Origin of the sequence: Paenibacillus kribbensis (assembly GCF_002240415.1) — a bacterium.
GTDB lineage: Bacteria > Bacillota > Bacilli > Paenibacillales > Paenibacillaceae > Paenibacillus > Paenibacillus kribbensis.
This window is the reverse complement of the sequence record NZ_CP020028.1, coordinates 4,614,773-4,672,443: the sequence shown is the minus strand read 5'-3', so window position 1 is coordinate 4,672,443 and position 57,671 is coordinate 4,614,773. Positions and strand designations below refer to the sequence as shown.

Here is a 57,671-nt window from a genome sequence, read left to right as displayed (position 1 = left end):
TTTTGCTTTTAATCATTCGAAAAATGTAGACATGAAATGTTTAAGGCATAGAGTTTGATGAAGCTTGTAGCATTCTGCTACGTTTAAATCATGCCGTTGGTAAAACCGGTGGCGTAATGCTTCAAGAAACCAATCTGGCCAGTTTGACATTGTAAGTTCCCTTCCGTGGTTTGAGTGTGTGTATGTTAGCTCTGATGGGGAGGGATGGCAAGTTATTGTTTCTGTGTGGAAAAAAGCTCATTCCTTCTCATGGTTCAAGTTGGAATAAGCTTTTGAAATTTTAATATTAAGGTACACTTAAACCTAGTCAATTTCCATGTTACAGAATTTTAGATAATTTTGTACCATCAAACTTGTCACCCCATCCTCTATTTTCTTCTATAGAAAATTTTAGGAATGGTTCGATGCTTGGCAATGGAAAGTTATAATCTATCATGAACTTAATAATTCTCTCCAAAGATTTCAAACTGCTTTCACCGTATCCTTCGATTACAGTATAAGCATGACTGATACCAAGATCATAAATTCCTCGCAGTAAGGCATCGACTGATCCATCAATATTTTGATATAAGCTATACATATATATGAATTCATCTTTACTCAACCGCTCAAACTCTTCCTCCTCATATGTTTTAAACTCCGTTAGATTCTCAGGGATTAATTCAACAATTATATCATTCCAATCATCTAAGTATTGTATACTAGTGAATTTCCATAAATAATTCAAAATGATTTTCCAATCATTAACATCATATTTCAAGGCTATTATAGCGTTCTCAAAACAGCTAATTCCATATGCAACTCTACCTCTCATTGAAATATGCTTAAATTTTTCCATATCCATTATCACTAGTCTCCTTTATACCACCCGGTTAGTGCGTCAGCAACATTTCCTTTAAAAGTAAATGTACAGTTTTCGCAAGCTATTTTTGCTGCTCCAAACTCGTTTGGCGTTGTTTTAATAGTGTATATATATAAATCATTCACATTAGCCTTTTGGTTTAGCGCTTGATTCACTGCATCTACTTCTGCACAATTTCCTACTGCATATTCATTAAGAGAATCTTTTGGTAATAATCCTGGTTTGTCTTTGCTTCCAAATAAAATTGTATTCTTCTTATCTCCACTAAGTTGTATACCTTTATTCATTCCATAATAATATTTTCCTGTTTTTGCGTCATAGGCTACAGCAGCTGTATTGAAATTATCCATTTTTCTTTTTGAAGGAGCAAGCTTTTTCTGCATACTTGACCATTCAGTTGCAGCATCAAGTAATTTTTTATCAGAAGGTAACTTAGGCTTACCACTAGCCGTTCCCTCAGTTCTCGGTGCTTCAATAGGTTTGGAAGGTGCAGGCTTTCCGATTGGCGGTTCTTTAACGGTAGACTTTGGAACTTTAATTGATTTAGAAGGTATCTTTATATTCCCACCAAATTTAGCACCGTATAAACTTCCGACCATCTGAAATTCAGAAAATACACTACTAATAATAATCGCATTTGCCTGCCATTTTGGTATTTCTTCTCCTGTCCAATAGTTCTTTCCTTCTCTTGCTGCTTTAATTTGTTCTACGAAAATATCCACATTTTCTGGTTCGTGATGTAATTTGATTTCTCCATTTTTGATAGCTTCGTTATAGGCAAGAGAAGCTTGTGCAGCTTTCTGATCGGTAACTCCATTTTTACTGAGGACCCACATAGTACCTATAAATTTTTTATCATACTCATCGAAATTATAGGATACTTTGGCTTTTTCAGCTGCCATGTAGCTGTCATAATTGGCTCTCCAGCGTTGTCTTAGATCTACAGGGATCTGCTGATACGCATGAGCCATGGCATTAGACTCTTTTAGCAAGTTCTTAACCAGCTCTAGTGGGCCACCGGAATACGCTATATGACGCGCACTTGTATATGCTTTTCCTAAAATCCACTTGCTATAATAGGCTTGTCTCGCTTGCTCATGCTCGTATTGACTAATCAGTCCCTGAAGGGCTAAACCAGCCAAGTATTTCAATGGATGAACTCCGCTCCCCTTGCTGTTTCCTCCAATCGTAGGTGTTCCTTTGCTCCGAACGGGGATCGATGCAGTTGCTTGCAAAACCGTTGCTGCTACTTTACCTGCGGGTCCACCAACTGTATTTAACATTACACTAGCCACTTTCCCCATCACCGGAATGGAGCCTAATAGCTTGGACACCGTACCCATCAAGGCATTCGCCTGTTGAAGCTCTGCTGGACTGGTGACTTTTGCTTTAGGGGGAGAGGCTTGGCTGCTGATTGAGCTGCTTCATAGGCTTTGATGCTCATGAGTGGCGGCTCAGGTACAGGAGGGAGGTCAGCCACGAAAACAGGAGCTTTCACCGTACCTTCCTGATAAATCACTGGAGCTTTGGTATCCGTTTCACCATCCAGTACCATACTGCTGGCTCCGCCTTTTAGATACAGCGCCGTTCCAGCCTTGAGCGAAAGTTCCTCACCTGCATCGAGCTTCACGTGACCACCCTGAACCTGTACATCCCCCGGACTGTTGATGGTGATGCCAGTATCCTCGTGCAGTGTAATAGAAAATCCATCCGAGGTGGACAGGGTCAATTCTTGCTCAGACATTTCTACGCCGCTTCCCTGCACGTGTTGCCACACCTTCACATTCGGCTGTCCATTCGCGAGGCGTTGTTGTCGTAGCGAATCTGTCACATAGGCATCCTGTTCGTGGTGTGTAGGCAGATACAACTCGACCTGTTCCCCGATCTCAGGCATATCGTACCAACCGCTATGTTCTTCGGCCACATATCGAGTCGCCACGGGAAACCAACAGGCTTTTGCAGGATCTTGCTTGGGGTCAATATCCAGTTGAATCTGTACAAAATCCTGCTGTACCTTCAGCACCGTTCCTGTCAGCGAAATTCCAGTGGCTAGATCGTTCTCATACCGGATATAGCAGATATCCTGTTCGGCTTGAAGATCGTAACGGGTACGGAGTAAGCCATCTGCTAACTGTGTCACTGCTCGAACGACGACCAACTCTTTGCCTTGTCCAATGGGTAACGTAATGAGGTCGCCTATCGGGTAGTATTGCAGACTTTCGATCATATAGGTGACATAAGAGCCAGCACGTTGTTCTCCCGGCTTTTCTGCATCCAGGTCATGAAATGTTTTTCGCACCCGATAAAAAACATCCCGCTCCACCTTATGCTGCTTGCCTTCTGGCATCCCAAAGAAAACCTTGGGCGAGGCAGCGGTTACCTCCGGCACAAGTACGGAACCAAAGCGAGAAGCGAGACGTTTTAAAAACGCCCAATCGGTCTCATCATATTGTAAAACAAATGTCTCCAGTTTGGCATAGTTGCTTACGGTATCAATGGCATCTCCGTACTGATACTTCCGTATCATCGTAGTGACTAGATCATCATAAGTGCGGTGAATATCTTGATAGGAGCGTCTTTTCGCCTTAATATCCATCTGGTACGAATGGGAAGCGGCCTCCAGTTCAAATGTATATACGCCTCGTACACAATGTACAGACATACGCGTAACGATCCCGTGGAACAGTCTTCTTAGCGATTGTCCCTGATCATCCAACTGACGAATCACAATCGACTCTTGCTCCATATTCTGTCCAATGCAGGCTGATCCCTGTTCTTCGGAGAGCAACCCACTGATATGTAAAAAGGCATGATCATTGAGGGCGCGTGTTATTTGAAGTTGATCGATATGTTGTGGCTGAAAGGAACCATAAAAGCGGAGGCTTTCATAGCCAATTCCGGCTGATAGTAGGCTCAAGTGAGTTCATGACTCCTTTCCTAATGTGATGGCTGTTTCCAATTAACACTCGTCATTTTAAATTTGCTTCTGATAATAGAAGCCACAGATGGATACAAATTTGAGTCAAGATAGATATGTATTACTGAGTTTGTTGGGTACAAAACGTTCTTATTCGGATACAGATGTTCCGAGTAAGCTTTCATTCAAGGTACAAAAGGGGAAGAGGTGATATTTAATTACGAACCCAGCATATGTATTTATCGGTTGAAAGGGGGATTCAGTTTACAGAATGACCCATTGGAAGCGGTATTTACAATGTGTATTTTTGGAGATAGGGGAAATGGGGGAGGGGACGATGCCTTTTCTATATAAGCTCAAAAACATTCTAATTATTTATATGAATTTCGTACAGCTACAAAGCGCTATGGAGATTACATTCGCAGAGACATAGTAAGGGACATCGCTGTTTTTAAAAAACATATGTAGCAAAAACTCCCTTGAATAGTTATACATATGTGATGTATGTCAAAGGGAGCTTTTGTATAAAATTTATAGTTGCAGCTTCTAAGACTTAGTCTGTTTGTTCCATCCAATTTAGAATAACATGCAAAGCCAGTCCAATATTACCAATCTGACAGTGAGTATCAGATGTTTCATGAGGAGTAAACATTCTTGCTGAAAGTGATCGGACATTTGTTAGCGTCAAAATTTGATCTGTAAGCTGATTGATTGGCACGTAATGATCGTTTTGTCCTGCAAGCAGCAAGACATCCTGAGTTACTAAATGAGAGAAGTGATTCGCGTTGTAGGCCTTTGTGCCGTTAAGGAAGTCATAAGGGGTTTTGCTTCCTGTAACATGCATGCCTTGAGCAAGAGCCCATTCTAGCATTAAACTCTGCTTCATCAATTGAGCTAATGTATCATTTACGGTTTGCGAATCTCTCTCATCAATCATGATATTAAGCTTATCTCGGAAGGAAGAAGGAATTTGATGCGTTACCGCTTCATAAAAATCCGTCAATATATCATAGGCAACTGCTTTTTTAACTCTTGGTTCATATGCAGCTGCTCTCAAAACAAGATTGCCGCCTAAAGAGAGGCCTATAAGTGTTACATTTTCAACCTTGAAATAGTCAAGCAAACTTTTAACTGGTTTTTCCCATTCATGTGTCATTGGAATATTGTAGGTTTCCAAGACACTGCCTTGTCCTGGACCTTCAAAGATAATAACATCATATCCTGCATCTCTGAATACCATAGACATTCGGAAAAGCTCTTCGATATAACTGTCGAAACCTCCAAATAAAACCAAAGTCTTTTTCGGATTTTCTGCCGAAAGACGATAAGCGGAAAGATAGCCTCTTTCATAGGGAATTAAATAGTGCTGTTCATCTGTAATACTATAAGCTTCTTTGGAGAGCTGAATAAACTGATCACGTAAATTTAGCTTGAGTGAATTTGATTGTGGAATAAAAAACTCAGCGCCTCTGAAATAAAAGGCTGCACGTAATTTTGCATCTTTTTTCAAAGATTCGTTTCCAAGTTCTATAAAACGTTTAATTAATGTTTCATAGTTGTGAGCAGTTTTGCCTACTTCCCTCATTTCTTCAAGTAAGACATTATCATTGGTCCAGTTATAAAATACATTCATATGGAAGTTGACGCTTGCATCAGGATGCAGTTCATAGAGTCCTACCGGAAAATCATCAGGTTGCCATTTCTTTGTCATATTAAAACTCCTTTCAAATAAGTATGAATACAGCATAATATTCTTGTGTAATAGTCTTCAATCATTGACATATAGGGATTTGTTGCTTATACGACACGAATCTCATATATGATGATTATTATGTATATAGTAGACAGGAGGTATTAAAATGATTCGAAAAAAGGACTTACGTATTATAAAAACACAAAAAGTAATTCGGGATGCATTTATTGATTTGCTGGATAAGAGTGGATTTGAGGCTATTACCGTTCAGGAGATTGCGAATGCAGCTATGGTTAATCGTTCTACCTTTTATTTACACTATGTTGACAAGTATGATTTGCTGCAAAAAACGGCGGACCAAGCGTTGGCTAATATCATAGAATTGGTAGCACCTGAAACGCATATTGTTGATGGAAAACTAGAATATAACAGCTTTAAAGAAAATATTCGTGTAATTCTTAAAGTCGTGGAAGATGATGCGGTGCTATACAAGGTACTGCTTAATGATCCGCAGATGATAGAGATTAATCAAAAGTTTCAGCAAACCCTCATCAGAAAAATGGATGGCAGCTTCCCGGGTAATATCTTAATATCTCGGGATTTGTTCTTAGAATGGATGACATCTTTGTATATGTCAGTGATACGATGGTGGCTGAACCAAAACATGAAATATTCATCAAACTTCATCGCTGAAGAATTCATAAAACTATTAGTGATTGGCCCTGTAAAAACGGTTGGTTTTTAGGAGTATAGCTATATTTGTAGATTGTAGTGGATTTAAAAAAGACACCTTGCCTCCAAGACCCCACCAGGTTCAAGCGGCATCGTTTTTGACCGTTCAAGGCATGTGGAGTGCGTAGTAGTAATATATTGAGATAAGAAGCATTAATATCTTATCATTTCGAATGAATACTCATATTTATTTATGGGTATTTTTTATGTCTTTATATTTAAATGAATAACAGCTTATGTACTTGTTTTACGAGGCTGAGTTGGAAGGGGAAGCCGGAATATATATAGGAAATGGGGTATTACCGCTTGTTCCCTATTTTCGTGATGTTCGCCATATAGATCCTACTTTTTAGGAAAAAGAAGGAATTACATTCAAATTTGTTGAATTAACCCCGATAAGACAAATCAACATGTTTAACAGCATGAAAAGGGGAAGCTATATGATCTGGAATATAAGAAATTTTGTCATATTCGCATTTGTCATTTTAATGTGGATGATTATGGATCATTTACATGTCAATAATGTGCTAGCTTTTGTAATCATTTTTATCCTGATGTTTTTGATACTATATGTGCCTATTCTTTTTACTGTATTATGGGATTCTAATTTGAAGAGAATAGAGAAGTTTTTAATGTCGAATAAGAGCAAGCCAGAATACCATCTATTTTATGCTCTAGCCCATGAAATCGATGAAGAAGTAGAAGACTCAATCCGACTATTGCTCCAAAAGTATAAGGGAATTCACAAACAAGCGTTATATAAAACCGTTTTTGCTTTCTATAAAAAAGAAATCCTGACGGTTAAAGAAGAAATCGAGTTCATCAAACCACTGGCATATAAAAATTACTATCGAGCCATCGTGTGTATGGAAGAAGGAAATAATGCGGAAGCTCTCAAAATCATTCACGAGATTCCAACGCCTTGGATGAGAAACGCACTTCTCTCCGAATTGGAGTTGAAATCAAATCATCATGCAGCAGCTGAACTGGCACAACAAGCCTTACATCAATCCAAAGGTTTACAAAAGTATGTGTTATTTAAAACGTATCAACGGAAATTCCCTGAGATGAAGCCTGTTAAGGCAAGGTAACCTTAAAGAATTTGTGGTGAGATTATTCTAGGAATAACTGTATTGCTGAATCGGAGTAGAGGTTCGAATCGTGAAATATATGCGCGGGAGCTCTTTATGAAGGTATATATCAGAAAAGGTTTTGATCATGAAATTGCAAATCACATAAAAAACCTATTTCAATGTAAACTTGAGTCTAAAGCCCTGTTATAATCATTTGAGTACTGGTGTATTCTCAGTCTTATTTAGGCTGGGGATTTTTGTTTTAAGGGAGGAATTAAATTGTTAAATGATTCTGAAAGAGAAGGTATATTTAAAGCTATTTTTGAAAGGAGAGATATTCGATCCTTTAATGGAAAACCCATATCCAAAGATAAGTTAAACAACATATTAATGGCTGGTCACCATGCACCTTCCGTTGGTTTTATGCAACCTTGGGATTTTATTGTCATTGACTCTCAAGGGGTTAAAGAACGATTGGCGCATGCATGTCATAAAGAAATACAAGCATTGTCCATACACTATGAAGATGAAAAAAAGACAAGATTTCTCTCGCTAAAATTAGAGGGGATAAGGGAAGCACCAATAACAATCTGTATTACATGTGATCCCACAAGAGGTGGCGGACATGTAATTGGACGAAATTCTATTCCTGAAACAGATATTCTATCCGTCGCCTGTTGTATCCAAAATATGTGGTTGGCGTCTTATGCAGAAGGAATAGCTATGGGATGGGTTAGTTTTTACAAGAAAACAGATGTACGAGAAATACTAAATATTCCGCCACATATTGACCCTATTGCTTTGATTTCATTAGGATATACGGATGTTTATCCTACAAAACCAATCCTAGAGCAAGTGAATTGGGAGAGACGTCGAAATCTAAATAACCTAATACATCATAATGTCTGGGAATGATTTGAGTTCAACAAGATTATGTGCCTTTTAGAATGCGTCAAGATTATTGCACCGTTATTTGGGTGATGAACGTCTTCATTGCAGTACTGAGATAGGAGGTTTTGCGATAAACCAGACCGATCTTCCGTGTAGGAGCAGGATCTCTGAGGCTGATTTTGGTGATGGCAGGCAAATTAACTGTTTGGAGATAGGAGCGTGGCAGCACGGCTGCGCCAACACCTGTTATCGCGACCTGCAGCAGCGACTCCAAAGTGGAGAGCTCCAAGATCGGCTTGACGTGGAAGCCAGCGCTCTCACAATACTGGTTGAAGAACTGACGTACGAGAAACTTGGGCTGGAGCATGGCAAAGGGATGCGCCTGAAGCTCTGCGAGGGGGACGGTATCTGCTGCAGCGAGCGGGTGCCCTGCTGCGACGACCAATTGCAACTCGTCCTCGAACAGCTCAATGCTCTCTAGCTGTTCGTGATCCAGCGGTAGATAGACAATACCAAGATCAATCCGATTGGTTAGCAGTTCCTTCTTAACTTCTTCGGTCGCCAGTTCCTGGACCGACAGTTCAATCTCTGGATATTGCCGATGAAACGCAGCGATGGCAGGCAGAAGTAAATGATTGCCCGCACAGCCGATCCGCAGGCGGCCTCGCTTCATGCCTCGCAGTTCTTCGATGGCGGCCCGAGCTTGATCCAATTCGTGAAAGGCGTTTAACGCGTGGCTCCGCAAAATGTGCCCAGCCTCGGACAAATAAACCTTCTTGCCAATACGGGTAAACAACGGCATGCCTAGCTGGTGCTCTAGCAGCTGGATTTGGTGGCTGAGCGTTGGCTGGCTGATCGACAGTCTTTCGGCCGCCCGCGTAAAATGAAGCTCCTCGCAGACCATTAAAAAATAGGTCAATAACCGATGTTCCATTGGGTTGTCACCGTCCAATCATAGATAGTATCTATGATCTTAATATGAAAATCGACATTGATCAATCGTTCGTTTTTTTCTACAGTGGAGTAAAGCATACAAGAGGAGGAAACATATCATGCTCGAAACAGTACTCACGATCACTTCGATGAAGACGACCAACGAAGCTCATGCCTTTAAAACTCTTAACGAGGAATGGATCACTCGTTTCTTCACGATTGAAGAGGAGGATCGGGTTATCCTTGATAACCCGGTGGAGAATATCGTGAACAGAGGAGGAGATGTGCTCATCGCTCGTGCTGGAGATTCGATCGTCGGATGCGTTGCCCTCGTCCCGAGCGGAGCTGGCGTGTTCGAGCTATCGAAGATGAGCGTTACACCCGGGTCGCGGGGACGCGGATACGGACGGAGAATCATCGATGCCGCCATCGACCGCGCACGCGAGCTTGGTGCAACATCGCTCTTTTTGGGCAGTAGCACCAAGCTACCGAATGCTGTTCATCTTTACGAATCGGTTGGGTTCAAACATGTTCCTGTTGAGCGAATCGGACCCATGCCATATGTAAGAGCGGATGTGTTTATGGAGTTGGAACTATTGAACAAAAGGGAGTAATGCCGAAAAGGTAGTCGGGATGATATTGATTTGTATTAATATTAAGTTTAAATTGTAGTAATAAGATATCAAGGAGGTGGTCCCAATGGTAACCATGAACAAAAAACGGACAGTATATAGAAGGATAGCGCCTACTCGTCCTTAAACTGCGTGTTTCCTTCTTGATGAGGCAACCACAACCAACATGCAAAAATATAAAATTACGAAAATGAATGACTTTTCAAGTCACCAAATTGCGCAAATTCGAATGTTAGAACAACAGTGTAAGGAATTCGACGAATCAAGCTTGAGAATGGGCCTGGAAAGCCTTAAGGAAAACGGTGGAGATCAAGCCTTCCTGTGCCAAAGCGACAACCAATTCGTTGGTTTTCTCAGTTGGTATACCTCGGATGGAATCGAAGCTAATATGAACGGTATGGTTCATCCGGACTATCGCCGCCAAGGTGTATTCGGCTGCTTAATGGAAAGCGCTGCAGCAGAGATGCAAATTCAGGGTATCCAAACTTGCCGCTTTAGGGTTCCATCCAATTCCAGGCCTGGTATCGATTGCATAAGGCATTTGGGCGGGGATTTTAGCACAGCAGAATTCTCCATGAATTTGGCTCGGCCCCAGACCCCTACATTACGTCGCCCCGGCTTAATTTTGCGATTAGAAGAAGCTGATGATTTTGATTTTATGGTTACCTGTTCATCACAAGCCTTTGGGGATTCAGAAGCTTGGACAAGGAATTATTTTACACATACAAGAGAGCCTGAACGTGTTACCTACATCGCTGTGGACGGCTTGACGACGGTTGGAATGATCAGGGTTAATCACGTTGATACGGATATAGCCGTTATTCATGATTTCTGTGTGCTTCCAGCATACCAAGGCAAAGGATATGGCCGTGAAATTCTGGATTATGTAGTCAGTCTCTTGCTCAGCAAGCAGTGCACTCGGATACGCCTGGGGGTAGTTACTCAAAACAGACGTGCTTTGAGCCTCTACCAATCGGCAGGGTTTGAGATTTCTGCTGAGTCTCATTATTATGTGACCACTCTTAATAAGATGTAGTAAGCGGCGAGGCGCTACTATGCTCCTGGATAACGATATTTTAATAATCAAAAATGAAAAGGCAACCGAATGATTCGGCTGCCTTTTTCCGCTAAAGAGCAGAATAGTATGGGGAATAGTGGATAATAAATGGACGGAAGTAAAAACTAAACTGGTGAAGCCTGAGATACTACAACGGAAAAAGGAGACGCTATGACGGAGAAAAAAGAAATAGCAGATAAAACAGGATGGAACTTCGACAATAGTTATTCTCGTTTGCCGGAATCATTGTTTACAAGGCTCAGCCCCAACCCTGTTCGCTCACCAAAGCTGATTATTTTTAATCATCCGTTGGCAGCATCGCTGGGGTTGAACGATTCAATGCTGCAGCAAAAGGATGAAGTTGCAGTGCTTGCCGGCAATCGGGTTCCCGAGGGGGCTGCGCCCCTTGCCCAAGCCTACGCAGGCCATCAATTTGGGCATTTTAACATGTTGGGAGACGGTCGTGCTTTGCTGCTTGGCGAACAGATTACTCCCTCGGGGGAGCGAGTTGATATTCAACTCAAGGGTTCAGGCAGAACGCCATACTCCCGCGGTGGTGATGGTCGGGCGGCACTTGGGCCGATGCTCCGCGAATACATCATTAGTGAAGCGATGCATGCGCTAGGTATTGCTACCACCCGCAGTTTGGCGGTGGTAACAACGGGTGAGTCGATCATCCGGGAAACCGAGCTGCCTGGTGCGGTTCTGACTCGTGTGGCAGCCAGTCATCTTCGCGTCGGCACCTTCCAATACGTCGCAGCATGGGGGACTACCCAAAATCTTCGACTCTTGGCTGATTACACATTGGAAAGGCATTATCCGGAAGTTGTCGCTGACGAAAACCGCTACCTTTCCCTGCTTCAGGCAGTGATCAAACGTCAGGCCGAGCTGATTGCCAAATGGCAGCTTGTTGGTTTTATTCACGGGGTGATGAACACTGATAACATGACCCTTAGCGGGGAAACCATTGATTACGGCCCTTGTGCCTTCATGGATACCTATGACCCTGAGACCGTATTCAGTTCCATTGATATTCAGGGCCGCTACGCTTATACCAATCAACCGCACATTGCCGCATGGAATCTCGCAAGATTTGCGGAGACCCTCTTGCCGCTGCTGCATGACAACAGGGAGCAGGCTGTCAAACTGGCCGAGGATGCGATTTCAGATTTTGCAAAAATGTTTCACCATCATTGGCTCGCGGGAATGAGAGCGAAGCTCGGGATTTTTAACGAAGAGCCGCAGGACGAATCCCTGATTAAAGACCTTCTTGGCATGATGCAGAAGTATCGTGCGGACTACACCAATACCTTCCGTGCCCTAACTTTGGACAAGCCCGAGGATACGGTCCTGTACAACACTGCGGAATTTACCCAGTGGCATGAGCAATGGCAGGCGAGATTGGGCAGACAGCAGGAGTCACAAGCCTCCGATCATCAACTGATGCGCAGCAGCAATCCCGCCATCATCCCGCGCAACCACAGGGTAGAAGAGGCGCTGGAGGCTGCGGTGGAACGAGAAGACTATCGTGTGATGGAGCAGCTTCTTGGAGTTCTTTCAAACCCGTATGCCTACTCTGACGAACAGGAGACTTACGCTACATTGCCTGAGGAATCCAGCTGCACATACCGAACCTTTTGCGGTACCTGATGTGAAGTGAGCCATTTGAGGATAACCTATTTCATGCGTTGGTGAAGAAGATAGCCGTTCTCTCACCAGCGCATTTGGTTTTTATCCGGGGATTTTGCAAAATCCAGCTCCTGAAAAGTGGGTAAGTAACAACCGTTAATCCAGCTCCTGACCGTCATTTTCGATTTGAATATGTCCGCAATACAGACACTGATGAGTACAGTTTTGCGTTAGAGCGGGTTGGCCTTCAATTCTCATGTCGCTTTTCCCGTTTAGCCAAGGCATCGTAAGGACAGGAACGCATGGGGCCTTTTTTACCCCATAAATATCAACCATCTGACTGGCTTGTACAGCCGGATTGAGTGGACTGGAGCAATTACCAAAAGATTTGATGTTTACCCCTGGCACGTAATCTCCAATATTCATCTGTGCTTTATTTTTGACATACACCCCGTGGCTAAAAGGGCGCTTCAAACGGGTAGGCTGTGTACCGTAGCTGCAGCTTAAAATCGCACCTGCCACGACGTAGCTTTTTTTCGCGCCTGTTCCAGGCTGCACACTTGCTTCTTCCATCCTGTTATTCCTCCTTAGTTGCCATCTCTAATTTTTGCACTCGAACTCCTGTAAATGGACGACGCAGCAGACTTTCAGCCACTGCGAGATTGATATAGATATGGGCTTCCATTAAACCGGCAATCCGAAATATCGAGGGCTCGATTTTCTCGTGTCTAAGTACCAAGTGCTTTAAGGTATGGTCGGGATACCACTCGGTTTTTGAGGAAAGACAATCCACCACCGGAGGACGCAGTACCCAGTACACGTCCTGTCTGGCCTGCTGAAAATCGGTAAGTATAGCTGCTTTCCATTCTAATCCCGGCATATATTTCTCCAATAATGCTTTCATCGAATCTGAAACCAGCGGCAAAGGGAACTCCAGAAAATCCGGATATACGGTCCGTGAATCTGTATGTACAGCTAAAAACAAGGGAGTGTCCTCCGCCTGAGTTCTGCTATCCGAAAGAATATCCTCCACCTGCAATGGAGACAGGGAAGCAGGCTCCACCCGATGCTTGACGCGCTCGTCCACCATGAGTCGAAAATATCTCAATGTATCCGGTCTCCTTTACTCACCGTATCTGTTGCCTGTATAGCCTTAAGACGAGGATGGGACGGAGGAGGTGCTTCCACAGCGAGACCTATAGCTTGGCTTAATTGTTCCTCTGTAAAGCTTACCCGGTTGATCTTTGCCCCTGTAAAATCAGCTCTTACTAAGCAAGCGTCTGTGAAGGAAGCACCCGTTATATCGGCCCCCACAAAGCAGGTGTCTGTCAGATCCGCTCCAATAAATAAAGCTCTTTGTAGCGAGCTGTCCTGGAAAACGGCCCCCTGAAGCTGAGCATGTTGAAAGCTGGCTTCCTGTAAACTCGCTCCTGTAAAATTGACTCCATCCCATCCTAATGGCTCCCAGTCCAGCCAAGCACCTGAACCACCATATTCGCTATTCCCGGAAACAGCGTCCAGTATAGCCTCTTGCAAGGAGCAACCACTAAAATCGACTCCATGAAGCAGGCTGTATGAAAAGTCGGTTCCATCCAGCTGAGTCCCTTGCCACACAGTTCCTGCGAGAATGCAGCTATGCAATCGACTATGTTCCATCCTGATCTGGCGAAAGGCTGTATAGCGAAAATCCAGCGAACTGTAATCTCCACCGGATAGATCGACTTGGGTCAGCGTTTGGTAGCTGTAGGCCCCCTCTTCTTTTTCCTCCAGCCAAGACTTGATTACGTTCGCATCCATTGGTTTGTGATCTTCCCGGTACACAGATACGCTGTGATCCATATACTCTCCGACCCGAATCTCAAAAGTCTCTTCACGATCCAGCGCCTGAAACTCTGGTAAAGCAACTGCTTGTTTCATTGCCTGCCGAATCAGGCTAACGATCATCGTATGAAGATATCCCGCTGCTTCCAGCATGATCTGTTCCAATTCTAGCCCGGACAGAGATATCTGCTGTTTCAATGCTTCGGCCAAAAGCTGTTCACGTAGATGAGTCCAATAGGAAAAGACCCAACCTGCATCGTACTCCGACGCAATGGGCTCAGCATCCAGCATCCATAAGGCGTCCGTAGCCTCGACGAGATAAACAGGCTTTTGCTCAAGCCATGTGGTGCGCAGCATGGAATAGGTGATGTAGCCAATATTGCCTTTAGGACCTTCTAGCTGCTTTTGCCGAGCGAACTGACAAAAGGTGCGAAAATGTTCTACGATATGCTGGAGTCGTGATCCTTGTGTGGCTCTACATTTTAACGCCCATTCTTGGCGAATGAGAGACCATGCCTGAAGCAGGGTCCCTTGTTGCTGACCTAACACATCTGTTTGCTTTTCCATTTTTAATCATCCTTAATTAGACTTCACTTCGCTGCCCTTCATGTCCGCCGAACCGCTTAATTCAATATGACTGCCATTACAATCCATACGGAGCTGGCTACCTGCGGACAGGCTCATCGTTTTACCCGCAGACAGGCTGAGATTGCCTCCCGCTGAAATATTCACTTGCTTGCTGCTCGTGATATGAATGCCTTCTTTATCGTCCAGCTTGATATAAATAGCGCCGTCCTTGCCTGTAACAACCAGCTCATCCGGCCCGAGCCGAATTTCCTTGCCGTGCGGAGTACGCCATATTTTCATTTGCGGGTTGGAAAAATGGTTATGTGTACTCTTGCGATCTGCCCGCCTTACCGCACTGCCTGCCACGCCGTCTTCTTCCCGACTGCCAGGGAAATAAAGGGATACCGAATCGCCTTTTTCCGGCATAACGTACCAGCCGGTATGGCCACCGCCACTGTACACGGTTGAATAGTTGAACCAATGCGCTTTGCTTGCATCCTGCTGTTCATCGCAATCGAGATGGATACGTACTTGATCCTGACGGACGTCCAGTACAACACCACTTAACGAGGCTCCTGCCAGCTTATCCTGGTAGTAGCTTTTTTGCCGAAATCCCTGGTAAGAACCCAGCACGTATTGATGCCGCAGCAGTCCTTGACTCATTGCGGTGTAGGCTTCCATCACATACAAGTTGTGCCCCTGAAAATTCAACTGAGCGCCTAAGTCGAGCACCTCATCCGTTTCTACCTCATAAAAAATAAAATCATGCTCACTCAGCTTGGTCTGCTCATTCTCCTGAAAATAACGAAAAGGCAGCAGCTGCTTGCGTACGGTATAACGGGTATGATCCAGTACCGCCTGCGCAGGGCTGTCTTCAATGCCAAAATAAAACTTGGGACTGTCAAAACGGGCCACAGGCATCAGACTCGTATGATAGCGAGAGGCTATACGTCTCAAGAACGCCCAATCTGTCTCCTGGTATTGAATGGCAATCCGTCCGATGGCTTCTCCCCCAGTAGCTCCGTCAATGACATCCAGCCCTTCATAGTCCTTGCCTATATGCTCCAGCATTTGAGGAATCGTCATTTTCGTATATTGAAAAGAACGGGTACGCTGCTTAATGTCCATCCGGTAAGTATGGGAAATCGCCTCCACCTCCAGATAGTACACACCCCGCACGACTTTTACCTCGACCGAGAGGGCAATCCCGCTAAATAGCGGCTTGCTGGCACCAGATTCATCCTGTTGGCTCACCTCAATCACAGTATTTTTTTCTGTCGCTTCCACATAGCTGTCCTGCAAGTCTTCAGGAATCACACCTGTAAAATAAAGTCGGGTATGCTCGTTAATTTTTTTCGTTAAGGTAAGCTGCTCCAGATCGATTTGGTCATAAGGGTGAATTTGTATTTGATCGTATCCCAGACTCATCGTGGAATCATTCCTTTCTCATTTGCAGAATAGGGGGAGGGCGTAAGGACACGAAGGGACTGGCCCCAATATTCCGCTACAGGCAGCCACGCTTCATGTTCTGCTTCCAGGCAACTGAAGGAGCCTATTACAACTCGTCCCTTTTGGATGAAAAGCAGCAATTCATTGTATAGATTCCCGTCTATTCCCGCTGCTATAAAACGAATCCGTCCGATTGAAAGCCCGGAATGATTGATAAACATTTCCGAGCCGAGCCAGTTGCGAATAGGTTGTACCGACCGTAAAACGTCTGCCATTTGCTCGACGAACTCGGATAGCTCGTCCACTTGTAAAAACGAATCCGTAGGATTAAAACTGATATTAATCGTTCCTTCTGCTGAGGTATAAATATCCTGTGGACGATGCTCCGAAGGATATTTCATCGCAGCTTGCTCCATCGGCATAGGACTAAAGGATTTGGGAATATAGAAGCCGATTTCCCCATCCAGTATCGTTCTTGGCTCTAACGCGAGGTGTTCATTTTGAATATGAAAGAGCTTATTTTGTTCAGACATGGAACCATTCTGTTCCGATTCCTGATTTTGAGCTGGAATGGATTGTAAACCACCGTTATTAGCTGTCGTCTGATCCATCAATTTAGCTTTGAGGCTAACAATATGCTCGTCTAGATAGTTCACAGGAAGCCCCCTTTTTTATGAAAAATAAGAGATGATACTTAAATCTTGGAGATAGAAGGAGATATTGAATTGCGAACCCAGCATATGTTTTTATCGGTTAAAAGAGAAATTTAGTTTACAAAATGACCCATTCCGTTGGGAGGCAATGTGTATTTTTGGAAGGAGGCGATTCATTCTATCATCCCTTTTTGTTGTAACAATTCTTTAGTAGCACTCCATAGTTGACGTTGCATAATGATATCCCCACCAGGGTAAGCTGGAACAATGGGCCTTCCAGTGCCGACATTAAAGTATCCACCTGTCACTTCTTGATATTGAGATTCTGTAGCTAAACGAATAATAATGTCCGCTCCTTTTCGCGGATCTCCGATATGCAAAGCATTCAATATTTTGGCAAGTACCGAAGAAAAACCTAACTCACGGCCAAGCCCGGTCACGTTAAATCCTGGATTAAGCGCGTTAACAGTGACCCCAGTTCCATCCAATTGACGTCCAAGTTCTCCCGTATACATAATATTAAGAAGTTTAGTCTTTCCGTAAATTATAGAAGAACCTCTTGCAGTAAAGGCAGATGTATCTGTCAAATCCTCTGGCAATTTAAGCTTGCCATGGTTACGTGATGCTTCAGAAGCCACATCGACGATCCTTGCATTTTTTGAATTCATTAATGGCTGGAGTAATGTATGTGTTAACAGCCATGGTGCAAGATAGTTTACTGCCATCATTTCTGCAAATCCCTCTGAGGTCACTCGCTGTTCAAAACCATGTAATCCTGCATTGTTCACTAATACATCAATCTTTGGATAATTAGCTTTAATCTCATTTCCAATGCGCCCGACATCTTTCATCAGAGACAGGTCTCCGAAAAAAAAGTGTACCTTAGGATTGGGTACAAGATCCTCTAGAATATTTTTAGTTGTTTCAGCACGCTTTTCATTTCTGGCTGTTAAGACCAGGTGTGCCCCGCGTTTGGCTAATTCAATTGCTGCCAATTGTCCAAGACCGCTAGTAGCACCAGTAATTACTATAATCGGATATGTCGACATATAAATACTCCTCCAAAATCTTGAATAAATTGCATTCATATTACCGTTCTATCGTTGTAGACGCGTTCTGCTTGACAGTTAACCAAATCAAAAATATGATTGATATATATCAAGTATATGCATTTCGATTGATATATGTCAAATATATTCAAGCTAATTTTTAATGAGGTGTGTAAACCTATGGAAAATAAAATTCAACATCCCAATTCTACAAGAGTGCAATTAGAATCGGATCTTGGTAAACAGCTTAATGCACTTATAAGTGCATCACATGCACTCAATGTAAGAACTGCGGCACTTTTCGATCCAGCATTACAACCTGCAGCTTTTCTGATTGTACGTTGTCTTCTTTCATACGGTTCGGCGAGCGCTACATTTTTGGCGGAATCCACCGCTATGGATCGAAGCTCTGTCAGTCGACTTGTTTCTCAGCTTAAGCGCTTGAATTATGTAAAGAGTGAAACCCATCCTGAGGATCGCCGGGGTGTATTGATATCCCTGACAGCTTTTGGCCGTGAAAAAGCCCTGAATGCTTTAAAAATAAAAGAAAATGAATTTTATCAACGCATTTCAACATGGGAAGATTCCAAGCTTGAAGCGTTTATTGGGATGCTTAAGTGTTTTAACGGACAAACCATAGTTAAAGAAGATGCCTGACTAATTTGGATGAAACCAAGCCTGTGAGCAGGTTCAATGAACCGTAAAAATAGGAGGTGTGCAAAAATGAAAGAAAAACAGATTAGAGAAATCAGGGTAACGGATTATCATGATATTTATTTGTTAAATCAGGAATTTAACCCGAATTTATATGTATTTTCTGAAGAAAAAGTAAAAGAGAAGATTGAAACAATTACAAAGAAAACTAAAGATATTGTTCTTGTTTGTGAAGAAAATAATGAAGTAATAGGATATATTCATGGAAGCCCGTATGAATTGCTTTTTTCGGAGTCTTTAATCAACGTGCTAGGATTTGTTGTGAAAGAGAAGTATAGAAATCAAGGTATAGGCAGCATGTTGATTGAGCGGCTTGAACAGTGGGGAAAGAAGCATGGATTTTCCGGAATTAAACTGTTATCTCACCCAAGTCGAATACATGCGCACAGGTTCTATGAACAACGTGGGTATCAGTTTACTAAAGACCAAAAAAATTTCATAAAAAAGTTCAAATAACACGTATTTTCATTGGATAGCTGTGTAAGCTTTGTGACACGAGAGTCAATGAAGAAATAGCACGAGGCTGTCAGGTAAACCGGCAGCCTCGTGACTGAGGATAGGCGATCATAAGGGTAAATGAGAGGGGTGGAGCCCGTTTAGCCAGGCTCTTGAACCTGTTCATTTACAGATGAGATCCGCCGCTTGCATCAATCAACTGACCCGTTACCCAGCGGCTGTCTGATGAAGCGAGAAAGGCAGCGATATCCGCGACATCTTCAGGTTCCCCCCACCTTTTGAAGGTTGAAAGGCCAGCGGCAAATTTCTGCCCGTCGGGATCTTTTAACGTGCTGTCATTCATTTCTGTATTAATAATGCCAGGCTGGATGGCGTTCACTGTAATATTGCGGCTCCCAAGCTGATGAGCCAAAACGCGCGTAAGTGTGTCGACCGCCCCCTTTGACATGCTGTAGGCAAAAACACTGGGAGAGGCTACACGTGTAACAAATGATGAGATATTGATGATGCGCCCTCCGTCTCTTAGGCGTGGCAAAGCTTGCTGGGTAACAAAAAGCGGTGCTTTGACATTAATGTTCATGACTTCGTCAAAAGATGCTTCTGTCGTCTCTTCCAAGGTTACAATTTGACCGATTCCAGCGTTGTTGACGAGAATATCGAGCCGATGGTCGCCAGTACGTTCCTCAAGAGCTTCATCCAGGCTCGCAAATAAATCATGAATGCCGTCAAGGGTGCTTAAGTCGGCTCCTATCGTAAAGGCGTTCCCTCCACTTTGCTCAATCTTATGAACCACCTCCTCTGCTTCATGCTGTCTTCTTCCATAGTGTACGGCGACGACGGCACCCTCCTGTGCCAGACGCAGCGCAATGCTGCGACCAATCCCTCGGCTTGCGCCGGTTACTAAAGCAATTTTGCCTTCTAGCTTACTCATATTTTCATCTCCTTAGTCTGGAAGTCATGTTTAGTTATATCATGAGGTGATTTTTGAAATGTTGCTCTTATATTCGAATTCAGAGGATATGCAGACTTCAATAAGGCAGAAATCATGATATTTATCATTGAAAAAAATACATGTGTTTAAATACTTTTTCTAATCTAACTGATTGGTTTAAATTGACCAATGTTCAGAAAAAAGAATCTCATTCCTTTCCATTTCATCCCTAAAAATGTCTACCAATTAGCAGTTGTATTTAGGCGTTTTTTGTCATACAATTCACCTAATGCTACGGACTCGGTCTTAGAAACAGTAAGGTTTGGACGGTGAATAGGGCGTGGTCTCTTTGTTTATTTACGAATCGTGGAGCTATTTTGTAGTCCGTTCGGCCAGGACTGCGTCAGTCTGAAAAATTAATAATGTTTTGGGGACAGTTTTCCGGGTCATTAACGTTTGATGATAAACATTTACGAAGGGGAGCGTTCTTTTGGAATCGAAACAATTAACGAGAGGGCTAAAGCCACGGCATGTTGAGCTGATTGCGCTTGGAGGAACAATTGGCGTTGGCTTGTTTATGGGATCGGCAAGTACGATAAAATGGGCGGGTCCCTCTGTGCTGCTGGCTTATCTCTTAGCTGGGATTATTATGTTTTTTATCATGCGGATCATGGGGGAAATGCTGGTTCTCGAACCGGTAACGGGCTCATTCGCTACTTTTGCCCACAAATATATCAGCCCTTTGGCTGGTTTTTTGACCGCTTGGAGCTATTGGTTCTTATGGGTTACGGTAGGTATGGCTGAGGTGACTGCGATTGGGGTGTATGTGGGTTATTGGTTTCCGGATATTCCGCAATGGCTGCCAGCTCTGGCAGGTGTAGTTATTATCGCGTTAGCTAATTTGGCGGCTGTAAAGTTTTATGGGGAATTTGAGTTTTGGTTTGCCATGATTAAGATTGTTGCTATTATCTTTATGCTGGTTGTTGGTACAGGCCTGATCTTTTTTGGTTTAGGTAATGGCGGGCAGCCGATTGGTCTCTCCAACTTATACAGCCATGGTGGTTTTTTTGCAGGTGGTCTAAAAGGTTTTCTATTCGCACTATGTATTGTGACGGCGGCCTATCAAGGTATAGAGATGGTAGGTATTACAGCGGGTGAAGCAGAAAATCCGAAAATGACACTGCGAAAAGCCATTAAAAACATCATCTGGCGTATTCTGATTTTTTACGTGGGTGCGATTTTTGTTATTGTTACGATCTATCCTTGGAACCAGATTGGCGAGATTGGCAGTCCTTTTGTTCTAACCTTTGCCAAAGTAGGGATTGTGGCCGCTGCGGGCATCATTAACTTTGTTGTTCTTACAGCAGCGATGTCAGGTTGCAACAGTGGTATTTATAGTGCGGGAAGAATGCTGTATACATTGGCTAAAAACGGACAAGCCCCTAAGTTTTTCGGAAAAGTCTCCAAAAGCGGTGTCCCTAAAAATAGTATTATTACGACGATTTCCCTACTGCTGATCGGAGTGCTTTTTAATTACTTATTACCTGATTCCAAACTGTTTCTGTACATCTACAGCGCCAGTGTTCTTCCAGGCATGGTACCGTGGTTTGCGTTAGCCATCAGCCAATTTAAATTCAGGAAAAAATGGAAAAATGAAATGAAGGATCATACCTTTAAGTCTCGTTTTTTCCCAATCAGCAATTACATCACCATTGTCTTCTTATTGCTAGTGATCGTAGGGATGTGGTTCAATCCAGACACACGTATGTCATTGATTGTGGGTGCATCATTTATGGCGCTCGTCGTTGTTGGATATTTTGTCTTTGGCATAGGAAAGCGGCAGAGAATTGAAGACTAGAGGAAAACTAGAAGCTTGTTAAATATGTAAAATTTGCCGAGTGTTATTCAGGGTTATATCCTGATTTCGCTCGGCATTTTTTACGTGAGGTTATCCTTTTCACACAGTCAGCCTTAATATAAATACAAAAAAAGTGAAAAAAGAAACGATAAAGCTGGCTATAGCCATATGATTTCGTTTCGCTTTAAACTCCGAAATGCCTGAAAATAAAAACAGAATGCCCAGAAAAAATTGTGCGATGGTGTATGAGTGCTTATAGGTATCGGGAAATGCGAGTGATAAAGATGACAGGATCACAACCATTAAAGCAGATATGAGAGTGAGGATTCTGTAAATATCCATTTTCTTGAACATAGGTAAATTCACCCTTCCTTTGATTTTCCTCCTGTAGCTAAACATCCTCAGCATTCCTGCAATCGATAGAACCTAGTATATTCTATAGGACAGACTGTGGTACATCAAATGAATAAAGAACAAAGTAAGTAGAATGTAGGTGAAAAGGACATAAATTATTTTTACTTCTTTCTAAAATTTAACTGTCAGTATAATTATTAAAACGCTATAATGCTGATAATCATAGTATTAAGAGAAAAAGAGGGAGAGGGCATCATGTTGAAAAAGTGGCCACTATTATTCATGTTAGGTATTATCATACTGGCATCTGTAGGCTGGAACAGTGGAGTATCTCATGCGAGTTATTATTATGAATACACTTGGGAGAAGTACAAGGGGACTGAGGTTAGGAACTACAAGTTGACACCAGTATCTGGAAGAGCTGCATCTATGGATCAGAAAAAGTTCTTTGCTGCTATTAGCAAAACCCCGAATGTGTATGGGGGGTTCAGCGGCTATAGAACAGGGAAAACAACCGGAGTTGCGACCAAGAGTGTAACAGATGGAGTTTATAAATATTCGGTTACTGATTTTATTCGCGACAAGGAGCCAGAAATTCTGGAATACGTTAATCCAATAGGCGGAATTCCTGGTAGATGGAACGGAACCGATGATATTCGAGTTTTTATGAGAGGGTCTGAAGCGGCTTCTTTGGCAGAGCTGTTTTATGAGGGGACTCCAACTGATGGTCGATATCATTTTAATGCTAACGATGTCTATTTAGTTACATTCCGGTCCAGTACAGTAAAACCGATCAGTGAAATGTCTGCTGAAGCGTTAATTGAAGAAGGAACCCCTACGTTTATAAATCAAGAGTTAGTAGGTCAAATAAAGGGCAGAGATCCTGCTGCTTATCCGTCAAATGGAATTTTAAACGGCTACTTTTATGTTTATAAAGGTTCTGAAGTAAAAGTGAATTAAAAGAATAGACAGGATTTAATAAGCAAATCTACACAAGAACGAGATAACATTTTGTATTCTCCATGCCAAATGCGGATACATGATGTTATCTCTTGTTTTATTTGTGTGCGTGATCGAAATAATAGCCGAATAAGGCTATAAACATTTAATTACCAATGAAAGCCATTGTTAAGTGATTGGGATATACGGCTTTAAAAGTATATTAATTAGCATAAGGACAGAATTACTTTTTTTTACTGGCCTTATTCAATTCCAGGGGGATTATTCCGATAATTTAATTATATACAGTTTGGTGTTAATGGAAATGAAAATTCGTTTTGAAAACAAGTGGGGTTATTTTCAAAGTTGAAACAAAGGAACAGGTGAAAATGATCCAATGCTATCTCATAGAGGAGGTGTAATAATCTAACATAATGAGATGTGAGAAAAAATTAAAACGAATTAGGCAATACATGACTGGTTTACTGGCTGTTTGGTTGTTCTGTATACATACTGTGCCTGTTTTTGCAGATAGGGCCTTTAACGATATTGAACATTCCTACGCAGCGGATGCAATTGAAGCCATGGCTGCTCAAGGTTATGTTACGGGTTATCAGGATGGCAGTTTTCGACCTGTACAGTTTATTTCGCGGCAGGAATGGGCTACCATCTTCGCTAAAACCTTAAAGCGTACACTGAATGACAAGGACGTTATTACTTTTCGTGATGTGTCTCCCTGGGCTCTACCTTATGTTCAGATCTTGCAGAAAGAGAACATTACAAAAGGAATTAGTGATCAATTATTTGGTGCCAAGCAGAATATGACTCGTCAGGATATGGCCGTTTGGTATGCTAGGTATCTTGGTGTTTCTGAAGACACTCGTTCTGCTGGTATATCCAGTTTTGTGGATCAATTTGATATATCAGACTATGCACAAACGAGCGTGTGGTTGATGGAGCGATTAGAGCTGATAGAGGGGGATACGAATCATTATTTCTATCCCAAAAAATTTGTAACACGACAAGATGCCACGTTGGTTGCATATCGGGTATGGCTAGGCGGTGACGATCTGAGAGAGCGCGCCAAGCGTTTGCTAGAGTCAGGAAACGGAGCTGGAACGACGAATCAGCTACCCAGCCTGCCGGAACCGGACAAACCAGCGGTCGACTTGTCACCGGAAATTAGGCCCCAACCTGTGAATCCGGAAATTGAGGAGCCTGAAAGACACAGCTCAAAGCCCAAGCCACCGGCACCTGATCCTGAGCCACCGGCACCTGATCCCAAGCCACCGGTACCTGATCCTAAGCCACCGGTACCTGATCCCAAGCCACCGGTACCTGATCCCAAACCACCGGTACCCGATCCTAAGCCACCGATACCTGGTCCCAAGCCACCAGTGCCTGGTCCCAAACCACCGGATCACTCTTCGGATTTTGTAGTGGATGAGGTCGTAATCAAGGCGCCGGAGCTCATAAATCAACCGGAAACGTATCCTTCGTATCAGCTGTCCTTTCAGCTCTACAAAGAAGGGCAGCCGGTAAGCATTCCCGCTGCCAGCGTTACAAGTGTTACTTATACATTTAGTGATGCATTAGGTGTGTTTGATGAACAGGGGAAAATCGCACATGCCGAAAATATTCCTGCTGCAGATGGTATGATTCCTGTCGAGTTGGAAGTCACCATTGCCAAACCTTATCGGGTGCTTAAAGCACAGACCAAGCTGATTGTTAAGGAGAAGACTCCTCCACCAGAGGCTCCGAATGTAATCAGGTCCGTATACTTGGCGACGTACACCATTTCACAGGCCACTAATCTAGACCCTGCAGCCTGGAGCATGCCCTATGTATTTCACAATGCAAAGGGAGAGGTCATACCGCCCGGCTCGTTGCCGTCAGACTTGAAGCTTCGGATAGAGGATTCCAGTGAAATATTTGATGAGAATGGACGTATTGCCAATCTGCATTTGATTCCGGCAGTGAACTCAGTCATTCCGTTCAAGATTGAGGTTGAATCACCATCTCAGGGAATTCATTTCATATCCGATGCCGAGTTAACTGTAGTACCAGGAGAACGCAAAAAGCAATATTTTGCTGTCTCCATAATGCTGCAGGGAAAAGGAGGCAGTGCGACCACGGTAGACCAAATTAAGCAGGCTCGTCAATTGCTGATGGATCATTTTGGTCCTAACTTAAAAGTGACCTGGGCGATGGAAAATCCATTTGTTTTTGAAGACACGAATCGCCCGCAGCTCAAACAGGTTTTGGCATACGTGGATCAGTATGGTGATGAAATCGGGATTTTGGACGGGTATGCGAATAACCTGTATGAGTTTCCTGAATGGAATTTAAAGATGGACGAGTGGTTGTATATGTATCGTTATAATGCACTCAATGAGCTGCACCAAGGCGGTACGATGGGATCACCTTCGGTGTTTGAAAGCATGGATACAGACCAGTATCGGAAATATCTGCCTAAATCATTGACCAGCTTCACGGTGAATCCTGAGCAGGCCCAATGGCTTAAAGATCATTATAAGATCACTTCAGCCATGGGATGGTCGGCAACACAGTATAATGCTAACAACATGTATGGTGAGGGTTCACCTTTGATGCCTTACTGGTCCAATAAGGATAATCCGATTGTTCCCGCACAGGGGCTTACCGATAATAGCGGTATCGTGTTTATGAACTCGGTTACGATTGATCCCATTGGATCACGCTATACAGAAGGTTCCTCACGCTGGACGCTCCATCCAGGTGACCCATATGTGAATGAAACGGATGCGGCACCACAACTGTATATAGCACAGCAATATCTGGATAATCCGTATCAACGTTTAAATACGGTAAACTACATGTCCATTATTCTGGACATCAACTCGTTTGCCCAAAAACATAACCTGTCTCAAATATGGGATAACTTTGTGAATCACTTCCCTGCTGACCGCGAGGTCGAGATTGTGGGCGTGGACGGGCTGAAACAGATTTATGAATCGTCAGTTGGATCGAATAATGATCATTCGGAATTTTCACTCATGTTTAGGGGCTCCGGCTTTAAGACGGCCATGGACTCCAATAATTCGCCGGCCAATCTGCGTTACTTGTGGACTGAAAACGCCTCACAGCGGATCATTTTATCCAAGGAGGATGGAGATGCGGCATGGTCCATTATTGATTTTACGGACTATACCCGCAGTCCGGTTCCGAAGATGCCATACGGCAAGAAGAATTCGAAAGTGGATGTAAGCTATGTCACCGGAAGGAACTTCAAGCTAAATCCTACGGCTCCGTTAACAGCAGATGAAATCCAGCGCGTAAAGGATCGTTTGAAGGAGATCTACTTCGCAGAAGAAGTAAAGTATCAGTAAGTGATTGGAATGACAGGATTTTTTAAGACCTGAGATTTATGAAAAAGGGGGTGTCCCAAAGCCATGGAAATGGCTAGGGGACGCCCCTTTGCTTTAGAGAAGGATATTCGTTGGTGGTTAGACCCATTCAATAACCTGATCTACAGGCCGCCGGGTTTTTCCGCGTGGCTCATTCACACGGTATCCAAAAGCCACCATGCAGGAAATACCGAAATGCTCGGCATCCATGATGCCTTCCTCGGAGAGAATACGTTCGATTTCCTGTTTATTAAAACCTTCGATCGGACAGGAGTCAATGCCGATTTGAGCTGCGGCTGTCATCATATTGCCCAATGCGATGTAGGTTTGTCGACAGGCCCACTCGAACATAGCCCTTTCATTGTCTTCCAGTCCAAAATCTGATTTCAGGAAGGCGTCATATACTTTCTCTTTGCCTTGCATAACTTCAGCAGGCAATTGCTGTACGTTTTCCATCATACCCTTGATGTAATCGGATGAGGCTGCCATATCTTTAGGCAGTCTGGAGAGGATGAGTACGAAATGGCTTGCTGTTGGCAGCTGTTTTTGGGCTCCCCAGGAGTAGGGCAGCAGCTTCTCGCGCATGGCATTACTTTGGACGACAACGAACTTCCAGGGCTCAAAGCCAAATGAACTCGGGGATAAACGACCAGTTTCAAGAATAAAATCGAAGTCGGAATCGCTAATCTTTTTGTGACTATCAAATTCTTTGGTTGCATGTCTGAACTCATATGCTGACAAGATTTGATGTTTAGTGTTTGTTAAGGTTTCCATTGTTTTTACACTCCTTATTTATGGGATAGGGATTGAATTGACGCTTACCAAGTGACATGCTTAATATTAGAATATACATGATCGTTTTTGAAGTACGCACATTTATGTGCTGTAGTATAAAAAATGTTACCAAGGGGGAGAAAAACCTATGCGCAATCGGAAGGGCGGCTTTGGGGAATGTCCTGCTGGAAATGATCAGGCCTGTCCTGTGGAGTACACGCTGGACGTGATTGGGGGCAAGTGGAAAGGGGTTATTTTATACCATCTCATGTATGGAACAAAGCGGTTTAGTGAATTTCGGCGTATTTGTCCGGGAATTACACAGCGTATGTTGACACTCCAATTGCGCGAGCTGGAAGAGGACGGTGTAGTTCATCGGGAGGTTTACCAGCAGGTTCCACCCAAGGTCGAATACTCCCTAACTGAATTTGGAAGAACTCTGATCCCGATTATCAACCTGATGAAGGACTGGGGAGAAAATTATAAAACCAAGCAACGTCCAGCAGACAGCCGCCTTCAACATCCGAGCCCCAATTTGTAGCATGCCGAGACAGACCTCACGACAAAAGACTTGTCATCCATTGACAGGTCTTTTCCCTTTTTACCTACTGAGGAAGCTGTTCTATTCCAGTTAGGCTATGCTATCAATTTTAGTTGACAACATGAAGGCAGCCTGATATATTTCTTACGATATTGATAATCATTATCACAACTATATAAGGCTATTTCCATATTACATAGGGGGCTCATATGTTGAAGAAAAAATCGTTTTTTATGCTGACTACTTTGATGCTTGTATTGTCTGCATTCATTAGCGCTTGCAGCGGAAGCAATAATGGAAGTAATTCCGCTCCAGCTTCAGGGGATAAGAAAGAGCCAACTTCGGCTGAGACGAGAAGCTTTAAAACGGTAAAAGGGGATATTCAAATTCCAGTCAAACCACAGCGCATTGTAACGGATTTTTACGGTGGGGAATTATTGTCCGTAGGAGCTAATGTGGTGGGGGTGGAGCCGACTGCGTTTCAAAATCCTTTTCTGACCGACTTGCTCAAGGAAAAAGGGACCAAAGAAGTGGGTGACCCGACCAATTTGGAGAAGACATTGGAACTCAAACCCGATCTGATCGTGGTTATGAAGGATACGAATTACGAGGCTTTGTCTAAAATCGCACCTACTCTGTATATTCCGTACGGAACGACGACCAATATTTACGATACCGTTAAACTGTTCGGTGACATCACCGGAGAGAAAGAAAAGGCAGAGCAATTTATTGCTGCATTTGATAAAAAAGCTGCTGAAGGCCGCGCACGTCTTAAAGGCGTGATTGACGAAAAGGCAACCTTCGGCCTGTATGAGCTGACGGACAAGAATGCACTTTGGATATTTGGAGATAATGCGGGCCGGGGTGGACAAGCTGTATACAATGCACTCAAGCTGAATATGCCGAAGAAGACAGCCAATTCCAAGGAACAAACCGTACAGCTTTCGATGGAGGTACTGCCGCAGTATGACGCAGATTATATGTTTCTGACGACCTATGATCCGGAGAAAAAGGGTGACGCGCTCAAGCAGCTGAAATCGTCTGCCGTGTGGGGGAACCTCCCTGCGGTGAAGAACAATAGAGTGTTCTTTAACGATTTTGATACGTATTATCGTTATGATCCGATCGCAATTACCGGACAAATTGATATGATCGTAGATATGCTGATTGAAAGAGAAAAAGAGAACAAAGCTAAAAAATAAGTAAACTGTGTACAGGCCTTAGCAAAGCAATAACGAACCAGCCAAAACATAAATTATGTTTCGACTGGTTCGTTTTATTGAGATTTACTATGTCAGGTTTCGCTGCAGCATATTCGTCAGATCGATCTTCTTATTTCGTCGTAGTGGTAGCCGTGATGGTGATCGTATCTTCTTTTTGTATCCAATCTACCTTGGCCCCTAGCGTCTCGCTGATTAATCGCAGAGGAAGATAGGCAATACCGTTCACCGTGAACGGAGGGTTGGTGAGCTCCACAGGTTTACCGTTAACTGTTGTTTGGCTGGTTTTGAGATTCAATTGTAGAGAGACAGGAGTGGCTCCTGCCCTGGACTGAATAATTTTCGCTACTTTATTGTTGGAGTCAAAGGAGACCTCGGCTCCCAGCTTGTCAAAAACAGAACGGAGGGGAATGAAGGCCTGCCCGTTTCGAGTAATCACACCGTTACTCAGGGGGACAGGTGTACCGTTGAGACGGACAAGAATCGGTTTTTGTACAGGAACCGGCGTACTGTAAAGAAATTCATAATCCCCTATGCCGAGCTGCGCATGTTTGTTGACCCCCCAGCCCCATAGGCTACCGTCCGTTTTTTGCATGATCACATGCCTTGGGCCTGCTTTGATGCTTTGAATATTTTGGGCAAGTAATGTAAAGTGGGCATTTGACGATAATTTTTCACCTTCCAAGGAAGCTCCATAAACATTCCCCTCTGTGGTTAGTGCAAGGATGGAGCGCTCAACGATAAAGGCGTCTTTAACATTCCTTACACCCGTTAACAGTACAGGATTATTTTCGTTGTGATAGGCAGTACTATCCGAGTAGCCTGTGACTGTAGCACCCCAGAACCACAGCCGACCTTGCCGATCTATCGCGAGGTTGGTACGGCCATTGGATTTGATCGTCTGGATTCCTGTTAAGGATTGAATCTGCGAAGCCGTTGCAGTGTCGGATAAGGCAGCGTTTGTATCGAATTCCTTGGGCCATGTCCACACGGTACCGTCTTTTTTTAAGGCTATGTTTTTCGCGATTGCCGTAATATCCTGTAATGAGGAAATAGGTTTGATGCCCTGCAAGCCTTTTGTATTTTTCCACACACTGCCGTCTTTTTTTAAGAAAATCCAGCCTTCCTCATATTCTGGTCTTTCTTCATAGTAGCTGTCTATATTTGCAACCTCGTCGATACCAGCTACAGTTTGAAAAGGATCCAAGATGTCGCCATTGTTGTGCCAATCAGCGGAATATACGTTGCCTTCGGTACTTAGGGCAAGTACGTGATCATTTAAACCACTTACAGCTGCGAGGTTCTGTACTTTTTCCAGAGGAATGAATTTCACAGATTCAGCAATATTATTTCTTGGTACATACCAAGCGGATTGATCTTGTAAGGTAAATACCAGATCGCCTTCGTTGAAGATATTAGAAAATGTTTTTACAACGTTTGCCTTACCTTCTACGCGAGTAGGAACAGATTGATTATAGCCCCACAACCACAAGCTTCCATCGGATTGAATCAGACTCCCAGAATCATAGGAACGAATACGGGATGTAGATTCTTTTTCGGCCGCCCATGCACTAGAGCTGAACAACAATAACGCGATCATACTGAGTAATAGAGTCCGCCTTTTCATACGCTTTTCCTCATTTCTTCATCAGTTATATAAGATAAAAACCAACATCTTGGGAAATATCCCCTTATCCATAGACGTTGAATATTTAGAAAGGTTTTCCACAAATTGATGAATTCCAATAAAATAGCCTCCAAACCCATGTTCAGAGACGGGGGTTGGAGGCTATTTTTGAGCATGGAAGCAGAATATGATTTGGGAAAAGTTAACTCAATGGCTCACCCTGCTATAAACGGACTAATTTGCGATTCGGCTGCGCACAATCAATAAGGTTTGTTCTTTGATTTGTGCAATTTCTCGGATGATCGCAGCTGTTTTGGCTTCATAGGATTGTTTGGCATCCAGGTCCTTTAGCGAGGCAAGGTTAATGTCAACGGTCAGCAGGGCGGATTGTGCAGCAGCTTCAAACAGGATCGCGCCTATGCCAAGATCAGAAATAACATTTTTATTGGACGTCTCTGCAATACGGCAGGCATGGGACAATCCGTCCCGGCATACTTCCAGCAGACGCATTGGTATCTCAATGGCAGCTATCACCGCGGTCTGTAGAGAATGGGTACGATAACGCTTTTCCTCGTCTGTTCCTTTGGGGAGCTTGAGCGCTGTCATGTACTGTTCAAAGGAGCGGATGTCTGCGGCCATCAGTTCCTCACAGCGTGTGGTCAGGCTTTCCATGCTGCGAATCACTTCGGTGATTTGTTCGTGGATGTGCGCGAACTTTTCTCCTTGTGAAAGGTTGGCGGTCATGGAGGTCATCGCCGCGCCCAGCGCCGCAGCCAGTGCGGATATACTTCCCCCTCCGGGCGTAGGAGCTGCGCTTTCAGCCTCTTTCAGAAATTGTCGAATGGAATCATTCCACGACAGTTCACTCATGAATAAACCACCTCTCGGGAGTATTGTTGCAGCTCAATCGCTTTGAGCAGATTTTTGTACAGGATGGCCGTCGTTAATGTGCCGACACCGCCAGGTACGGGAGAAATGGCATGTATCTTTTCTCCAACGTCTACAGCGGCATCTCCGACTATTTTTCCCTCCAGCGTCTCGTTAATTCCCGCATCTACCAAAATTAGGCCGGGATGCACCATATCCGATGTAATTACATCAGGGCATCCGACTGCGACGAAGGCAATATCTGCATGACTCAAATGTTCTGCAATATCACGTGTGCCCGCATGACAGGCGGTGACGGTGGCATTTTCTCTTTGCAGCATGTGAAAAAGAGGGAGTCCCACGGTCTGTCCGATGCCGACTAGAGTGACATTTTTGCCTGCCAAGGTGTGGCCGTAATGCTTGAGCAGCTCAATACAGGCTTGAGGTGTAGCGGGATATAGCCCGGCTTCACCAGTAACGGTAGCCAGCTTATTACCCGGGGTAATTCCATCAATATCCTTGTACGGGGCGATGGACTGTTTAATGACAGATGCGGATAGATGTCGGGGAAGGGGCAATTCCAGCATAATGCCATGTACATGCGAAGCTTCGTTCAGGCTGTCGATCAGGTGCAGGAGCTCGGCTTCTCTAACATGACGGTCAAAGGTATGGAGATGAAAGGAGATGCCCAGCTTCTCCGCTATTTTTTGCTTGGTCCGGGCGTAGTAGGCAGAGGCAGGATCACCTTCTACCAATAAAGTTGCCAGATGGGGACGATGTCCTTGCTGTTTGAGCTGTTCCACCTGGGAACGGATCGTTGCATACACTTGCTCAGCTGCTTCTTTGGATTTCATAATGATAGCCATTGTTCGGGCCTCCTCTGAATTTATCGCACAAATGGTGGAATCAACAGGGTGTCATGGTCTTGTAAAACAAAAAAAAGTATTTGCACAAGGTCGTCAGGATAGACGAATCCTCTGCAAATACTTCTCCCAGGCGAACGGCACGCTTTTGTTTGTATGCTCCCTCGTGGTTTATTCCACTGACTTCGCCAGTCACATACAGCGTTATTTGCTTTATATTTTAGCAAATAATCTCCCGAAAATAAACCCGTGAACCATTGGTAAATGGCTAAATGATTTAATGATATGACAAATGTCATACTCCTGAACTGACGTTTATGACTACAGCGGCCAGAGGCAGCTCCTTATACTGAGGTTAGATCTACATGTGCGTCTGACGAAGATCAAGGTACAGACGTCATTTTTAAAGGAGGATCAACATTAAGTATGGCACAGCCTTCATTAGCCCAATTGAAAAAAAATATGGCTCCTTACGAAAAAATAAATACGAAATCCAGTGTTCTGCAGCTCATTAACACCTTGGGTCCGCTGATCCTGCTATGGTATGCGGCTTATCTCAGTCTGTCGGTATCCTATTGGGTGACGCTTCCGATTACTGTTATTGCTTCAGGGTTTGTGGTAAGGACATTTATCATTTTTCATGATTGTGGTCATCAATCCTTCTTCAAAAGCCGCAGGCTGAACGACATTGTGGGAACGATTACAGGTGTTATTACGCTCTGTCCGTATCATCAATGGAAAAATAGTCACGCGGTCCACCATGCAACCAGCAGTAATCTCGATAAAAGAGGTACAGGGGATATGTGGGTACTTACAGTGGAAGAGTACGCCCAGGCTTCTGCATGGACACGGCTGGCTTATCGCATATACCGAAATCCTTGGGTTATGTTCGGATTGGGTCCGATTTATACTTTTTTGCTTTCCTATCGGTTTAACGTCAAAACAGCAAAGCGTAAGGAAAAAATAAACACTTATATCACAAATATATCTATCGTCGCCTTGTATGCATTGTTGTGCTGGGCTATTGGCTGGCAGTCGTTTCTGCTGATACAGGTGCCAATCTTTTTTGGTTCAGGCATGCTGGGAATCTGGCTGTTTTATGTGCAGCATCAGTTTGAGGATTCGTATTTTGAGCATGATGAAGAGTGGAGCTATATCAATGCAGCCGTAGAAGGCAGCTCTTATTACAAGCTACCTAAAGTATTGCAATGGATTACGGGGAATATCGGCTTTCATCACGTCCATCACTTGAGTCCCAAAGTGCCAAATTATAATTTGGAGAAAGCCCATGAAGCGACACCACTACTGCAAAAAGCGACCACCATTACCATGAGCAGCAGTCTGCAATCTCTGAAGTTCCGGCTTTGGGATGAAAGCACGAAAACCTTCTTGACCTTTAAACAAGTGAAGCCGCTGCTGGGCAAACGTGTTGCTGTTTCGAAACCCATTCCTGCACCTGTAGTGAGCACGGAAAGAAAATGAACAAAAAGAAAATGATTGGTACGCATTTCGATATGATAAGATAAGGGACAAAAGGAATGTGAAGGAGAGAAGGGTAGGCAGGATGCAAAAATGGTATCAGATTTTCCAAAAAAATACGGGACTTAGCCCTTATGTGTGGGTTGTCTTTTACATCCTGCCCTTTTATTATTTCAGTTCCTCCTCTACTAGTCATATTATTCTGGGCACCGCCATTATTTTAGTGTTTTTTGCTTGTTATGTGCTGGCTTTTGTTTCGCAGGGCTGGCTGGTATACTTCTGGACCAGTGTACAGATTGTCATATCGATTACTATGACGCTGCTGTTCAGCTATATGTATTTTTCCATATTTATCGCTTATCTGATGGGTAATATTAAAAGTAAATCCGCATTCACGACACTGTATATTGTTCTGATGGTTGTTACGATTGGACTGATCAATTATGGTTTTGTTTCTGAAAATCCTGTTTTTATCAAGCAGATTCCTTTTATTTTGCTCAACTTGATTGGTGTGATTCTTCTTCCAATCACGAATTTTAATCGTAACAAAAGTGATCGCCTTCAAGTACAATTGGAGGATGCCAATAAGAAAATATCGGAATTGATTAAGCTGGAGGAGCGGCATAGAATTGCACGTGATCTGCACGATACCTTGGGTCAGAAGCTGTCACTCATCGGACTGAAAAGCGACCTGGCGGGCAAACTGATGGATCAGTACCCGGAGCGGGCTCGGAATGAAATTAACGATGTTCGACTTACGGCGAGAAGTGCGTTAAAAGAAGTGCGGGAAATGGTGACTCAAATGCGGGGCATGCGATTAGAGGATGAACTGCTGCGTATCCGACAGATTTTAAAGGCTGCTCATATTGAATTGACCCTGGAGGGCGACCCGAAGCTGAAGCATACATCATTAATGAACGAAAATGTGCTTAGTATGTGTATGAAGGAGGCGGTGACCAATGTGGTTAAGCACAGTGGAGCCACCGCTTGCTCCATCATCATTGAGCCGTCTCGCAAGGAATTGACCCTTCGGATTCAGGATAATGGGACAGGCGTTATGGGAGAAAATGCAGTTTTTCGGGGACATGGCCTGCAAGGAATAAAGGAAAGACTCGAATTTGTGAATGGATGTATGGAGCTGCATTCAGATGAGGGAACGACCCTGGTCATTAAAGTGCCCAATATCACTGAAAAGCCGAACGAGGAGGTGGGGTCGTGATTCGAATTGTCATTGCGGAAGACCAGCGTATGCTGCTCGGTGCTCTTGCTTCGCTGCTGGACTTGGAAGAGGATATGAAAGTAGTCGGAAAAGCGAGCAACGGGGAAGAAGCTGTAGAGCTGGTCAAGCTGCACCAGCCGGACATATGCATCATGGATATCGAAATGCCGATAAAGAGTGGATTGGATGCGGCTGAAGAACTCAAGGGATTGAACTGTAAAGTGATGATTTTGACCACATTTGCTCGCCCCGGGTATTTTGAACGGGCCATCAAGGCAGGTACGCACGGCTATTTGCTCAAGGATAGTCCCAGTGAAGAACTGGCTTCCTCCATTCGCAGTATTATAGCGGGTCGTCGCATTTATGCCCCGGAACTGGTCGATGATGCCTATGCCGAAGTCAATCCGTTAACTGAGCGTGAGAAGACCGTATTGGCACTCATTGCTGATGGGAAGAACACGAAGGAGATTGCTGGTGAACTGTATTTAACGACAGGGACGGTGCGCAATTACATCTCAGTCATTCTCGACAAGCTGGGTGTCAAAAACCGGATTGAGGCGATTACACGTTTTAATGAAAAAGGCTGGTTTAAATGAGTGACTGGCAGAAATATTTGAGCAGAAACAGAGATGGCTATGAAGCAGGATATGGCAGCTCTGTTTTTTTGTTTTATCCATAGATTTGATATGCCTTTAACATACTTCCTTGTGATACAATAGGATAGTTGTCCACAGGATGGACTGGAGTACAAGGAGGAACGAAAACCGCATGAAACATGCCCCTTTTATCGCTGTTGAAGGGCCTATCGGAGCAGGTAAAACAACGTTGGCTTCGATGCTTTCAACCGAGCTGCATATGCCGATCATTAAAGAAATTGTTGAGGAGAACCCGTTTCTCGATAAATTTTATCAAAATATAGATGAATGGAGCTTTCAACTGGAAATGTTCTTTCTCTGCAACCGATACAAGCAGCTGGAGGACACCGGCCTGCAATATCTCGAGAAAGCTCAGCCTGTTATTTCTGACTATCATATCTACAAAAATCTGATTTTTGCCGAACGCACACTTAAGGGTATAAAGCTTGAAAAATATCGTAAAATTTATCACCTGCTGACAGATGACATGCCTAAGCCGGACATTATCATTTATATTAGAGCCGATTTGGATACTTTGCTGGGCAGAATTCGTAAGCGGGCACGTTCATTTGAACAGGAGATGGACCCCGCCTATCTGGAGCAGTTAATTAAGGATTATGATAAAGGCATTCAGTTTCTTGCTGAGCAATCCCCTGCGCCCCGTATATTGACCATAGATGGGAATGAGATTGATTTTGTAGAAAACCAAGCACAGTTCGAACAAATTGTTTCCGATGTAAAGGAGCTTATTCAATGAATAATTACAACATTCCCGCGAATGCCCTGATTACGGTAGCGGGCACGGTAGGTGTAGGGAAATCCACGCTAACGGCAGCTTTGGCTGAACGCCTTGGCTTTAAAACCTCTTTGGAGCAGGTTGATCATAATCCGTATCTGGAAAAGTTTTATCATGATTTTGAAAGATGGAGCTTTCATCTGCAAATTTATTTTCTCGCTGAGCGCTTCAAGGAGCAAAAAAATATTTTCTTGTCCGGTGGAGGCTTTGTGCAGGATCGTTCCATTTATGAGGACACAGGTATTTTTGCGAAAATGCATGCCGATCAGGGAACGATGAACCCTACGGATTATGAAACGTACACGAGCCTGTTTGAGGCGATGGTGATGACGCCATTTTTCCCGCATCCCGATGTGCTGATCTACCTGGAAGGCAGCCTGCCATCCATACTGAACCGGATCAAGGAACGCGGTCGCGAGATGGAAATCCAGACCGAAAGGGCCTATTGGGAGCAAATGCATCGCAGATATTCCAAGTGGATCAACGAGTTCGATGCATGCCCTGTTCTGCGTCTAAACATTGATGAATATGATGTACATGATCCGGCTTCTATGGATGCCATTTTGACAGAAGTAGGCAAAGTGATTTCCAAAAAATAAGTTTTACTTACCGTCCAAGAGGACGGTTTTTTTGCGTTATATACTCTAAAAAAATATGCACATATATGCAGATAAGCTCACTAAAAATGATTCATCAGGAATATAGTTTAACGCTTATGAAGATGGTATATTTTAATGGACATAAATAAGAACATACGTTCTGATTTGTGTTTTCTTATTAAGAGTCGTGGTATAATATGAGCAGATGGAGCTGATTCTATTGGTAGAAATGCTGGATCCCCGGAATGACTTTTTGTTTAAGCGTATTTTTGGAAGTGAGGAAAATCGTGATGTGCTTTTAACTTTCCTGAATCGTACTTTTGAGGAAGCGGGGAAACCTCCATTAACAGAAATTATACTTTTGAATCCGTATACGGATAAAGACGCACCGCGTGATAAGCAGTCTATTTTAGATATTCGGGCCAGAACGTTGGAAGGTCAGCTTATTAATGTGGAGATGCAGCTTTTTAATAAATATGACATGGATAAGCGAACCTTATTCTATTGGAGTAAGCAGTACGCAGGACAATTATACGAAGGCCAATCTTACAAGCTGCTAAGAAAGTGTGTGACAATCAACATTTTGAATTACTCTTTCCTGCCGAATGGCCGATATCATAATGTGTTTCATTTGACGGAGGACCGTACGGGCATCCCGTTTAGTGATGATATGGAGTTGCATTTTCTAGAGTTGCCCAAGCTGGATGAGCAAGTTGTCCCGGCTGGCAGAGGCGGTTTGGTCAACTGGCTTTTATTTTTAAAGGGAATTAATCCATCTCAATGGGAGGTGCTAGCTATGAATGAACCTGGTTTGAAAAAGGCGATGACTACGCTGGAGTTTCTAAGTCAGGATAAAGAGGCACGTTTACAGTATGAAGCCCGACAAAAGTACCTGCATGATGAGGCTTCTATGATTGAAGGCGCAAGGGAAGAAGGAGAGCGCCAAAAAGCTCTTGAAATTGCACGGAACATGCTGAATATGGGCCTTGAAATCGAAGTGATTGTAAAAGCGTCTGGCTTATCTGAATCAGAAGTCCGCGCATTGAAGGCATAAAATTAAAAGCATACAAAGACTGTAGTACAATCAGAAATAATTGGAGCTGATGACTACAGTCTTTTTTTGTCGAATAAAGGATGGTGAAGAACAAGATATATCTACGATATAGTGGACAAGCCTTGGTTAGAATGCGAGAATAGATACATACATTTGAATGAGAATGACTCACGGGGAGGATGGGATACTTTGATGCGCTTTGGCATTATTGGAACCAACTGGATAACGGAGAGGTTTATTCAAGCCGCGATGGAGACGGACGAATTTTCCCTGACCGCGGTATACTCACGAACAGAGGATAAAGGCAAAGCTTTTGCTGCTCAATATAACAGCCAAGCAGAGGTTTTTACAGACCTGGCTCAAATGGCTGCCAGCGATCAGGTGGATGCCGTATATATCGCCAGTCCCAATTCCTTGCATGCGGAGCAGGCGATTGTGTGTATGAATCACGGAAAGCATGTGCTCTGTGAGAAGCCGTTTGCTTCAAATGCAACAGAGGTGCGGAGCATGATCGAAGCCGCACGCAACAACAATGTTCTGTTGATGGAAGCCGTTAAATCCACGCTTATGCCCAACTTTAAAATCATAAAGGAGCATATGTATAAAATAGGCCGGGTCCGGCGTTATTTTGCAAGCTACTGTCAATACTCCTCACGCTTTGATGCCTTTAAGCAAGGAAACGTATTAAATGCCTTCAATCCGGCTTTTTCCAATGGTTCCTTGATGGATTTGGGAGTGTATTGCTTATATCCTATGGTGGCACTGTTCGGCAAACCGGATGAGGTTCGTGCAGTGGGTGTGCTATTGTCCTCTGGCGTCGATGGCGAGGGCAGTATTGTGATGCGATATCCTGATATGGATGCAGTTGTCATGTATTCCAAAATTACCGATTCCTATCTGCCTGCTGAAATTCAGGGTGAGAATGGAACGATGGTGATCGACAAAATCAGTCAGCCCTATGAGGTGAAAATCCATTATCGGGACGGCACCATAGAGGATTTGACGAAAGCTCAGACCCGTGAGCCGATGTATTATGAAATTCAGGAGTTTATGGATCTGATCAAAATTGGAGAACACAACAGTTCCATTAACTCATTGGAGTGTTCACTTGCAGTCGCTGAAGTGATGGAAGATGCAAGACAGCAGATCGGCCTTCGTTATGAAGCGGATTTGAAAAATATGTCTGCACATTAGTTTGTTGAATGATCAGTATGACACGAGCATAAAGGCTGCCGATTTTGCAATTTTGCAAATATACGGTAGCCTTTTTTTGCTTGTAATACTTCCACCCTGTTCGGCAGCTCCCAAAACGTACATAATGCAATGAGCAGATACAACATTCGAAATGAAGTCACTACAGGAGGAAAAAAACAATGGCTTATCAAGAAATCCATGGCGTACGGGTATGGGGAGCGCCCGATACAGGAGCATTATCACAAGCACGTACGTGTGCGGAGAATGGCAATGTGATTCAGGCGCTGCTGATGGCGGATCATCATAAAGGCTACAGCCAGCCCATCGGCGGTGTAGTGGTGTATGACGGACAAATTTCGCCTTCGGGCGTCGGCTATGATATTGGCTGCGGAAATAAAGCGGTAAGAACCAAGTTGTTTGCGGCAGATGTTAAGCCCCACATTTCATCCATCATGGATAAAATTGCACGTCAGGTTTCGTTTGGCGTAGGTCGTGTGAATGCGGTTCAGGTCGATCATGAGCTGTTCGATGATCCCGATTGGGCGGTATATGCAGCGATTGGGAAACAGGAGCATGACAAACTCAAGTCCCTGGCGAGAGAACAACTGGGTACGGTAGGAAGCGGTAATCATTTTGTTGATGTATTCATAGAGGAAGCGACAGGGCAGGTCTGGATTGCAAATCATTTTGGCAGCCGGGGCTTTGGGCATAAAACGGCGAGCGGATTTTTAAACCTGGCCGCTGGACGGGATTTTCTCGGTAAAGCGCCGGGCGAGCATATGGATCAGCCGCCAGTGCTGCTGGACATGAACAGCGAGCTGGGGGACATGTATTACCGTGCGATGCGGCTTGCCGGACGTTATGCTTATGCGGGACGTGATTATGTTATAGATCAAGTGCTTGGTATTATGGGGACCGAAGCGGACATTGTCGTGCATAATCATCATAACTATGCATGGAAGGAACAGCATAATGGACGTGACACAATCGTTGTCCGCAAAGGCGCTACTCCTTCAGCCCCTGGACAAATGGGCTTTATTGGGGGAAGCATGGGGGATATTTCGGTCATTGTACGGGGGAAGGATACGGTAGAAAATCGGGACTCCTATTATAGTACCGTTCATGGAGCGGGTCGGATTATGAGCCGTACCCAGGCGGCCGGTAAAATGAACTGGAAAACCCGTACACGAAGTGGCGGCCAAATTACAGACCAGCAGATGAAGGAGGCCGTTCGGAACTATGGTGTCGAGCTGCGCGGAGCGGGAACAGATGAAAGTCCGTTCGTCTACCGCAAGCTGCGTGAGGTACTGGACGCTCATTCTGAGACTGTGGAAATTCTGCATGAGCTGAAGCCGATTGGAGTATGCATGGCTGGGGCCAATGAGTTCGACCCATACAAGGACTAACGAAACGATCTATATAAAGCTGAACACAAAAGACACGGAAACGGAGTAGGCAGAATAGTGGTGTACAAGTAACAAAAAGACGATGCCCGGCAGAAGTGTTCATTTGCCGGGCATCGTCTTTTGAGTACATATTTGAGTATATAATAGAAAGAAAGTTTTGAATGCTATGCTTGCTGTAACCCCGCGCCTTACAGTTGATCGGCAAAAAGCTGTTCTTTGATGAAATCGACCGGCATTTCTTGACCTGTCCACAGCTCAAAGGCCAGTGCTCCCTGCCATAGCATCATGCCCAAACCGTTAATGGCGGTTGCGCCTACGGATTCGGCTTGCTCTATCAGCCTGGATTTAGCCGGGCTGTATACGACATCGGTCACAATCAGGTCGGAACGAAGCATAGACACATCTTCAATCACACTTTTACCTTCCAGCGGTTTCATGCCGACACCTGTACCGTTAGCGAAAATGTGGCTTGTACGAATCTCTTCACGTAATTGTTCTTGGTCTTCCAGTGGATAAATACTTGCCTTGACCTGGGCGTGTTTCATATCTTCATTAATAATGCGGACATTTTCTTTTGCGCGGGCAAAGAACTGGTCGTCGCGAGCGAAAATTGAAATTTCAGCCAGACCAGCCCGAGCGGCTTCAATGGCAATCGGAGTAGCAGCACCGCCTGAGCCGACGAGTGTCATTTTTTTGCCTTTCAGATCAATCCCGTGTTCACGCAGGTTGCGAACGTAACCAGATCCGTCTGTACTGTAGCCTTTCAGCTTGCCATTGGTATTTACCACAGTATTGACTGCTCCGGTAAATCTGGCGCTATCGTCCAACTCATCAAGGTACTGAAGAATAGTTGTCTTGTTAGGCATCGATACGTTATAGCCGCGTATATTCAAGGCTCGTAGACCTCGTACCACTTCTTCCAGCTGTTCATTCCCTACTTCAAAGGCCATATACACATTGTTCAGCCCCAGTTTTTCAAACGCAAGGTTGTGCATAGCCGGAGACAAAGAGTGTCCGATAGGTGTAGCAAGTAGTCCGATAAGTTGTGTTCTTCCGTCAATACGTCCAGCATTTTTCATCATATAATCCTCCAGGTTAATTGTGTAGTTTAATGAAACACTTTTTTATATCGATAAGCAACAAACATGGCCAGCAATATACTGACTACGGCAATCGCGATATCCAGAATGAAAACCGAGGTAATTCCCAGACTTTTGGACATGCCCCCGGTAGCGAGCGGCATCAAGATGAATGCAAGGCTGGCTGCAATGTTTACGAAAGATGTCGTAGTCCCTTTGTTTTTGCGGAAAAATTCGGTCATAACGGTAAGAGCGATTTGGAATATGCCCGCGGTCGACAAGCCAATTAAGAATGAACTGATTATAGTGGCGACAGGATTGTGCCATGTAATTAAAGCCAGCAAGGAAAGCAAAGCAACAAACGGATACACAATCATGACGGTAACCGGTTTAATGAGTCTGCCAAGTGCCACGGCTAACAGAATAACGGAAACCAATGAACCTATACTATAGTAGCTCAGCAGTTTAATGGCACTGGCCTTCTCCATGCCCAGGGCCTCTTGACCAAAGGTAGGCAGCCATAGCTGCACGATCATGAACAATACAGTGGAAGTAAAACCGATAATGATTAGAGACAGACCCTCTTGCCAAAACTTTGGCTCACTGTGGAAAGTATCCACCGATTGGGCAGTGTTGGTTGCAGCCTGTTGTTCCTCCAGTTTGTGATTGGGAAAGGCTGTCATCGATAAGAAGATACCGCTCAGCAGATAAATACCTGCCGGAATAAAGAAGGAGTAGCCATAGAACATATTGTGATCGATAAAGAATGCGATCATGAACGGAATAACAATGGCACCGATAGAAACGGATGCTTTGACCAAGACGGTTGCAGATCCGGCTTTTTTTCCGAACCCTTCAATTAGTGCAGGATAGGTTCCCGCATCCATCATGGAGTTACAAACCCCTGCGATAATGGCAAATACAAAGGCCACGGCATAGTTGGGTGCAAGGGGAATGCCGATCAAGAAAATTAAATACGCAAAGGATGCAATAACAATAAGCGGTTTCCTTCCGTATTTGTCTGACATTTTTCCGGCTACCCCGAGTGCTAGCAGCTTACCGATCCCGATGGCCGACACCAGATAACCAATGGCAGCCTTATCCGTATTCAATTGCACGGTCAGGAAGCTCATATTCGAGGAGAGAATAACATTGATCATACCTAGAAGAAAATAATTGATGTAAAGCCCTGCTGCCATTTTGATATAAGGATTTTTCATAAGGTGTAACTCCCAACTTAATTTTTAGATCAATGGCCTAAGTAGGCATTGTCCAGCCGTACTGCAGTAAGCCTGAAATAAAGTGAAAATATTCACAATATTTCAATGACTCAATTATGATATGCCTTTATTATATTAAGGAGTGGTATCATAAATCCAATGCATATTTCTATCATTTTCTATAGTTTAGGTCTATAATTTTAAATATAAATCAATGAAGGAGACTCCATGTTATGAACCTGAAACACTTACAATATTTTCGTGTACTTGCAGAAATGGAGCATTTCACCCAGGCTGCTGCACGATTATGTATTACTCAGCCCAGTTTGAGCCATGCAATTTCAGAATTGGAAAAGGATTTGGGGGTTCATTTGTTTGAAAAGCAGGGAAGAAATGTTCGGCTGAACAAATACGGGCGGTTTTTTCTAAAGTATGTAGAGCACGCAATGGACGAATTAGAGAAGGGAGAGCATGATTTGCGGGAATTGGTGAGTCCAAGCCAGGGGACCATAGATTTGGCGTTTATCTACACGTTGGGCTCTCATTTCATTCCGGCGATTATTCAAGCCTTCTCGGCTTTGGACGGCCGCAAGGACATATCCTTTTCTTTTCACCAAGGGAATACGAACGATATTATTCAAGGCCTGAAGCAGGAGCATTATGATGTGGCATTCTGCTCTCATGTTGAAAATGAACCGGATGTGGAGTTTATTCCGCTGGCTCAGCAGGAGCTGGTCGTTATTGTTCCACCCGATCATCCGCTGGCTTCGCTCAATCAAATTGATCTCAAGGATACGGCGGATTATCCAATTATCTTTTTTAACAAAAAAAGCGGCGTCCGGCCCATTATCGAAAATTTGTTCGCCAGAGCAGGGGTTACGCCACAAATCATTTGCGAGATTGAAGAGGATACGGCAATGGCAGGACTGGTGTCTATCAATTACGGGATCGCGGTCATGCCCCGAATTTCTTCGCTAGAATATTTTAACGTCAAAATATTGCCTATTGTAAATCCCGAATACGAGCGGTTTATCTATCTGGCCAGCATCAAAAATAGATATTTATCCCCGGCGGTCGTGGACTTTCGGAACTTTGCACTTAGCTATGGCGAGGAATTTTATCTGAAAACGCATCAGCGTGTCTAAGCTGTGTCCCGCAGTATTTTCGCTTGATAAATTTTAAAATGTGTTCTATACTTCATCATCAATACAGAAAATGTGAAATGATTCACATTAGTAATGCCACAAGACTTACTTACAAAAGCAGGTGAATTCATGATGAAACGTTCTTCTTTCTCGGTGGCGACTGGCCTATATGTAAACTATCTTCTGTTTGGTATGTTTAATATTATGCTGGCGTCACACATGTCCTTTTTAACAGAGCATTTTCATACAGATCAGGCGGGCATCAGTCTTTTGGTTTCCGCGATGGGATTTGGCAGGCTGTTTACGCTGTACATATCTGGAGTGCTCTCTGACCGTTATGGTCGCAAGCCGTTTATTGTGGCCGCAGGGCTGCTGATGGCCGTTTTCCTGGTTGGTATACCGCTAAGCCCCAGCTTTGAAATGGCGATGGTGCTGGCTGTACTGGCAGGTGTGGCGAATTCCTTTCTCGATTCCGGCACCTATCCGGCTCTGATCGAGGCGTTCCCGCAGTCTTCCGGTTCGGCTACAGTTTTGGTAAGAGGCTTTATATCCATTGGGGCGGCATTTTTACCGTTGATGATCATCTTTTTTATGAATCACGATATTTTTTACGGGTTTTCATTTTTTGTGCCAGCACTTATATTTGGTCTGAATGCGATTTATTTGTTCAAAATGAAATTTCCAGACATGCGGGTTCAGTCACCAAAGGAGTCCTTACGTGATACTTCGGTATCTGGCGTTGAACAAACGGTCGAATTGGTAGCAAATGACCGGAGTAAGCCGCGGTTTTGGCAGGAAGGACTGAGTCTTATTTTGCTCGGCTTTACAGGACCAACCTTGCTGTATATTGTTCAGCTGTGGCTGCCTACCTTTGGACAGCAGTTTATCGGTCTGACCGAGTCAGAGTCTCTTAGACTATTAGTCTATTACAATGTCGGTTCACTGGTTTCCGTGTTTGTACTGGTTATTGTGTTAAGAAAGTGGATCAAGCCTGTTCAGGTTATTCTCATTTATCCTTGTATTTCTTTGCTGGCATTTGGGGCGCTTCTTCTTTTCAAATCACAGACAGCGGCTATTATTTGTTCAAGTATTATAGGGTTTTCTATCTCGGGCGTGCTTCAGCTGACATTGTCCGTCATGAGTGAATTTTTTAGTGAACGAAAAGGGCAGATCACCGGATTTGTTTACACAGCAACTTCGCTGTCGTACACGGTTATTCCCGTGTTTACCGGCTTTCTTTTGAAGCATTCTCAAATATCCAGTGTTTTTATGCTGGCTCTGATTGTGAATGCGGTGGGGATTGCGCTGGCAGTGTTTGTTAATTTCCGGTATAGTGCCGTTTTTCCATCAAGTCGCAAATTATCCTCTACAATTGTGTTTGATCCAGAGTAAGCCAACAAACCGGGCCTAATCATCTGCATGCTTATTCAGAATGCGTTACACTATGAAATATTGTAAAATGTTCGACTTAAAACTATGAATTGGGGAGTGGATTGGAAATGGAAAAAATCGTAAAGGTGAAAGATGTATTGATCGGTGAAGGAGCGCCTAAAATCTGTGTTCCAATGGTGGGAGAAACGTTGGAGCAATTGAAGGAAGAGGCTGCTCATCTACGCACACTCGACCTGGATATCGTAGAGTGGAGAGTTGATTTTTTTGAGCATGTGGAGAACCTGGAGCAAGTGAAGGCTGCCTTGAATGAAATTCGGTCAATTCTGGGAAATATTCCACTCGTCTTTACGTTTCGCAGTGCCCGGGAAGGCGGAGAAAAGGAGATCAGTGCTGCGAGTTATGTGGAGTTGAACCGCACGGTGGCCGAGACGGGGCAAGTAGAACTCATTGATGTGGAGCTTTTCAATGAGGAGGCTGATGTGAAAACACTGGTAGAAGCTGCGCATCGGCATCAAGTGTATGTGATTATATCCAACCATGATTTTCAGAAGACGCCGCCGAAGGAGGAAATCGTATCCCGGTTGCGCAAGGCGCAGGAATTGGGAGGCGATCTGCCTAAAATAGCGGTTATGCCAACCAATACAGCCGATGTGCTAACCTTGCTGGATGCAACGCGTACGATGGCAGAGGAGTATGCGGATCGGCCTATTATTACCATGTCGATGGCGGGAAAAGGCGTCGTGAGCCGTCTGACCGGGGAACTGTTTGGTTCGGCTCTGACCTTTGGGGCTGCCAAGAAAGCTTCTGCGCCGGGGCAGATTCCTGTCACCGAACTGAGAGAAATATTGACGGTGCTGCATCGTCACAATTAGAGGATGCATGACGCTACTGCCGATAAGTGTGAATCCGCAGTGAGCAAAAAAAGGAAGGCCCTCATGCAGTGACATGGTTGGGTCTTCCTTTTTGTAATTTTTTAATTCAATCCCCGAGTAGGCTCATACAACTCCCAGCCCAGATTTAGAGTTTGGATAATATAGTCTGCGACTTCTTCCGCATCCAACTGATCTGTATCGATCTTAGAGTGATTCACCGCATAAATATCCTGTCTGGAACGGAAAAGTTCTTCAATTTCCTCTAAGGTCTTGTTTTGCAGATTTGGTCGAGTATCAATCAGCATTTTGAGCCGATCTTTCCAGGAATTCCAATTTAAATCCAGGAAGAAAACGATGGATGAAGCCAAACAAGCCTGTTTCACTTCTTCCTGTAAAAATGCTCCCCCGCCAACGGAAATGATTTTCAGGCGAGTATTGCTGCACAACTTCAGAATATGCTCCTTTTCAATTTCACGGAATCGCTGTTCTCCGTATGTCTTGAAAATCTCTGTTGTGGGCATGTTGTACTCTTGTTCAATTTCCTGGTCAATATCCACGAAATCCCGATACAGCTTGCGCGCAAGATGGGAACCGATCGTTGTTTTGCCTACACCCATAAAACCAATGAGCACAATATTTTGTTCTCTTAATGGAATCTCTGTATTGTTTTGCACCATAACCACTCTTTTCTCACCAGTAATGTTGAGATGTAACGCTTCAAAGCACTAAATACATTATACGTTCATCAAACGTCGCTTTCAATAGCATAGATCATATCAGAAGCGAGGTACAAGTTCATGATGTAATTATCATCCTATGGAATGCCATAGAATATAGTAGACGGTTAATCATGAAAAATTCCGATGCGTAATTTGACGAAGAGTAGATTTGAACAAGTATAAAAAAGGCGAAATTGTGTACTTTGTTGAAGAAAAGGACATATTTTTCCGGATTACATATTGAAATTACTGGAAGTTTGACTATAATGGAATTATGCAATTTGTAAATGAAATCGCTATATTTACAAATTGTGTTTTTTAATAAAGTGCAGTTCATTACTTTGAACCAAATACCAAGTATACATATGCTAGTTATTTCTTATTAGATCATCCCACACAGACGTGTATCGGTTCCTGGGTTCATTGTCCAAAGGTGGTGAGAAGGTCTACTCGTTTTGCTCAGCTCAGATACAGCGGCAGAAATAAAAAATGGACGAAAGGGATGAATTGAATGAACATAAAAACAACCAAAGTATTGAAAAAGGGAATAAGTATTGCTTTATCAGGTATGCTGGTCGCATTATTTGTTGGCAATTATTCTGCTCATGCAGCTCCGGAAGTTGTTCATAAGACCATCGTTGTCAAAGCCGGAGAAGTATACGATGGTAAAGGGAAGACCGTAGTCGCTGATCCCGATACTCTGGGGGACGGAAGCCAGAAAGAGAATCAAAAGCCTATTTTCAAGCTTGAAAATAATGCAACACTGAAAAATGTGATCATCGCTGCGCCTGCTGCGGATGGTGTGCATGTTTATGGCAATGGAACTATCTCCAACGTAACGTGGGAGGATGTAGGTGAAGATGCATTGACGCTCAAAAAATCAGGTACGGTAAACATTACGGGCGGCGGAGCGTTCCATGCCTATGACAAAGTATTCCAAATGAATGCCGAAGGCACGATTAACATTAAAAACTTTAGAGCCGATGATATCGGAAAGCTGGCTCGCCAAAACGGGGGCACTAAATACAAAGTAAACATGACGCTGGATAACTCCGATATTTCCAACGTAAAGGATTCAATCTTTAGAACGGACTCCTCTAGCAGCTCGGCCAGAATTACAAACTCTCGTTTTCACAATGTGGAACAATTGTTCAAGGGCTTTAAATCCAGCAACACGAGTGAGTCCGGCAATACTAAATATTAACCAGAGCAGGATAGGAGTACGGGGATGACAAGGGGCTGTCCAACAGGTCGCGTGGATCTGATTGGACAAGCCCTTTTTTGGTGCATCGAGCTACCCAAAGGCGATCCGGACTTCGTTTGAGACGAGGACTGTGATATGATCTTGCTATTACATTTTATACAAAAGAGTTGGGTAGCTATGAATCTATTTCATCATTATGTGAACGCTGACGGTACTTTGAATGATACGCTGGTGCAGAATCGTGAAATTTTATATACAGGTACGAATGGTCGAGATGTGGAACGTTTTTACGTACTACCTTCTGAAAGTTATGTGTTCAAGCCGTTGACCAATGATGAGCAGGAAGGCCGGGAGAGATGGGTGTATGAGCATGTGCTTCCTTCGTTGCCGCCCATCTATCCTCGACTGCTGGCCTATTCTGGCCCAGGCACGGATGGCGGAGGGGAATGGATGATTTTGGAGGACCTTGGTCCGCTGCATCATCTACATGAAGAAGAAACGATGCTGCAAGCTGTTGGATTTGTCGCATGGTGGCATGCTTTGCCGACAGAGCGTTTTACTGGCCTTCCGCTGCGAGGACCGAAGCCGCTTATTGAGGAGATGGCTTCTGAGCTGTACGAGCGCAAGCCTGAAGTGCTGAAGCTTTGCAGTTCACTGGGATTCTCGGAGCAACAGGTGCAGCGTATTTATGTAAAGCTGGAGCACCAGTCTTTTGCTCAGCAGCTTGTACTGTCGCATGGTGACCTTCATCCAGGGAACTATGCGCTGAGCGGGGAGCGGCTCATGGTGCTGGATTGGGAGCATGCTCATCTGAACATACCACTGTGGGATGTATATCATCTGATCGACATGTCCCATCCGTTGTTCCCGCGTCGCATGACGTCCGATTTGCGTATTCGCATGCTGGACACGTATCTGGAGCAGCTGGAGCTGCTCGGTATAAGAATGGATCGAGCGGCATTTTTGCTGGAATATGGCATGTTTGCTGTGATATTTTCGCTGTGGATGATATTGCTGATTCACAGTGATTTACAGAGGATTGGATCGGATGTGCATAGAAATAGCAACAAATGGTCAAAAGAGCAATTAAAAGCTCAACTGAAGGAAACGTCAGCCTGCTTGAGCGAATGTGCAGCGATGATGGAATGGGACAAGTTCAACGCTGTGAATAAATAGCGGTTCAGACACAGGATGCATCAAGATCGTCAAAGAAAGTGGGGAAATCGATGAAAAAAGTCGGCTTGGTCATGAGAAAAATACAATTTGCTGAAGCGCAGGGTCCGCGTATTTTTGCAGAACGTCTGAAGCAGATTGGACTGGAATTGGGGGTGGATATCGTATTTGTATCACCGGAGCGCCATGTGAGCAGCCATGACTGGTTACCGGGTTATGAGCACGAAAAGGGTGATCTCGTCAATTATGATATCGTATTGGACCAGCTCCATGAGCAGCAGATTGAGCACGTGATTTATACGGTATCCGGCTTTACATATTTGAACATGTTTTTTAAAAACAGTGTACTTTTTCCGCACAGTTTTCCTGATCCGGCACTTACAGGCTACGAGATGATGAAGCCTTTTTATCAAATCGTAGACAAGGCTATCGTACAGACTGCCTTTCTCAAGCAGGAGATGGCATCGAAGTTTGGCGTAACCGATGTGACGGTGATCCCGATTGGATTCGATGAGCGGCTGGTGGAAAAGCATTTCGACCCTTCACAGGTTGTGGATAACCGGGTGATGTGGATCGGTAGAGATGAGGAGAATCGGCGTCCTGATCTGGTGCTGGAGTATGCGCGGCATAATCCTGACAAGGATGTCTATATGGTGTTTGGCGGAGAACGCTACAAGGAAAGCATGAAGAAATATGACATTCCGGACAATGTAAAGCTACAATTTGCGTTGACGCAGGATGAGGTGTTTGCGCTGATGAACACGGCGAAGGTGTATTGGAGCTGCTCCAAATTCGACACGTTCGCGATGCCGCTGACCGAAGCGCTGGCCATGGGAAAAATCGTTGTCAAGCCGGAGCATCCTTGCTATGGACATATCAGTTCCACGCATTCTTTTTCAGGGAATGAGAAAAACTGGTTCGAGCTGGTCAATATGGCTGCCGCCTCACCTCGCCGGGTTTCGATGGAGAATCAGGCATACGCCATGGAACAATTTTCGAGTAAGGTGATGAAGCAGGGGTATCGGGACTTTTTTTACCGTTGGTTAAGCTGAGCATTTGGATAGAGCCTTTCAATTTTAATGACTGGTTAGATACGTCGATTAAGTACACTAAAAAGGGACTTGCGCTCAAATGAACGAAAGTCCCTTTTTTCTATGACTGCGTCTCTACTGCTGCTTCAGCAAGAGCTGTTTTGCGATCCATCATGTAGCTGACCAGCATAAGGAACAGGCCGCCGACGGTGATCAGTGATGCGACCCATGGGATGGCAGCCAGCCCCATTTGATTAATAACGACTCCACCGATAAAAGCGCCACCTGCGTTGCCCAGATTCAAAGCAGAATGGCTGGAGGTGGAGGAGAGCAATGGAGCTTCATAGGCCAGATTCATAATGCGAACCTGAATGCCTGGCATGATGCCGAACGCGGCAATCCCCCAGATAAAGACGGTGATGACAGCCAGTACCTTGCTGTGAAGCGTAAAGGTCAAAATAGCCAAAATAATGGCCAATACAGCATAGTTTGCAATCAAGGACGGCAGCAGCTTCCAATCTGCGAGCTTGCCGCCAACGATGTTGCCGATGGTTACGCCGAGCCCAAACAGGACGAGAATCCATGTAATGCTATGCTCGGCAAAGCCGCTAATATCCGTAAGCAAAGGCGTAATGTACGTAAAGACAGAAAACAGGCTGCCACAGCCGACAGCCCCTGTGAGCAGCATCAGCAGTACCTTGGGATGAAACAGGCTTCGGACTTCCTGTTTGAGACTGGAAGGCTTGTCCTGCTGAATGACCGGGATATAACGAATGATGCCGAAAAGAGAAATGAGACCGATCACGACAATGGCTCCAAACGAAGCACGCCAGCCGAGCTGTTGCCCAATAAAGGTGCCAAAGGGCACGCCGATAATGTTCGCTACGGTCAATCCGGTCAGGACCATAGAAATGGCACCCGCCCGCTTGTCTGGACGAACCAGTCGGGCGGCGATCAGGGAACCGGCTCCCAAAAAGGTTCCGTGTGATAACGCGGTAGCCATTCGGGCGGCAATGAGAAGCTCGTAGTTGGGCGCAACGACGGAGAATAGATTGCCTAATATAAATATGGTCATTAGCAGGCAGAGCAGCTTTTTTTGCGGCACCTTGTGGGTTAATACGGTAAGCACAGGTGCGCCAATGGCCACACCCAGCGCGTAGCTGGTGATAAGCTGTCCGGCTTGCGGAATCGTAACATGAAGATCATGGGCTACATTGGGGAGCAGTCCCATAATGACGAATTCGGTCATACCGATGGCGAAGGCACCAAGTGTCAGCCATAACAAGGAGGGGGGAAAGCGATTTGCTGTCATAGTTTCTTGAGTACTCGTATGTTTCTTATATCCTCCTGAAAAAATAGTACTGCGAGTATATCACTACAGACGATATCTGGCGACCCATTTTGCAAGAATTTTACAAACTAAATCGATAAGATTGATGTAATTTACAAAAGCGCGGGTAGGGAGCAGCTAATTATGTTATTTTGTTAGTAGGATATTAGGATAGTAAATAACGATGTATGGAACAGCCAAGGAGGGGACAACGATGGCACTTAAAGTGGTACATCATATTACCGATTTAATTGGAGATACGCCTTGTGTACGGTTGCAACGGCTCACAGGGCCGCAGGATGCAGAGGTGTATGTGAAGCTGGAATATTTTAATCCAAGCGGCAGCGTCAAGGATCGTGCGGCGGGCAACCTGATCGCAGAGGCCGAAAAGGCAGGGCATCTACAGCCGGGAGGCATCATTATTGAGCCGACTAGCGGCAACACGGGAATTGGACTTGCGATGAATGCGGCTGCCCGAGGCTATCGTGCGATTCTGGTGATGCCGTCGAATATGACGAAGGAACGAATCAATATTTTGAAAGCATACGGTGCTGAGGTCGTGCTGACCCCGGCAGAGGAACGGATGCCCGGTGCGATTCGCAAGGCGCTTGAGTTGGGGGCTGAAATTGAAGGGAGCTTTATCCCGCATCAATTTGAAAATGAGGCTAACCCGGACATTCACCGTACAACGACGGCACTTGAAATTTTGGAACAGACGGAAGGAAGACTGGATGTATTCGTCGCTTCTTCGGGAACAGGCGGTACCATTACGGGAACGGGTGAAGTGCTGCGCCAGCATTTGCCGAATCTACGGGTGGTTGTGGTCGAGCCAAAGGGTTCGCCAGTGCTGTCCGGTGGAAAACCCGGTCCGCATAAGCTGGTTGGCACCAGTCCGGGATTTATTCCTGACGTACTGAATACGAAGGTTTATGACGAAATCGTACAGGTTGCCGATGAGGATGCGATTGCAATGACCCGGGCGATTGCTGCCCAGGAAGGGATTCTTGTGGGGCCCTCCAGTGGAGCTACGATCTGGACGGCCATTCAGGAGGCCCGGCGTTTGGGAGCGGGCAAGCGGGTGCTCTGTATCGCGCCAGATACCGGAGAACGTTATTTGAGCATGGGGATATTCGGATAAAGATTATATGACGCAAATATTTTGAAGGATGAAGGAGGAGCAATAATGAAGATCATGCCTTTACAGAAACGTGGAATCTCAGATAGTCGTTTGGCGCTTGGTTGTATGCCTTTTGGTGGAGAATGGAGTCATGCCCCATTTACGCAGGAGCATATCGTTGAAGCAGAAAGAGCGGTAGAAGCAGCGCGTTCCATCGGAATTACGATGTTCGATCATGCAGACATTTATCGCATGGGAAAAGCGGAAGAAATTTTCGGTCGGATTTTAAAGGGACAACCCGGTTTGCGTGAACAAATCGTAATTCAGTCCAAATGCGGGATTTTCCTGCCGGATGGTACGCTTCCGGGCCGTTTTGACTTCTCATATGCTCATATTATGGAGTCTGTGGACGGCATTCTCAAGCGTCTGGGAACCGAATACTTGGACATCCTGCTGCTGCATCGCCCCGATCCGCTGGTAGAACCGGAAGAAGTAGCAGAGGCATTCAGCAAGCTTAAGGCGTCCGGCAAAGTACGGCACTTTGGTGTTTCCAATATGAATGTAAGCCAGATTCGGTTTTTGGAGCGCAGCCTGACGGAGCCATTGATCGTGAATCAGCTGGAAATGAGCCTGGCACATCTGCATTTTGTAGACCAGACAGTGCATGTGAATCAGCAGGCGGGGACGAATGTGCATTTTGGCGAAGGCTTGCTGGAATATTGCCAAACGGAGGATATTCAGCTTCAAGCGTGGGGACCGCTGGCGCAGGGACGTTTTAGCGGAGGTCCTTTGGACGGAGAGCCGGAGCATGTTCGTAAGACGGCAGAACTAGTGCAAAAGCTGGCTTCTGAAAAAGACACGACACGTGAAGCTATCGTCCTGGGCTGGCTTATGAAGCATCCGGCACGGATTCAGCCCGTCATTGGCAGCGCTAATCCTGAACGAATCAAGGCTTGTCAGGATGCGGAACGTCAGAGCGAGCTGATGACCCGTGAGGAATGGTATGAATTGTACGTCAGCGCGCGTGGACAAGCTTTGCCGTAACTCGTTGAAAAGGCCCTTCCTTTGTCTAATGAACGGACGAGGAAGGGCCATTCTTGGCTATTCTTCTTCTTCGTACCGCGCGAGCGCTTTGGCGATGGTCTCCTTCATGCGGGAAATCAGCCGGGCGCCCTGGACGACCCTGACACGTTTGCCGAGGAAACGGATTTTGGATAGCACATATTCACATTCGTCTGCCTGAAAGGTGAGCGTAATACGATAGGTATCTACTTCCTGAACATATTCCACCTCTTTTTCAAAGCAGGAAAAAGCATATAAAATACGGGACATTTCCCCGTTGTATATAGGAATAATCTCAATGATGCCCTGTACTTTGCGCGACTCCAGAATACCGAGTATACGCTGGGTCAATTTCTCTGCTTCTTCAGGTGAAAACTCTTCCTCCGAGACGGTTACGATGTTAGACAGCTTGGTGGACATCAGCGCGCGGTGTCGGCGGTTATACCACAGCAGGCTCCATTCTTTCTTGACCATGGAATATTCCAGCTTGTAAGGAAACCCGGACATTCGCTCATGCGTGCGCCCATTGCGCAGTCTGTAGTTCATACAGATGCCTGAACGGGACCGCAGGATGGGACGCAATACACGCAGGAGTGGATGATAGACGGAGGAAGCAGAGCTGCCTGCCTTTTCCTTCAAGCTCCCATCGGCCTCTAGCGGCTCATCGTCTGCCAACATCGATCGAAGCTTATCCAGCGTTGCTGGTGTAAAAGCCTCTGCCGCCGCTGAGTCTGCCAGCATGGATTGGAGCCAGACCCTTTCCTGCGATGTGGTGGCAAAAGCGCCCGATTCATCCAGTCGTGAGACGATCTGATAGTTAAATATTTTCTCGAACAGGCTCATAATAGGCTTGCAGCTCCTTCCATTCCTGCCTGAATTCCTTGCGCAGTTGCCGGGGCTCCAATACTTCACAGCTTGACCCGAAGCTGCGAATCCACGGTTTGATCTCGGTAATTCCATTCACCGTAATTTCATAGATAAAGGATTCATTATCTTCTTCCGTAATCGTACCCCATTGTCCTTGTGACAGCACACGTTCCCGGATAAAGTTGCGTTTTGCGCCCTCAGGATTATAAAAACGTACCCGAACCTTTACAGCGCGTCCAGTATCCACAAGCCAGCTATACCGCGTTTTTTCTTCCAGCACCGCCAGCAGATCGGCAAAACGCTGCTCTGGCACGGACTCTCCCTCCATTAATTGAGTCATGCCCTCCAAACGGAACTTCATGATTCCTTTGCCGCCCACGTGACCCAGCACATACCAGCGTCCGTATTGATGATCATAGATGACCTGCAAGGGCAGAATGGTATGTTCACGGCCTTCTGTCTCCTTTTCAAACAGCGGATTGGTATTCTGTGACCCGTACATGCTTCGTTTGGATGTCGAAAAATATAAAAAAGTCACACAGCGACGTTGCCGAATGGCATGCAAAAGCGGATGGATATGGGCCTCGTCCAGAATGCGTGAGTAGTAGTGATACTTATATAAAAAAGGTTCCGCCATATCTCGATCTCCGCCTTGACGGCGCATCGCTTTTTTTAAATGATCACGCAGCAGAAATCCCTGCACGGAGGGAAGCTGGGTGTTGGCCATAATGTCCACAAAATCATACAGGTCCAGTAATTCTTCATCTGTCAGCCCTGCGACCAGATCATTGCGGACAGCATAGCGGTACGGTCTGCCGCCGGGCTCTTTGCGAACCACACCGACTTCGACCAGATATTTCAGGTCCGAACGGATTGTTTTCTCATCCGGCAGTGGATTGTCGGATGGCAGTCCGTCACAGCAGGCATCCAGCAGCTCCATAGTGGTCAGGGGCTGTGATTGCAGTGCTGTCAGCAGTAAAGCCAAACGGAGGCTTTCCGATTCCTTGAGCGATTTGGCTCGAAATAGGAATAGCAGTAGTGGATCAGCGGATTCATAATAATTGAAGCGCAGCAGCTCGTTAAAATCGTGCCCCTGCTCCGCAGGCAGCTGCTGCTGCACGGATTGGACGATTTCCTTGAGCCGCCGAATTGTCTTGTCGAAGGTATGTACCGAAATGCCCAGTCTGTCTGCAAATTGCTGCCGATTGTAAGCGCCGCTGGTCAATGTCAGCATGCGCAGAAATTGAATTTCTTTGTCAAAGCTTTCTCTCGCCATGGTGATTCCCCATTTCTGTGCTATTCTGCGAAAGGATGTATCTCTTTATTTTAACAGGGAAGGAATGCATGAAAAAGGGAATTTATTCATGTTTGTAATACTTACACCATGTTCACGACTTCCAAAATCAAGGATCATAGGGATACAAGGGTGCTGTTTGGATTGCTGGAGACAGAAGTAGGACAACAACTGGTTGCTGCCGGACTTTGGAGTCCCGTGATCTCCAATCGGTATGCAGCGCTTCATGTACTCAAGGCATGGAACACAAGCATCCATCCGGGAACAGCTTCGGGAAATACTGTGAATGATTGGGAGGTAATAGCATGACCGATATGGAGCATAAGCACGATTTAATCAAGCCGGACATGCGCGAAAAGATTTTGCGTGAGCTGCGAGCCTTGGAGCAGGAGGAGCAGGTGCGTATTGTATATGCCTGTGAATCAGGCAGTCGGGCATGGGGATTTCCTTCACAGGACAGTGACTATGATGTGCGTTTTATCTATGTAAGGCCGCTGGAATGGTATTTGTCCATTTTTGACAAGCGTGATGTGATTGAGCGGCCGATCAGTGATTTGCTGGATATGAACGGCTGGGATTTGAAAAAGGCGCTCAATTTGTTTCGCAAGTCCAATCCGCCTTTGCTGGAATGGCTGCAATCTCCGATTCCCTATCTGGAACAATATTCAGTCGCTGAGCAGATTCGCGCTATATCGCCGTTAACCTTTTCCCGGAAGTCCTGCATGTATCACTATCTGAATATGGCCAAAGGGAATTACCGGGATTATTTGCAGGGAGAACAGGTGAAGATCAAAAAGTATTTTTATGTGCTGCGCCCGCTGCTGGCCTGCGGTTGGATTGAGCGGCATAATAGCATGCCCCCGCTGGAATTTAAAACGCTGCTGGAGGCATTCATTCCGCCAGATACAGAGCTTTATCAAGTCATCGGGCATTTGCTGGAACGTAAAAAAGCGGGCGAGGAGCTCGATATTGAGCCACAGCTTTCGGTGGTGAATGACTTTATACGACAGCAAATTGCTTATTTCGAACAGACGGCGCCTTTGCTACAGTATATGGAGGGTGGACGTGATCAACAACTGGATGATTTGTTCCGCGCTGCGGTGAAGGAAGTATGGGAAGCATAGGTCGGAGAGGAGAAGAAGTGCATGCATATCACGCTAAAAGCAACAGGAGCAGATGCAGGAATGATTTCCCATTTGCTCGCCAAGAATCCTTATAATTTATATGATCGTACGGAAACAAAGGAGGGAGTTAGATGGGTATGGGTACACCATTGATTGATATTGGTGTGAATTT

The 57,671-nt window shown here is 44.7% G+C and carries 54 protein-coding genes, 1 pseudogene and 1 riboswitch (1 of these 56 cut by a window edge); of the genes and pseudogenes, 33 read left to right on the top strand and 22 right to left on the bottom strand.

What is annotated here, in order from left to right; all coding sequences use genetic code 11:
* Positions 1 to 319: 319 nt before the first annotated feature.
* The 3 genes and pseudogenes from B4V02_RS20800 to B4V02_RS20790 all read right to left on the bottom strand — a co-directional run bounded on the left by B4V02_RS20800 (position 320) and on the right by B4V02_RS20790 (position 5,490).
* Complete coding sequence (locus tag B4V02_RS20800; RefSeq protein ID WP_094156240.1) at positions 320 to 844, bottom strand: hypothetical protein; 525 nt, start codon at positions 842 to 844, stop codon at positions 320 to 322.
* Between the two features lie 5 nt (positions 845 to 849).
* Positions 850 to 3,779: pseudogene (locus B4V02_RS20795) on the bottom strand (contractile injection system protein, VgrG/Pvc8 family).
* Between the two features lie 553 nt (positions 3,780 to 4,332).
* On the bottom strand, positions 4,333 to 5,490 hold the full coding sequence (locus B4V02_RS20790) for an alpha/beta hydrolase (RefSeq protein WP_094156239.1): 1,158 nt from the start codon (positions 5,488 to 5,490) through the stop codon (positions 4,333 to 4,335).
* A 148-nt stretch (positions 5,491 to 5,638) separates the two neighbouring features.
* Here B4V02_RS20790 and B4V02_RS20785 point away from each other — a divergent pair, with 148 nt between their 5' ends.
* The 3 genes from B4V02_RS20785 to bluB all read left to right on the top strand — a co-directional run bounded on the left by B4V02_RS20785 (position 5,639) and on the right by bluB (position 8,192).
* The gene (locus tag B4V02_RS20785; protein WP_094156238.1) at positions 5,639 to 6,217 is read left to right on the top strand and encodes a TetR/AcrR family transcriptional regulator; all 579 of its coding nucleotides are present in this window, start codon (positions 5,639 to 5,641) and stop codon (positions 6,215 to 6,217) included.
* A gap of 427 nt (positions 6,218 to 6,644) precedes the next feature.
* Positions 6,645 to 7,295: a hypothetical protein gene (locus tag B4V02_RS20780; protein WP_094156237.1), complete on the top strand. Its 651-nt coding sequence runs from the start codon at positions 6,645 to 6,647 to the stop codon at positions 7,293 to 7,295.
* Between the two features lie 261 nt (positions 7,296 to 7,556).
* Positions 7,557 to 8,192 (top strand): 5,6-dimethylbenzimidazole synthase, encoded by a 636-nt coding sequence (gene bluB, locus B4V02_RS20775; protein ID WP_094156236.1) that lies wholly within the window; start codon positions 7,557 to 7,559, stop codon positions 8,190 to 8,192.
* A gap of 43 nt (positions 8,193 to 8,235) precedes the next feature.
* Here bluB and B4V02_RS20770 read toward each other — a convergent pair whose 3' ends face one another.
* The gene (locus tag B4V02_RS20770) at positions 8,236 to 9,102 is read right to left on the bottom strand and encodes a LysR family transcriptional regulator (RefSeq protein WP_094156235.1); all 867 of its coding nucleotides are present in this window, start codon (positions 9,100 to 9,102) and stop codon (positions 8,236 to 8,238) included.
* Positions 9,103 to 9,220: 118 nt separating this feature from the next.
* Between B4V02_RS20770 and B4V02_RS20765 the strand changes: the two genes are divergently transcribed.
* The 3 genes from B4V02_RS20765 (at position 9,221) to B4V02_RS20755 (ending at position 12,440) form a co-directional block, all read left to right on the top strand.
* Positions 9,221 to 9,715: a GNAT family N-acetyltransferase gene (locus tag B4V02_RS20765; protein ID WP_094156234.1), complete on the top strand. Its 495-nt coding sequence runs from the start codon at positions 9,221 to 9,223 to the stop codon at positions 9,713 to 9,715.
* Positions 9,716 to 9,899: 184 nt separating this feature from the next.
* Positions 9,900 to 10,769: a GNAT family N-acetyltransferase gene (locus B4V02_RS20760; protein WP_094156233.1), complete on the top strand. Its 870-nt coding sequence runs from the start codon at positions 9,900 to 9,902 to the stop codon at positions 10,767 to 10,769.
* Positions 10,770 to 10,961: 192 nt separating this feature from the next.
* A complete protein-coding gene (locus tag B4V02_RS20755; RefSeq protein ID WP_094156232.1) occupies positions 10,962 to 12,440 on the top strand; it encodes a protein adenylyltransferase SelO in 1,479 nt (492 codons plus the stop codon).
* Positions 12,441 to 12,575: 135 nt separating this feature from the next.
* Here the strand turns inward: B4V02_RS20755 and B4V02_RS20750 are convergent, their stop codons facing one another.
* The 6 genes from B4V02_RS20750 to B4V02_RS20725 form a co-directional block, all read right to left on the bottom strand.
* Complete coding sequence (locus B4V02_RS20750; RefSeq protein WP_007428906.1) at positions 12,576 to 12,992, bottom strand: DUF4280 domain-containing protein; 417 nt, start codon at positions 12,990 to 12,992, stop codon at positions 12,576 to 12,578.
* Between the two features lie 4 nt (positions 12,993 to 12,996).
* Positions 12,997 to 13,509: a hypothetical protein gene (locus B4V02_RS20745; protein ID WP_094157056.1), complete on the bottom strand. Its 513-nt coding sequence runs from the start codon at positions 13,507 to 13,509 to the stop codon at positions 12,997 to 12,999.
* A 14-nt stretch (positions 13,510 to 13,523) separates the two neighbouring features.
* Positions 13,524 to 14,807, bottom strand: coding sequence for a pentapeptide repeat-containing protein (locus B4V02_RS20740; protein WP_094156231.1), 1,284 nt, complete (start codon positions 14,805 to 14,807; stop codon positions 13,524 to 13,526).
* Between the two features lie 12 nt (positions 14,808 to 14,819).
* Positions 14,820 to 16,235, bottom strand: a complete 1,416-nt coding sequence (locus tag B4V02_RS20735) for a phage baseplate assembly protein V (RefSeq protein WP_094156230.1) — start codon at positions 16,233 to 16,235, stop codon at positions 14,820 to 14,822.
* The gene (locus B4V02_RS20730) at positions 16,232 to 16,912 is read right to left on the bottom strand and encodes a hypothetical protein (RefSeq protein WP_094156229.1); all 681 of its coding nucleotides are present in this window, start codon (positions 16,910 to 16,912) and stop codon (positions 16,232 to 16,234) included. The genes B4V02_RS20735 and B4V02_RS20730 overlap by 4 nt, the downstream gene beginning before the upstream one ends.
* A 170-nt stretch (positions 16,913 to 17,082) precedes the next feature.
* Positions 17,083 to 17,958, bottom strand: coding sequence for an SDR family NAD(P)-dependent oxidoreductase (locus B4V02_RS20725; protein ID WP_094156228.1), 876 nt, complete (start codon positions 17,956 to 17,958; stop codon positions 17,083 to 17,085).
* Between the two features lie 180 nt (positions 17,959 to 18,138).
* Between B4V02_RS20725 and B4V02_RS20720 the strand changes: the two genes are divergently transcribed.
* On the top strand, positions 18,139 to 18,615 hold the full coding sequence (locus B4V02_RS20720; RefSeq protein WP_094156227.1) for a MarR family winged helix-turn-helix transcriptional regulator: 477 nt from the start codon (positions 18,139 to 18,141) through the stop codon (positions 18,613 to 18,615).
* 66 nt (positions 18,616 to 18,681) lie between these two features.
* A complete protein-coding gene (locus B4V02_RS20715; protein WP_094156226.1) occupies positions 18,682 to 19,128 on the top strand; it encodes a GNAT family N-acetyltransferase in 447 nt (148 codons plus the stop codon).
* A gap of 166 nt (positions 19,129 to 19,294) precedes the next feature.
* Here B4V02_RS20715 and B4V02_RS20710 read toward each other — a convergent pair whose 3' ends face one another.
* Positions 19,295 to 20,059, bottom strand: coding sequence for a glucose 1-dehydrogenase (locus tag B4V02_RS20710; RefSeq protein ID WP_094156225.1), 765 nt, complete (start codon positions 20,057 to 20,059; stop codon positions 19,295 to 19,297).
* Between the two features lie 490 nt (positions 20,060 to 20,549).
* On the opposite strand from B4V02_RS20710, the gene B4V02_RS20705 reads away from it, so the two are divergent.
* Positions 20,550 to 21,917 carry an amino acid permease gene (locus B4V02_RS20705; RefSeq protein ID WP_007428914.1) on the top strand — a complete coding sequence of 456 codons (1,368 nt, stop codon included), beginning with the start codon at positions 20,550 to 20,552 and terminating at the stop codon, positions 21,915 to 21,917.
* Positions 21,918 to 22,016: 99 nt separating this feature from the next.
* Here the strand turns inward: B4V02_RS20705 and B4V02_RS20700 are convergent, their stop codons facing one another.
* Positions 22,017 to 22,220, bottom strand: coding sequence for a DUF3953 domain-containing protein (locus B4V02_RS20700; RefSeq protein ID WP_244188563.1), 204 nt, complete (start codon positions 22,218 to 22,220; stop codon positions 22,017 to 22,019).
* Between the two features lie 306 nt (positions 22,221 to 22,526).
* Between B4V02_RS20700 and B4V02_RS20695 the strand changes: the two genes are divergently transcribed.
* Together B4V02_RS20695 and B4V02_RS20685 are read left to right on the top strand one after the other, a co-directional pair.
* A complete protein-coding gene (locus B4V02_RS20695) occupies positions 22,527 to 23,231 on the top strand; it encodes a hypothetical protein (protein WP_208618691.1) in 705 nt (234 codons plus the stop codon).
* A gap of 413 nt (positions 23,232 to 23,644) precedes the next feature.
* Positions 23,645 to 26,578: an S-layer homology domain-containing protein gene (locus tag B4V02_RS20685; RefSeq protein ID WP_094156223.1), complete on the top strand. Its 2,934-nt coding sequence runs from the start codon at positions 23,645 to 23,647 to the stop codon at positions 26,576 to 26,578.
* A 117-nt stretch (positions 26,579 to 26,695) separates the two neighbouring features.
* On the opposite strand, the gene B4V02_RS20680 is transcribed toward B4V02_RS20685, so the two are convergent.
* The gene (locus B4V02_RS20680) at positions 26,696 to 27,370 is read right to left on the bottom strand and encodes an NAD(P)H-dependent oxidoreductase (RefSeq protein ID WP_094156222.1); all 675 of its coding nucleotides are present in this window, start codon (positions 27,368 to 27,370) and stop codon (positions 26,696 to 26,698) included.
* A 148-nt stretch (positions 27,371 to 27,518) separates the two neighbouring features.
* On the opposite strand from B4V02_RS20680, the gene B4V02_RS20675 reads away from it, so the two are divergent.
* Entirely contained in the window at positions 27,519 to 27,911 is a 393-nt protein-coding gene (locus B4V02_RS20675; protein ID WP_094156221.1) for a winged helix-turn-helix transcriptional regulator, read from the top strand.
* A gap of 209 nt (positions 27,912 to 28,120) precedes the next feature.
* Entirely contained in the window at positions 28,121 to 29,113 is a 993-nt protein-coding gene (locus B4V02_RS20670) for an ABC transporter substrate-binding protein (RefSeq protein WP_094156220.1), read from the top strand.
* A gap of 130 nt (positions 29,114 to 29,243) precedes the next feature.
* Here the strand turns inward: B4V02_RS20670 and B4V02_RS20665 are convergent, their stop codons facing one another.
* The 3 genes from B4V02_RS20665 to B4V02_RS20655 all read right to left on the bottom strand — a co-directional run bounded on the left by B4V02_RS20665 (position 29,244) and on the right by B4V02_RS20655 (position 32,491).
* Complete coding sequence (locus tag B4V02_RS20665; RefSeq protein ID WP_094156219.1) at positions 29,244 to 30,758, bottom strand: stalk domain-containing protein; 1,515 nt, start codon at positions 30,756 to 30,758, stop codon at positions 29,244 to 29,246.
* A 234-nt stretch (positions 30,759 to 30,992) separates the two neighbouring features.
* Positions 30,993 to 31,628, bottom strand: coding sequence for a cyclodeaminase/cyclohydrolase family protein (locus B4V02_RS20660; protein WP_094156218.1), 636 nt, complete (start codon positions 31,626 to 31,628; stop codon positions 30,993 to 30,995).
* Positions 31,625 to 32,491 (bottom strand): bifunctional 5,10-methylenetetrahydrofolate dehydrogenase/5,10-methenyltetrahydrofolate cyclohydrolase, encoded by an 867-nt coding sequence (locus tag B4V02_RS20655; protein WP_094156217.1) that lies wholly within the window; start codon positions 32,489 to 32,491, stop codon positions 31,625 to 31,627. The genes B4V02_RS20660 and B4V02_RS20655 overlap by 4 nt, the downstream gene beginning before the upstream one ends.
* Before the next feature lie 117 nt (positions 32,492 to 32,608).
* Positions 32,609 to 32,694: riboswitch (ZMP/ZTP riboswitch) on the bottom strand.
* A 220-nt stretch (positions 32,695 to 32,914) separates the two neighbouring features.
* Between B4V02_RS20655 and desA the strand changes: the two genes are divergently transcribed.
* The 8 genes from desA to B4V02_RS20615 all read left to right on the top strand — a co-directional run bounded on the left by desA (position 32,915) and on the right by B4V02_RS20615 (position 40,870).
* A complete protein-coding gene (gene desA, locus B4V02_RS20650) occupies positions 32,915 to 33,970 on the top strand; it encodes a Delta(5) desaturase DesA (RefSeq protein WP_094156216.1) in 1,056 nt (351 codons plus the stop codon).
* An 82-nt stretch (positions 33,971 to 34,052) separates the two neighbouring features.
* The gene (locus B4V02_RS20645) at positions 34,053 to 35,186 is read left to right on the top strand and encodes a sensor histidine kinase (RefSeq protein WP_094156215.1); all 1,134 of its coding nucleotides are present in this window, start codon (positions 34,053 to 34,055) and stop codon (positions 35,184 to 35,186) included.
* Positions 35,183 to 35,782 (top strand): response regulator transcription factor, encoded by a 600-nt coding sequence (locus B4V02_RS20640; RefSeq protein ID WP_094156214.1) that lies wholly within the window; start codon positions 35,183 to 35,185, stop codon positions 35,780 to 35,782. The genes B4V02_RS20645 and B4V02_RS20640 overlap by 4 nt, the downstream gene beginning before the upstream one ends.
* A gap of 172 nt (positions 35,783 to 35,954) precedes the next feature.
* The gene (locus tag B4V02_RS20635) at positions 35,955 to 36,578 is read left to right on the top strand and encodes a deoxynucleoside kinase (RefSeq protein ID WP_094156213.1); all 624 of its coding nucleotides are present in this window, start codon (positions 35,955 to 35,957) and stop codon (positions 36,576 to 36,578) included.
* Positions 36,575 to 37,216, top strand: coding sequence for a deoxynucleoside kinase (locus B4V02_RS20630; RefSeq protein ID WP_094156212.1), 642 nt, complete (start codon positions 36,575 to 36,577; stop codon positions 37,214 to 37,216). The genes B4V02_RS20635 and B4V02_RS20630 overlap by 4 nt, the downstream gene beginning before the upstream one ends.
* A gap of 205 nt (positions 37,217 to 37,421) precedes the next feature.
* Positions 37,422 to 38,270 carry an Rpn family recombination-promoting nuclease/putative transposase gene (locus B4V02_RS20625; protein WP_094156211.1) on the top strand — a complete coding sequence of 283 codons (849 nt, stop codon included), beginning with the start codon at positions 37,422 to 37,424 and terminating at the stop codon, positions 38,268 to 38,270.
* A gap of 192 nt (positions 38,271 to 38,462) precedes the next feature.
* Positions 38,463 to 39,464, top strand: coding sequence for a Gfo/Idh/MocA family protein (locus B4V02_RS20620; protein ID WP_094156210.1), 1,002 nt, complete (start codon positions 38,463 to 38,465; stop codon positions 39,462 to 39,464).
* Between the two features lie 179 nt (positions 39,465 to 39,643).
* Positions 39,644 to 40,870: an RtcB family protein gene (locus B4V02_RS20615; protein WP_094156209.1), complete on the top strand. Its 1,227-nt coding sequence runs from the start codon at positions 39,644 to 39,646 to the stop codon at positions 40,868 to 40,870.
* A 188-nt stretch (positions 40,871 to 41,058) separates the two neighbouring features.
* Here the strand turns inward: B4V02_RS20615 and B4V02_RS20610 are convergent, their stop codons facing one another.
* Both B4V02_RS20610 and B4V02_RS20605 read right to left on the bottom strand, forming a co-directional pair.
* Complete coding sequence (locus tag B4V02_RS20610) at positions 41,059 to 41,949, bottom strand: shikimate dehydrogenase (RefSeq protein WP_094156208.1); 891 nt, start codon at positions 41,947 to 41,949, stop codon at positions 41,059 to 41,061.
* Between the two features lie 29 nt (positions 41,950 to 41,978).
* A complete protein-coding gene (locus B4V02_RS20605; protein ID WP_094156207.1) occupies positions 41,979 to 43,169 on the bottom strand; it encodes an MFS transporter in 1,191 nt (396 codons plus the stop codon).
* A gap of 233 nt (positions 43,170 to 43,402) precedes the next feature.
* Here B4V02_RS20605 and B4V02_RS20600 point away from each other — a divergent pair, with 233 nt between their 5' ends.
* From B4V02_RS20600 to aroD, 3 genes are all read left to right on the top strand, one after another.
* Complete coding sequence (locus tag B4V02_RS20600; RefSeq protein ID WP_094156206.1) at positions 43,403 to 44,314, top strand: LysR family transcriptional regulator; 912 nt, start codon at positions 43,403 to 43,405, stop codon at positions 44,312 to 44,314.
* Between the two features lie 132 nt (positions 44,315 to 44,446).
* Positions 44,447 to 45,706 (top strand): MFS transporter, encoded by a 1,260-nt coding sequence (locus tag B4V02_RS20595; RefSeq protein ID WP_425270795.1) that lies wholly within the window; start codon positions 44,447 to 44,449, stop codon positions 45,704 to 45,706.
* 107 nt (positions 45,707 to 45,813) lie between these two features.
* Positions 45,814 to 46,578 (top strand): type I 3-dehydroquinate dehydratase, encoded by a 765-nt coding sequence (aroD, locus tag B4V02_RS20590; protein WP_094156204.1) that lies wholly within the window; start codon positions 45,814 to 45,816, stop codon positions 46,576 to 46,578.
* A 101-nt stretch (positions 46,579 to 46,679) separates the two neighbouring features.
* On the opposite strand, the gene B4V02_RS20585 is transcribed toward aroD, so the two are convergent.
* Complete coding sequence (locus B4V02_RS20585; protein ID WP_094157054.1) at positions 46,680 to 47,252, bottom strand: shikimate kinase; 573 nt, start codon at positions 47,250 to 47,252, stop codon at positions 46,680 to 46,682.
* A 556-nt stretch (positions 47,253 to 47,808) separates the two neighbouring features.
* Here B4V02_RS20585 and B4V02_RS20580 point away from each other — a divergent pair.
* The 3 genes from B4V02_RS20580 (at position 47,809) to B4V02_RS20570 (ending at position 50,726) form a co-directional block, all read left to right on the top strand.
* Positions 47,809 to 48,501: a pectate lyase gene (locus tag B4V02_RS20580; RefSeq protein ID WP_094156203.1), complete on the top strand. Its 693-nt coding sequence runs from the start codon at positions 47,809 to 47,811 to the stop codon at positions 48,499 to 48,501.
* A gap of 135 nt (positions 48,502 to 48,636) precedes the next feature.
* Positions 48,637 to 49,677, top strand: a complete 1,041-nt coding sequence (locus B4V02_RS20575; protein WP_208618690.1) for an aminoglycoside phosphotransferase family protein — start codon at positions 48,637 to 48,639, stop codon at positions 49,675 to 49,677.
* Between the two features lie 50 nt (positions 49,678 to 49,727).
* A complete protein-coding gene (locus tag B4V02_RS20570) occupies positions 49,728 to 50,726 on the top strand; it encodes a glycosyltransferase (protein ID WP_094156201.1) in 999 nt (332 codons plus the stop codon).
* A gap of 100 nt (positions 50,727 to 50,826) precedes the next feature.
* On the opposite strand, the gene B4V02_RS20565 is transcribed toward B4V02_RS20570, so the two are convergent.
* Entirely contained in the window at positions 50,827 to 52,017 is a 1,191-nt protein-coding gene (locus B4V02_RS20565; RefSeq protein WP_094156200.1) for an MFS transporter, read from the bottom strand.
* 232 nt (positions 52,018 to 52,249) lie between these two features.
* On the opposite strand from B4V02_RS20565, the gene cysK reads away from it, so the two are divergent.
* Entirely contained in the window at positions 52,250 to 53,173 is a 924-nt protein-coding gene (cysK, locus tag B4V02_RS20560; protein ID WP_094156199.1) for a cysteine synthase A, read from the top strand.
* Between the two features lie 45 nt (positions 53,174 to 53,218).
* Positions 53,219 to 54,196 (top strand): aldo/keto reductase, encoded by a 978-nt coding sequence (locus tag B4V02_RS20555; RefSeq protein WP_094156198.1) that lies wholly within the window; start codon positions 53,219 to 53,221, stop codon positions 54,194 to 54,196.
* A gap of 57 nt (positions 54,197 to 54,253) precedes the next feature.
* On the opposite strand, the gene B4V02_RS20550 is transcribed toward B4V02_RS20555, so the two are convergent.
* Positions 54,254 to 55,057 carry a WYL domain-containing protein gene (locus tag B4V02_RS20550; RefSeq protein ID WP_094156197.1) on the bottom strand — a complete coding sequence of 268 codons (804 nt, stop codon included), beginning with the start codon at positions 55,055 to 55,057 and terminating at the stop codon, positions 54,254 to 54,256.
* Positions 55,032 to 56,357: a helix-turn-helix transcriptional regulator gene (locus B4V02_RS20545; RefSeq protein ID WP_094156196.1), complete on the bottom strand. Its 1,326-nt coding sequence runs from the start codon at positions 56,355 to 56,357 to the stop codon at positions 55,032 to 55,034. The genes B4V02_RS20550 and B4V02_RS20545 overlap by 26 nt, the downstream gene beginning before the upstream one ends.
* Positions 56,358 to 56,519: 162 nt before the next feature.
* On the opposite strand from B4V02_RS20545, the gene B4V02_RS20540 reads away from it, so the two are divergent.
* The 4 genes in view from B4V02_RS20540 to B4V02_RS20530 are tightly spaced (at most 21 nt apart) and all read left to right on the top strand, a layout consistent with a single transcriptional unit that may run on beyond the window.
* Positions 56,520 to 56,684, top strand: coding sequence for a hypothetical protein (locus B4V02_RS20540; protein WP_167383729.1), 165 nt, complete (start codon positions 56,520 to 56,522; stop codon positions 56,682 to 56,684).
* Positions 56,681 to 57,499, top strand: a complete 819-nt coding sequence (locus B4V02_RS20535; RefSeq protein ID WP_094156194.1) for a nucleotidyltransferase domain-containing protein — start codon at positions 56,681 to 56,683, stop codon at positions 57,497 to 57,499. Before B4V02_RS20540 ends, B4V02_RS20535 begins: the two co-directional genes overlap by 4 nt.
* A gap of 21 nt (positions 57,500 to 57,520) precedes the next feature.
* Complete coding sequence (locus B4V02_RS27030; protein ID WP_279628242.1) at positions 57,521 to 57,652, top strand: hypothetical protein; 132 nt, start codon at positions 57,521 to 57,523, stop codon at positions 57,650 to 57,652.
* On the top strand, positions 57,631 to 57,671 hold the 5' end (the start) of the coding sequence (locus B4V02_RS20530; RefSeq protein WP_094156193.1) for a TatD family hydrolase. The gene runs 757 nt beyond the window's last position; the window shows 41 of its 798 coding nt (coding positions 1-41); the start codon lies at positions 57,631 to 57,633; its stop codon lies beyond the right edge, outside the window. Before B4V02_RS27030 ends, B4V02_RS20530 begins: the two co-directional genes overlap by 22 nt.

Excerpts from the sequence above, each read along its gene's own strand:
- B4V02_RS20800 (WP_094156240.1), bottom strand. The coding sequence starts at position 844 with ATGGATATGGAAAAATTTAAGCATATTTCAATGAGAGGTAGAGTTGCA.
- B4V02_RS20790 (WP_094156239.1), bottom strand. The coding sequence starts at position 5,490 with ATGACAAAGAAATGGCAACCTGATGATTTTCCGGTAGGACTCTATGAA.
- B4V02_RS20785 (WP_094156238.1), top strand. The coding sequence starts at position 5,639 with ATGATTCGAAAAAAGGACTTACGTATTATAAAAACACAAAAAGTAATT.
- B4V02_RS20780 (WP_094156237.1), top strand. The coding sequence starts at position 6,645 with ATGATCTGGAATATAAGAAATTTTGTCATATTCGCATTTGTCATTTTA.
- B4V02_RS20770 (WP_094156235.1), bottom strand. The coding sequence starts at position 9,102 with ATGGAACATCGGTTATTGACCTATTTTTTAATGGTCTGCGAGGAGCTT.
- B4V02_RS20765 (WP_094156234.1), top strand. The coding sequence starts at position 9,221 with ATGCTCGAAACAGTACTCACGATCACTTCGATGAAGACGACCAACGAA.
- B4V02_RS20760 (WP_094156233.1), top strand. The coding sequence starts at position 9,900 with ATGCAAAAATATAAAATTACGAAAATGAATGACTTTTCAAGTCACCAA.
- B4V02_RS20755 (WP_094156232.1), top strand. The coding sequence starts at position 10,962 with ATGACGGAGAAAAAAGAAATAGCAGATAAAACAGGATGGAACTTCGAC.
- B4V02_RS20750 (WP_007428906.1), bottom strand. The coding sequence starts at position 12,992 with ATGGAAGAAGCAAGTGTGCAGCCTGGAACAGGCGCGAAAAAAAGCTAC.
- B4V02_RS20745 (WP_094157056.1), bottom strand. The coding sequence starts at position 13,509 with ATGGTGGACGAGCGCGTCAAGCATCGGGTGGAGCCTGCTTCCCTGTCT.
- B4V02_RS20740 (WP_094156231.1), bottom strand. The coding sequence starts at position 14,807 with ATGGAAAAGCAAACAGATGTGTTAGGTCAGCAACAAGGGACCCTGCTT.
- B4V02_RS20735 (WP_094156230.1), bottom strand. The coding sequence starts at position 16,235 with ATGAGTCTGGGATACGATCAAATACAAATTCACCCTTATGACCAAATC.
- B4V02_RS20725 (WP_094156228.1), bottom strand. The coding sequence starts at position 17,958 with ATGTCGACATATCCGATTATAGTAATTACTGGTGCTACTAGCGGTCTT.
- B4V02_RS20720 (WP_094156227.1), top strand. The coding sequence starts at position 18,139 with ATGGAAAATAAAATTCAACATCCCAATTCTACAAGAGTGCAATTAGAA.
- B4V02_RS20715 (WP_094156226.1), top strand. The coding sequence starts at position 18,682 with ATGAAAGAAAAACAGATTAGAGAAATCAGGGTAACGGATTATCATGAT.
- B4V02_RS20710 (WP_094156225.1), bottom strand. The coding sequence starts at position 20,059 with ATGAGTAAGCTAGAAGGCAAAATTGCTTTAGTAACCGGCGCAAGCCGA.
- B4V02_RS20700 (WP_244188563.1), bottom strand. The coding sequence starts at position 22,220 with ATGGTTGTGATCCTGTCATCTTTATCACTCGCATTTCCCGATACCTAT.
- B4V02_RS20695 (WP_208618691.1), top strand. The coding sequence starts at position 22,527 with ATGTTGAAAAAGTGGCCACTATTATTCATGTTAGGTATTATCATACTG.
- B4V02_RS20685 (WP_094156223.1), top strand. The coding sequence starts at position 23,645 with ATGAGATGTGAGAAAAAATTAAAACGAATTAGGCAATACATGACTGGT.
- B4V02_RS20680 (WP_094156222.1), bottom strand. The coding sequence starts at position 27,370 with ATGGAAACCTTAACAAACACTAAACATCAAATCTTGTCAGCATATGAG.
- B4V02_RS20675 (WP_094156221.1), top strand. The coding sequence starts at position 27,519 with ATGCGCAATCGGAAGGGCGGCTTTGGGGAATGTCCTGCTGGAAATGAT.
- B4V02_RS20670 (WP_094156220.1), top strand. The coding sequence starts at position 28,121 with ATGTTGAAGAAAAAATCGTTTTTTATGCTGACTACTTTGATGCTTGTA.
- B4V02_RS20665 (WP_094156219.1), bottom strand. The coding sequence starts at position 30,758 with ATGAAAAGGCGGACTCTATTACTCAGTATGATCGCGTTATTGTTGTTC.
- B4V02_RS20660 (WP_094156218.1), bottom strand. The coding sequence starts at position 31,628 with ATGAGTGAACTGTCGTGGAATGATTCCATTCGACAATTTCTGAAAGAG.
- B4V02_RS20655 (WP_094156217.1), bottom strand. The coding sequence starts at position 32,491 with ATGGCTATCATTATGAAATCCAAAGAAGCAGCTGAGCAAGTGTATGCA.
- desA (WP_094156216.1), top strand. The coding sequence starts at position 32,915 with ATGGCACAGCCTTCATTAGCCCAATTGAAAAAAAATATGGCTCCTTAC.
- B4V02_RS20645 (WP_094156215.1), top strand. The coding sequence starts at position 34,053 with ATGCAAAAATGGTATCAGATTTTCCAAAAAAATACGGGACTTAGCCCT.
- B4V02_RS20635 (WP_094156213.1), top strand. The coding sequence starts at position 35,955 with ATGAAACATGCCCCTTTTATCGCTGTTGAAGGGCCTATCGGAGCAGGT.
- B4V02_RS20630 (WP_094156212.1), top strand. The coding sequence starts at position 36,575 with ATGAATAATTACAACATTCCCGCGAATGCCCTGATTACGGTAGCGGGC.
- B4V02_RS20625 (WP_094156211.1), top strand. The coding sequence starts at position 37,422 with ATGGAGCTGATTCTATTGGTAGAAATGCTGGATCCCCGGAATGACTTT.
- B4V02_RS20620 (WP_094156210.1), top strand. The coding sequence starts at position 38,463 with ATGCGCTTTGGCATTATTGGAACCAACTGGATAACGGAGAGGTTTATT.
- B4V02_RS20615 (WP_094156209.1), top strand. The coding sequence starts at position 39,644 with ATGGCTTATCAAGAAATCCATGGCGTACGGGTATGGGGAGCGCCCGAT.
- B4V02_RS20610 (WP_094156208.1), bottom strand. The coding sequence starts at position 41,949 with ATGAAAAATGCTGGACGTATTGACGGAAGAACACAACTTATCGGACTA.
- B4V02_RS20605 (WP_094156207.1), bottom strand. The coding sequence starts at position 43,169 with ATGAAAAATCCTTATATCAAAATGGCAGCAGGGCTTTACATCAATTAT.
- B4V02_RS20600 (WP_094156206.1), top strand. The coding sequence starts at position 43,403 with ATGAACCTGAAACACTTACAATATTTTCGTGTACTTGCAGAAATGGAG.
- B4V02_RS20595 (WP_425270795.1), top strand. The coding sequence starts at position 44,447 with ATGAAACGTTCTTCTTTCTCGGTGGCGACTGGCCTATATGTAAACTAT.
- aroD (WP_094156204.1), top strand. The coding sequence starts at position 45,814 with ATGGAAAAAATCGTAAAGGTGAAAGATGTATTGATCGGTGAAGGAGCG.
- B4V02_RS20580 (WP_094156203.1), top strand. The coding sequence starts at position 47,809 with ATGAACATAAAAACAACCAAAGTATTGAAAAAGGGAATAAGTATTGCT.
- B4V02_RS20575 (WP_208618690.1), top strand. The coding sequence starts at position 48,637 with ATGATCTTGCTATTACATTTTATACAAAAGAGTTGGGTAGCTATGAAT.
- B4V02_RS20570 (WP_094156201.1), top strand. The coding sequence starts at position 49,728 with ATGAAAAAAGTCGGCTTGGTCATGAGAAAAATACAATTTGCTGAAGCG.
- B4V02_RS20565 (WP_094156200.1), bottom strand. The coding sequence starts at position 52,017 with ATGACAGCAAATCGCTTTCCCCCCTCCTTGTTATGGCTGACACTTGGT.
- cysK (WP_094156199.1), top strand. The coding sequence starts at position 52,250 with ATGGCACTTAAAGTGGTACATCATATTACCGATTTAATTGGAGATACG.
- B4V02_RS20555 (WP_094156198.1), top strand. The coding sequence starts at position 53,219 with ATGAAGATCATGCCTTTACAGAAACGTGGAATCTCAGATAGTCGTTTG.
- B4V02_RS20550 (WP_094156197.1), bottom strand. The coding sequence starts at position 55,057 with ATGAGCCTGTTCGAGAAAATATTTAACTATCAGATCGTCTCACGACTG.
- B4V02_RS20545 (WP_094156196.1), bottom strand. The coding sequence starts at position 56,357 with ATGGCGAGAGAAAGCTTTGACAAAGAAATTCAATTTCTGCGCATGCTG.
- B4V02_RS20535 (WP_094156194.1), top strand. The coding sequence starts at position 56,681 with ATGACCGATATGGAGCATAAGCACGATTTAATCAAGCCGGACATGCGC.
- B4V02_RS27030 (WP_279628242.1), top strand. The coding sequence starts at position 57,521 with ATGCATATCACGCTAAAAGCAACAGGAGCAGATGCAGGAATGATTTCC.